The following is a 57,671-nucleotide window of genomic DNA, read 5'->3' as shown; positions in this document are numbered from 1 at the left end:
CCCAACCAGGAACCTGGGAAACCACCATCCTGCCCACCGGCCCCCACACCGGCCGCGTCGCCTGGCGACCAGCAGGCCACAACACCCCCTGGACCACCAACCCCATGTTCCACCCCGAAAAGCTCGCCCACCCCACACCACCCGGACTCCCCCACCGACTCGCCACCCCACCACCACACACCCCCAACACCACCGGACCACCCGAAGCCGCCTAACCCCACCACCAACCCCACCAACCCCGCCAACCCGGCCCACCACCAACCGGCCGGGCCACCGGCATGCCCGAAGACTGAAAGACGCCGGGGAGCGCAGGATGCGCAGGCCGCTGCGATGGCCAACGGGGCCGCTCGAAGCAGCGCCCGCCGCAAGAACGGACTGCACCCACGTCACGAAATATCCGGCCGCCCGCATCGCGGAACCGGGTTCGTCGAGGAGCCCCCACCATCACGCAAGAAGCGGCAGACGCTCGCGCAGGCCGCGAAGGGCCTCAGCCCCGGTGCAGGATGAGGATGGGAAGGAGGGAAACGGTCTCAGTCTCGCTGCAGCAGGAAGAAGTACGGGCGGGCCGAGCCGCGTTGATCCATCGCACCGAGCAGAGTGTCCGCGTCGACCATCCGGAAGTGATCAATGATCGGCAGATCGTCGTAGACCATCGCCGCACTGACCGCACCGCGGTAGGACACCTCGCGCAGCCGCGCACGATGCCGTCGTGTCCGGGCCAGCCGGAAGGCCGCACGACCCCCGGGCGGCAGCCAGCGCGGAAAGCGGTCACCGAGGCGGTTGAGTGTGCCCAACGGCATCAGCTTCGGGTTCACCGCATACAGCCGTCCGGGCGCACCGAACAGCAGCGGGTGCACGTGGTCGGCGTCGGCGAATTCCTTCCCGTACCAACCCGAGACGTCCAGCAGCCCATCCATCGGATGGGCCGTGGGGACCTCGCTGCCGTGCCATCGGCCCAGGATCTGCTCGGTAGTCACCGGCGGCAGCGAGTCGAAGATCTCGGCCGCGCGGTCGGAGTCGAGCCCGGCCTGTAGGCCCGCGATATCGGTCATCCTGCGACGACTTCGGTGGCCTGCTGCACAGCCTCGTGCGGCACCGGACAGCCGCCGGGGAACGTACCGAGCTGCGCGGTCACCACCTCGCCCTTGCGGTAGGTCTTCTGCCGGTGGGTGTCCTCGAAGCGCTTGGCGCGCAGCCGCGGCGGCAGCATGCGGACCAGTACGCCTCGCGCTCGCAACGCCGCACGGGATGCCGTCTGCACCAGCGCAGGCGGGGCGTCGTACCTGAACGCCCGCAGCAGCGGCTCATCCATCAGCGCCCGGGAGAACACCCGAACCGCCGGGCGGGCCGGGCGCGGGTAGAAGGTGGCGAACAGTTCCATGGTCATGTCCGCCACCCGGCGGCCGCCCTCGTCGTAGGCGAAGTGCTGCTGCTCGTACGAGTCCATCAGGTCGGCGAACTCGTCGTAGGTCTCCGGAATGTCCTTGATGTTCATGTGCCGGCCGAGTTTGCGGTAGTAGTTCACCACCGCGACCACCTCGTCGTAGGTCAGCGAGCGCCAGCCGTAGTCGTCGATCCAGCGCTTGGGGACCACGACGAACGTCGACAGCACGTACAGCATGTCGTCGTTGGTGATGTCGTACTCGCGATGCATCTGGTTGATCCGGCGCAGCGCCGTCTTGCCCTCGACAGCGGAGAAACCACACACCAGCGGCCGCTCCAGCAGCAGCGCGGTGTCGTCGTACCGCTTCTGCGTGTCTACGAAGCCGCCGCTGCGATCGAGCAGACCGCCGACGCTCGGGACCGCGTAGGTGCGGAACAGCGCGAAGCTGAGCGCCTGGTTGATATCCCAGGGGAAGTCGTACAGCGCCAGATTGCGGTACATCTGCTCGAAGTCGGTCTTGGGGTCCAGCCCCCGGTTTCGGTTCCAGCGGAACATCAGATGGCCTTCCTCGTCAGCGGGCACGCAGCGTTGGTTCGCCTGAGCATAAGTCAACTTATGGACCGCGGCAAGGGCTTTGCCGACATGGCAGAATCGGCACCATGAGCTCGGCCGACCACGAAAGCGCTGCTACCCAGACTTCTCCGCTGCGGGAACGCTTTCTGCAGGCCGGGATGCGAGTGCTCGCCCGCGACGGCTACCCGGGGTTCAAACAGGCTGCGGTCTGCGCTGAGACCGGCCTGACCACCGGCGCCTTCTATCACTCCTTCCGCAACTGGAAGCAGTTCGAGACCGCGCTGATCAGCCACTGGCGCACCGAGTCGACCGATCAGCTGGTGGCCTGGCTCGACATCCAGCCCGCGTCGGCCGAGCGGGTTGATGCGCTGATCCGGGTCGCCCTGGACCTGCCCCACCGTTCCGAGGCCGCCATCCGGGTCTGGGCGGCCGGCGATGCGCAGGTGCGCAGCGCGCTGGAACAGGTCGACGCGGTGCGCCGGGAAGCGGTGGCGCGCTACTCCTGCGAACTCGGAGTCGCCCCCGAACACGCCGCACGGCTGGCATCGACGGCCATGCTGCTGCTGATCGGTCATGAGATGGGCGACGGCCCCCTCGCCGACCTGGAGTGGAGCATGCGGCATCTGATGGACACCGACCCGCACGTGCAGGCGGCGCTGGCGAACCATCCGGTCGCCTGAGACCTACCCTCCGGCTCTGACTCAGTCCGGCTCTGGCTCAGTCCGGCAGCGAGGAGTAGTCGGCCACCTGCCCGCGCGCCGGCGCCTGCTTCATCGCCCACAGCATGCGCGGCAGGGTGCGCAGCGGCAGCCGGGCCGGCCAGGCGTCCGGACGCATGAGCGCCTCGGTGCCGCCGTCGACGGTGACCACCGCGCCGACCATGAAGTCCGCGGCCGGCGAGAGCATGGTCATCGCCCAGTCGGCGATCTGCTCGGGTGTGCCGTACTCGCGCGCCGGCACCGGGAAGCTGCGCACCTGTTTGCCGGTGGGACTGTCCAGCTGCGATCGCAGCAGCGGAGTCATCACCGGGCCGGGAGCCAGCAGGTTGAGCCGGATCCCCGAGCCCGCCCAGTCGGCGGTCACCGCATGTTCGCGGCACCAGTGGCTCACCGCGAGCTTCGAGGCGGCATAGGCGATCGCCGGCGCCAGCTGCCGTCGTCGCACGATGATGCGGGTCGCCGCCTCGGTGTCACCGCGTTTGAGCTGCGAGATCGCCCGGGCCGGAACCAGCGGTGTGGATGTGGTCGAGTTGGATCCGACGACGACGACTTTGGCCTTGTCGCCCGCGGCCAGCGCGGGGCGCAGGCCGTCGAGCAGTTCGGTCACACCCAGCACGTTCACCTCGACGATGGTGCGTTCGGCCCCGCGTCTGGGTCCGAGCCCGGCCGCCAGCACCGCACCGTCGAGCCGCCCATCACACTGCGCCAGCACCTCGTCGATCGCCAGCTGCCGGCCGGCCGGTGTCGACAGATCCGCCACCACCTCGGCCTCTGCCCGATCGACGCCGATCACCCGATGATCGGCGTCGCGCAGCCGCGTCGCGATCGCCGCGCCCATACCGGACGCCGATCCGGTCACCACATAAGTCCCCATGAGATCCCCTCTGTCCGGGGCCTCGAATCGGGCACCGCCTACTCCAGCGTAGACAGGTCCGGTGAGGCCCCGCTGGTGTCCGGAAAGCCTGCTGCCACGTGCGCTCGAGCACCCGGCCTGGGGCACCCGGCGGGGCTACGTCTCTGCGCTACCGGCGTCCGGGGTCGCCGCATCGTCGACCCGGTACACCCGGCGGGCGTTCTCGTAGAACAGATGCGCCAGCAGATACTCGCCGCGGTCGCCGAGGACATCGAGCAGCGCCCCGACGGTGACCCCGATCGACGCGTTGTGCCCGTCCAGTGGGGCGTTGGAACCAAAGATCACCCGGCGCGGGCCGAAGCGGTCGACCACATGCAGCACCAGCGGCCCGATCATGTCGGCCAGGATGTGCTGGCCGCCGATGTTGCCCGACTTCTCGTTCCCGTACCCCAGGATGGGCGAGGCGATCGCACTGATCTTGACCAGCACGTTCGGTCGCGCGGCGAGCATGGCCATCCGCTCGCGCCACAGGTTCAGGATGTCGGCGCGGGCGGCGGCGGTGGCGCCGGTGGAGTTGCCGACCGGACCGAAGACACCGGCGGGCAATCCGAGATGTTCGACGACGAAGGTCGCCTCCGGGTAGCGGTCGGCCACCTCGACCAGCTCGCCGAGCTGATGCGAATAGCAGAGCGTCTCGATCACCAGACCGCGCCGGATCAGGTCGGGCAGCACCCGCTCGACGTGCGCGGTGGCGAACGCGTCGGGCGTGGACGTCCAATCATGCACCAGCGGATCGGGATGCCGGGCCCAACGCAACCGCACCCCGCGGATCAGGTCGTCGTCGTCCTCATCGAGCAGTCGTCGTACACCCAGCCCCACGGCGCGCTCGTCCAGCGGCACGATCACCCCGCCCAGCCGCGGCATACCGTCGACCCCGTAGGGCTGCGCGAGCAGATGGTCCAGATCGCGCTGGAAGGCCTCGGGGCTGTCTTCGGCGGATTGCCGCCGGCGCCACTGCGAATCCACGGGGATCACCGCCGACACCGGGACCCCGGCCACCGACTGCAGACCCGCCAGGTCTTTGGTGTAGTCGGCCAGCTGGTAGCGGCGGGCCAGCAGCCCCGGACCGGCGATGCCGCTGAGACTGTGTTCCTGGGTGAACTGCGAGGCGATCCACAGCAGCGGGCGGGGCAGGGCGCGTAGGACCGGGACCGACGCCCGGCCGATCCGCTGCAGACTCCACGGCGGAGTCCGCGGATCAAAGAAGTGGACTCGCGCATCGATGATGCTCGGGACCGTCCCCACCAACGTCGCCACGACGATAAGCGTCCCACATCACCGGGCCGAGTGCGCGTCTGGAAAACGAATGCGTCGGTGCACAGGACTATTCTGTGAAGGGGCCGTAGGCCGATCAACGACGTCGAGGCGAGGGAAGAGGTTCTGTCATGAGCGAGACCGCTCGACCGGTACTGCATGATCTGCGTGATCGCCTCGCCGCCGACCCGGACACCTTCGCCCGCAATGTCTTCGCCCGGCTGTTCGGTTCGGCACCGACGCTGCGCGACATGTTCCCGGCCCACTTGAGCCATCTGCGCGAGGCCTTCACCGATGTGATCGAACACGTCCTGGACGTGCTCCCCGGCGACGACGGCCACGACGAGCTGATCGAGCTGCTGGCCCAACTCGGGCGGGACCACCGCAAGTACGGGGTCACCGAGGAGCACTACAACGTGATGGCGCAGGCGCTGGTCGACGAGGCCGCCGCGGCCCTGGGACCGCGGTGGGACCGCGCGACCGCCGAGACCGTCGCGCAGGCGATCATGCTGACAACCGGGGTGATGCGCGGTGCGGCGCAGAGCGTTCCCGGTCCGGCGACCTGGCGGGCGCAGGTGGTGCAGAAGTTCGACATCAACCGTGAGCGCGTCGTCGTCCGGTTGATCGCGCTCGACCCGATGCCGCAGTTCCGCGCCGGCCAGTACCTGGAGACGCGGATCCCGCAGTGGCCGCACGCCTGGCGCAACCTGTCACCGTCGATCCCCCCGAACGACGCCGGGGAGCTTGAGTTCCACGTGCGCTCGGTACCCGGCGGGCACGTGAGCACCTCGATCGTGAAAGAGACTGCGCCCGGCGACATCTGGACCTTCGCTCAGGCGCACGGCACTTTGCAGGTGGAGGCCGGCCGGTCCGTTCTGATGGTCGCCGGCGGAACCGGGCTCGCACCGCTGCGGGCGATCCTGCTGTCGATGGCGCTGCACGCCGATTCGGCGCCGACGCATCTGTTCTACGGCGCCCGGTTCCCCGGGGAACTCTACGAGCTGGGCATGCTGCGCGAACTCGCCGCGGTCAACCCGTGGCTCAAGGTCACCGCCGTGGTCGACGACAGCACCGATCCGTGGTGGGTCGAGGGCGCCCCCGATCCGCACCAGTGGGGCTTCGAAGTCCTGCGCGGAAGAGTCGGCGACATCGTCGCCCAGTACGGCGACTGGACCGACCGGCAGGTGCTGATCGCCGGTCCCGCCGACATGATCACCTCCACCAAGCTGAAGCTGCGCATGGCCGGAGTGCCCACCGATCAGATGCAGCACGACCCCGTGCTCGACTGAGTCTGCACCGACCCATCTGCTCGCTGCCGCGACCCCCGGCGCTCTCCGGGCCCCCGGCGGGCGTGTCGCTCTCCGGGCCCCGGCGGGCGTGTCGCGACTCATTTCGCCATGTCGCGCCGTCAGGCGGGCAGCGACCTGCCAGAATGAGTCGCGACACGCCGCCGACAGGGCCCGAGCCGCTAGAGGATCTCGACGACTTCGTCGAAGTCCAGGCGCGGCAGCCGGTCGAACCAGCCGTTGTCGGCGGGCTTGCCCATGTTGACCGCGACCATCACCCGGTGCCGGCCGTCGGGGAAGAACTCCTTCGACACGCCTTCGGCATCGAAGCCGGTCATCGGGCCGGCCGCCAGGCCGAGGGCGCGGACACCGACGATGAAGTAGCCGACCTGCAGGCCGGTGTTCAATTCGGCGGTAGCAGCGCGTGCCTGCTCATCTCCGGCGAACACGTCGCGGGCACCCGGAAAGTGAGGGAAGGTCTTGCCGAACTCGTCGTGGAAGTCGACGTCGGCGGCCAGGAGGGCTACCGCCGGCGCGGTCCCGGTCTTGGCGCGGTTGCCCTCTGCCATGTGCGGCAGCAGCCGGGCCTTAGCCTCATCGGACCGCACGACGACCACGCGCAGCGGCTGGGAGTTCATCGCCGTCGGCGCCCACTTGACCAGGTCGTAGATCGCCTCGATCTGTTCGTCGGTCACCGGCTCGTCGGTGAAGGCGTTGGCGGTGCGTGCCTGCCGGAACAGCACGTCCTGCGCAGCATCGTCGATCAGGGGCTCGACACGGGTCGAAACAGGGGTGCTCATGTGTCCGTTCAACGGCTCCTCCTCGTCAAACCATCCCGGCCAGACCAGTGATCTGCCCCACCGCACCTACGACGACCCCACGAAGTGAGGGCCCCACCCCGTCACCGGGGTGAGGCCCTCTCCTCGTGTTCCTCGTCGTGGTTCAGGCGCGTCGGCGTCGCTGACGCGGCTCCCACACGACCACCGAATTAGATCGCTGCACGTGCACCACCTCGCCGCCGTTCCCGGTCGTCCGCCGGTTCAGCTCGGCGACCTTGCGGTGCAGCTGCTCGAGTTCATCGCTCAGCGCGATGATCCTCTTGATCCCGGCCAGGTTGACGCCCTCGTCCTGCGACAGGCGTTGGATCTCCCGGAGCCGGGCAACGTCGCGCGGTGAGTACCGGCGGCCACCGCCGCTGGTGCGCTGCGGGGTCACCAGACCCAGCCGGTCGTAGGTCCGCAGGGTCTGCGCGTGCATGCCCGACAACTCTGCCGCCACCGAGATCAGGTAGGTGGCTGTGTCATCTCGCTCTTTCTCGCGCATGATGCGTCACCGTCCCCAGCCCGCCCGCGGGTCGAAGCCGTCGGCCTTCTCGGCCTCCGCGTATGCCTTCATGGCATCGAGCGCGGCCTCGTCCAACTTGGGCGGCACCGCCACCTTGACGGTCACCAGCAGGTCGCCGGCACCGCCGGCACGCTTGGGCACCCCGCGGCCCTTGAGCCGCAGGACCCGGCCGTCGGCGGTGTGCGGCGGAATCTTGACGCCCACCTTGCCGTCGAGGGTCGGGACCGAGACCGTGGCTCCGAGCACCAGCTCGGAGAAGCTCACCGGCAGGGTCAGTTTGAGATCGTTCCCCGACCGGGTGAACAGCGGATCGGGGGTCACATGGACCGTCACGTACAGGTCACCCGAGGGGGTGCCCCGCTGACCGGCTTCGCCCTGCCCGGTCAGCCGGATACGCTGCCCGTCCTCGACGCCCACCGGAATCTTGACGTTGATGGTCCGCTTGCGCACCTGCACGCCGCTGCCGGAGCAGTCCGGGCACGGCTCGTCGATCCGGGTGCCGGTGCCCTGGCATTCGGGGTCGGGTTCGGCGAAGCCGAAGTGCCCCTGATCCCGCTGAATGAAGCCGCTGCCGTTGCATGCGGTACAGGTCCGCGGACTGGTGCCGGCCTTGGCGCCGCTGCCGTGGCACGACGTGCACGGCGACGGGCTGGTCACCTCCAGCCGGATGGTGTTGCCCTTGACCGCGTCGCGGAAGGCCAGCGTAGTCTCGGCCTGCAGATCGTTGCCGCGGCGCGGTCGCTGGGGTTGCTGGGCGGCCCGACCGCGGCTGCGGCCCATGCCACCGAACAGGTCGCCGATGTCGAAGCCGGCACCGCCGCCCCCGCCGCCGGCGCCGAACAGGTCGCCCAGGTCGCCGATATCGAAGCCACCGGTGGTGGTGTAGCCGCCTCCGCCGGGCCGCGCGGTGAAACCGCCGGCGCCGCCGAACGGGTCGCCGCCGCCACCGCGGTAGCGGCCACTGGCCATCAGCGCACGAGCCTCGTCGTACTCTTTGCGCTTCGTTGCATCGGACAGCACGCTGTTGGCCTCGGAGACCTTCTTGAAGCGCTCCTCTGCGGCGGTGTCGCCGGGGTTGCGGTCCGGGTGCAGCTGGGCTGCGAGTTTCCGGTAGGCCTTCTTGATGTCGGCCGCCGATGCATCCGAAGCGACGCCTAGATCGGCGTAGAAGTCTCGGTCGAGCCATTCGCGTTGTACCGCCATTCCGGCGTCACCTCCTTGTTGTTCGTGTCGAAGTTGTTCGTGTCAGTTTTCAGTCTTGTCAGTCCAGTCTTGCCGGTATTCAGTTCTGCTCGCCCGGTGCGGGCGTAAAAGTCTCTCGTGCGCGGAGACCGGGTGCGGATCGGCGCCTTCGCGCCCACAGATCCGCACCCGGTGCCATCACGCGTCTTCGGTGTTCGCGGCGCCGGGCGCCGCCGGATCGCGATCGGTGACGATGACCATCGCCGACCGGATCACCTTGTCGCCGACCTGATAGCCGGGACGGAACACCGTCCCGATCACCGGATCGACGCCACTTCCCTCATTCTGGATCGCTTCGTGACGCTCGGGGTTGAATTCCTCCCCCGGAGCCCCGAATCGGACCAGTTGCTCGCCGGCCAGGATGTCGCCGAGCTTGTCGGCGAAGGCCTTGAGCGGCCCCTCCTGCAGATCGCCGTGCTCGCGGGCACGGTCGAAATCGTCCAGCAGTGGCAGCAGCTTCTCCAGCAGCCGGGCCTTACCTCCGGCTGCGGCCTGCGAGAACTCCTCGGCACTGCGCCGTTTGAAGTTCTGGAATTGAGCTCGTTCCCGCTGCAGCGCCTCGGTGAGTTCGACCACCTGTGCCTGCTCCGGCGAGCCGCCGCCCGCGGCGGGGGACTGATCCCCCGCCGCAGCGGCGTCCTCGACGAATTCGGCTTCGACGGTCACGTCCTCTTCGGGCGCACCGGGTTCACCGGCATACGGCTGGGTCACTTGTCGTCCGCCGGATCGTCGACGACCTCGGCGTCCACCACCTCGGCGTCCACCACATCGTCGTCACCGGAACCACCGGCGGCGTCGGCGGGCGCCTCGTTCTGGGCGTTGGCGTAGATCGCCTCACCCATCTTCTGCGAACGCTCCGAGAGCTTCTCGATCGCGCTGCGGATGGCGGCCGTATCGGTGCCCTTGAGCGCCTCGTTGGCCTCCTCGACCGCACCCTTGACGTCGCTGATGACGTCGGCGGGCAGCTTGTCCTCGTTGTCCTTCAGCACCTTCTCGGTCTGGTGGACCAGGGACTCGGCCTGGTTGCGGGTCTCGGCCTCTTCGCGACGCTTGCGGTCCTCCTCGGCATGCAGTTCGGCATCCTTGACCATGCGGTCGATCTCGTCCTTGGACAGGCCCGAGCCGTCCTGGATCCGGATGCTGTTCTCCTTGCCGGTGCCCTTGTCCTTCGCGGTGACGTGCACGATGCCGTTGGCGTCGATGTCGAAGGTCACCTCGATCTGCGGGACACCCTGCGGAGCCGGCGCGATGCCGCCCAGTTCGAAGCTGCCGAGCAGCTTGTTGTGCGTCGCGATGTCGCGCTCGCCCTGGTACACCTGGATCTGCACCGACGGCTGGTTGTCCTCAGCGGTGGTGTAGGTCTCCGACCGCTTGGTCGGAATGGTGGTGTTCCGCTCGATCAGCTTGTGCATGACGCCGCCCTTGGTCTCGATACCGAGGCTCAGCGGGGTCACGTCCAGCAGCAGCACGTCCTTGACGTCGCCCTTGAGGACACCGGCCTGCAGTGCGGCGCCGACGGCGACCACCTCGTCCGGGTTCACGCCCTTGTTGGGCTCGCGGCCGTTGGTCAGATCCTTGACCAGGTCGCTGACCGCGGGCATACGGGTCGAGCCGCCGACCAGCACCACCTGGTCGATGTCGTCGACCTTGATGCCGGCGTCCTTGATGACGGCCTCGAACGGCGTGCGGCAGCGGTCCAGCAGGTCCTGGGTGATCTTCTGGAACTCGGCGCGAGTCAGGGTCTCGTCCAGGAACAGCGGGTTCTTGTCCGCGTCCACGGTGATGTACGGCAGGTTGATCGTGGTGCTCTGGCTGGCAGACAGCTCGATCTTGGCCTTCTCGGCAGCCTCACGCAGACGCTGCATGGCCATCTTGTCCTTGGTCAGGTCGATGCCCGAGGTGGCCTTGAACTTGTCGACGAGCCAGGTGACCAGGCGCTCGTCCCAGTCGTCGCCGCCGAGCTTGTTGTCGCCGGAGGTGGCACGGACCTCGACCACACCGTCGCCGATCTCCAGCAGGGAGACGTCGAAGGTGCCGCCGCCGAGGTCGAAGACCAGGATGGTCTGTTCCTTACCGCCCTTGTCCAGGCCGTAGGCCAGGGCCGCGGCGGTGGGCTCGTTGACGATACGCAGGACTTCCAGGCCGGCGATCTGGCCGGCTTCCTTGGTGGCCTGACGCTGAGCGTCGTTGAAGTAGGCCGGCACGGTGATGACCGCTTCGGTGACGTCCTCACCCAGGTAGGCTTCGGCGTCGCGCTTGAGCTTCATCAGCGTGCGGGCGCTGATCTCCTGCGGCGTGTACTTCTTGTCGTCGATCTCGGTGCTCCAGTCTTCGCCCATGTGGCGCTTGACCGAACGCACGGTGCGATCGACGTTGGTGACGGCCTGGTTCTTGGCGGGCTGACCCACCAGGACCTCGCCGTTGCGAGCGAAGGCGACGACGGACGGAGTGGTCCGGGAGCCTTCGGCGTTGGTGACGACGACCGGCTCGCCACCCTCGAGCACCGACAGTGCCGAGTTGGTGGTGCCCAGGTCGATTCCGACAGCACGTGACATATGTGTGTTCCTCCCAGTTGACGGCCCCGATGGGGCCGGTTGTCTTCCAGCGGGCCGAGGGCCCTGACTTCTGTATGGTCTCCAGAAACTTCAGTGCCGCACACTCAAGATGTAGAACGCCGGCGCGCTGCCGTCAAGCCATCTTGAGTCGCTCACACTCAAGCTTCTCGATCAGTACAACCGCACTCCCCCCGGAAAGCTTCCCAAAGTTGACAGCAATACGCTGAACTTTAGCGTGATCCTCGTCACGTGGGGATGGTTCGTGCCGCCGGCACCCGAGCACAGCCGTCACGCACAACCGTCACCAGCGCACCCGACCGTCACAGAACCGGACGATCGGTGACACCTGTGCACATCCGGGGCGGTCGTGCGTGACGGTTGTGCTCGGCCAAGAACCCTCCCGGCTCACCCCGGACCCACCGGACCGGCCGCAGTGCGATGATGGAGCCATGTATCTGGCGACGATCCGTACCGGGAACACCACGCACGCCGTCAAACGCGTCGAATCTGATTCCACCACCGACCTGCTCGATCTGGGCTACCCCGACCTCGGCGCACTGCTGGCCGACCCGCAGGGTCTTGCCAAAGCCGCCGCGGCCACCGACGGCACCCGGTACGCCCTCGACACCGCCGACTTCGCCCCGCCGGTGCTCGATCCGGCCAAGGTGATCTGCGTGGCGCACAACTACGGCGAGCACCACCGGGTCCTCGGGGTGAGCGTGCCCGAGGCACCGCGACTGTCGACCAAGTTCTCCTCCGCGCTGATCGGCGCGAACGATCCGCTGATCCTGCCCCGCGACGCCCACAAGATGCAGGCCAATGTGGAACTGGGCATCATCATCGGTTCGGCCGTCGGCCGCGGAAGCGACGACGCCGCCCAGGCGATCGCCGGCTTCACGGTGATCAACGACGTCGCCGACCGTGATCTGGGCTTCGAGTTCGACGCCTGGGGCACCGCCCAGATCTGGGACCGCAGCACCCCCACCGGCCCGTGGCTGGTGACCCCCGACGAGCTGACCGGCGGCACCGCCCCGCAGCTGACGCTCACCGCGACCGTCGACGGCACGCAGGTGCAGTCCGGGCAGACCGCCGATCTGCACTTCGATCCGGTGCACGTAGTCCGCCACGTCGCCCGGTTCGCCGATCTGCAGCCCGGTGATGTGATCGCCACCGGCACCCCGCCGCACACCGGCGATCCGGTGTACCTGGCCGCCGGCCAGACTGTCGTCACCGAGATCACCGGCCTGGGGGTCTGCCGCAGCACGGTGCGGGTCTGATCCGATGACCCCGGCAGAGACCACCGACCAGGTCACCTACGAGGTCCGCGACGACGTCGCGCACGTGCGACTGAACCGGCCGGCCAAACACAATGCGCTGACCCTGGACATGATCGACCAGCTCGCCCGGCTGGCCGATCGCGCCGCCAAAGACCGCTCCCTGCGCGCGGTGGTGATCGCCGGCGAGGGCGACTCCTTCTGCTCCGGACTGGACTTCGCCTCCACCGCCGATCAGCGCGGACGCATCATGCGCGCCCTGGTGCCCAAGCGGCGCACGGCGGCCAACAACTTCCAGGCCGCCGGCTGGGCCTGGCGCAACGTCCCGGTCCCGGTGATCGCGGTGATCTCCGGGCACTGCTACGGCGGCGGCCTGCAGATCGCCCTGGGCGCAGACTTCCGGTTCGCCACCCCCGACGCCGACCTGTCGATCATGGAGGCCCGCTGGGGGCTGATCCCGGACATGTCGCTGTCGGCGAGTATCGCCCAGCTGACCACGATCGACGTCGCCAAGCGGCTGACCATGACCGGTGAGACCTTCGACGCCTCCACCGCGCTGGAGTACGGCCTGATCAGCGGCGTGCACGACGACCCGTTCGCCGCCGCCGAGGAGCTCATCGCCGCGGTCCGCGAACGCTCCCCCGATGCGGTGGCCGCCGCCAAGTCGCTGTTCGAGCAGACCTGGTACAACGGCTCGCGGCTCTCGTTCCCCGTGGAGCAGGCCCTGCAGGTGCGGTTGCTGACCGGCCGCAACCACACCATCGCCCGCAAGGCGGGGCTGGCCAAGAAGCCGCCGTCGTTCACCGACCGCCAGTTCTAGCCGGCGCTGAACGGAAAAGACGGAGCCCCCGCCGTGGCCACCACCGGACGCATCGCCGTGACCGCGGGGGCGGATCGGCTGTTCCCCGAGTCGTGGCGGCGCCGCGACGACGTGGATCCGGTCGGCCCGCTGTGGCGCGGGGCGCAGATCTTCCGGCTGGTGTCCTTTCTCTATGCGCTCGGTTTCCAGATCGCGGTCAACCCCGATCTGATGCGCCCGGCGCTGGCATGGATGCTGTTCGCGGTCCTGACCGTAGTCAACGCGGTCCTGGCGACCGGCTATCTACTCGGTTTCGGGCGGCGCTGGTGGTGGGTCGTCGTGGAGCTGACGGTGTTCGTCGCGGCGATGCTGTCCACCTCGGCGGTGGCCTCGGAGTCGTGGATCGAGTCGAATCAGACCTGGCCCACCACGCTGTGGTGCGCCAATGCCGTCCTGTCGGCGGCCCTGCTGGCCGGTGCCTGGACCGGTGCGGGCGCCGGCGCGGTGATCGGGCTGACGAACTTCTTCGTCAAGGGCCAGATCTTCATCAACGTCGGCCGCAATGCGACCTTCCTGCTGCTGATGCTGGCCGGGCTGGCTGTGGGGCTGTCGGCCACCCGCACCCGGCTGACCCACCGGAAGCTGAGCGCCGCCGTCGCGGCCGCCGCACAGGCCCGCGAACGCGAGCGGCTGGCCCGCCAGGTGCACGACGGCGTCTTGCAGACACTGGCCCTGATCGCCCGGCGCGGCCGCGAGATCGGCGGGCCCACCGGCGAACTCGCCGAGCTGGCCGCCACCGGTGAACAGCGGTTGCGCCGGCTGATCGCCGAGAACGACGTCCCCGCCGCCCAGCCAGGTACGCGCGGCGAACGGGTCGATGTGGCCGCGGCCCTGCGCGCGCTGACCGCGGCGGATGTCTCGGTCAGCACCCCGGCGACCCCGGTGCCCCTGGAGCCGGCGAGGGCGCAGGAGATCCTGGCGGCCGTCGCCAACATTCTGGACAACACCCGGCGCCATGCCGGCCCCGGCGCCGTCAGCTTTCTGCTGCTGGAAGACCTCGACGGGCAGCTGGTCCTGAGCGTGCGCGACGACGGCGCCGGCATCGCGCCCGGCCGGCTCGCCCAGGCCGCCGCCGAGGGGCGGCTGGGGATCAGCGGTTCGATCATCGGCCGGATCGAGGCGCTCGGCGGCACGGTGGCACTGGAGTCCGCCCCCGGTGCGGGCACAGAATGGGAGTTGACCGTCCCGACCGAAGGAGCGCCCCGATGACCGGCACCCCCGCGATCCGCGTGATGGTGGTCGACGACCACCCGATGTGGCGCGACGGTGTGGCGCGCGATCTCACCGAGGAGGGGTTCGACGTCGTCGCCACCGCCGACGGGGTGGCGCGGGCCGCCCAGATCGCCAAGGCGGTGCAACCGCAGGTGGTGCTGATGGACATGCAACTGCCCGACGGCACCGGCGCACAGGCCACCGCCGGAGTGCTCGCGGTGTCTCCGGAGTCCCGGATCCTGGTGCTCTCGGCGTCGGAGGAACGCGAGGACGTCCTGGAGGCGGTCAAGGCCGGGGCGACCGGCTACCTGGTCAAGAGTGCTCGGCGCGCCGAACTGGTCGACGCGGTGACCGCGACTGCGGCCGGCAAAGCGGTCTTCACCCCGGGACTGGCCGGTCTGGTCCTGGGCGAGTATCGCCGGATCGCGCGGGAACCCGACGACGAGACCCCGGTGCTGACCGACCGGGAGACCGAGGTGCTGCGGTATGTGGCCAAGGGGCTGAGCTCCAAACAGATCGCCGCCCGCCTGCAGCTAAGTCCCCGCACCGTGGAGAACCACGTCGGCGCGACGCTGCGCAAACTGCACCTGCGCAACCGCGTCGAGCTGGCCCGCTACGCGATCGACCGCGGGCTCTCCTGATCCGCGCACCCGGTGGGGCCGGGTCATTCTGCGTATCTAGGTAGTTCTGCGCATCCGCCACGCCGCGCCGCCGCCGAAGCTGGAAGACATGAACACCACACCCGATCCGGTCATCGCCGTCGCGCGGATCAGCGACCGACTGGAAGAGCTCACCGCGCACCTGCACGAAGTTTCCGACGACGTCGCCGACCTGGCCGGCATGCTCGCAACCCCGACCACCGCGACCACCGTGACCCCGTCCACCGCGACCCCGGACCTCGCCGGATCGCAGCCGACGACTCCGCCGCTGGCTCCCCCGACGGTCACCCCGCCCCCGTCCCCCTGGCAGCACATGCCACCCCAGCCGTTCCCCCAGAACCGACCGTTCCCCCAGACCCCGCCGTTCGCCTCGCCCCCGCAGTTCACACAGACCCCGCAGCCCGGTCAAGCCCCACAGTTCGTTCAAGCCCCGCCGTCGAGCCAACCGCTGTTGCATTACGCGACTACACCGCGCCCGCCGAGGTCACCGCGTCCGCGGCGCCCACTCACCGGTGAGGGCGGTGCCCTGGGCAAGATCCTGGCGTTCGCCGGTGTCGCGATCACCCTGATCGGCGTCGTTCTGCTGCTGATTCTGGCCGCCCAGGCCGGTCTCCTGCGCCCGGAGATCCGGGTGGGCGGCGGTGTCGCTCTGGCCGCGGCGCTGGCGGCGGCCGGTCTGCGGGCCGGACGTGATCGGCAACGACGCACCGTCGCAGCCGCGGTCTTCGCCACCGGCGTGGTGACGGCACTGTTCTGCGTGCTGGCCGCGGCCAACATCTACCACTGGCTCCCGGTGATCGCCGCCCTGATACTCACCGGAATCCTCGCCGCAGGCGGTTTCGCCGTCGCGGGCCGTTGGGACAATCAGGCCCTCGGGGTGACCGTCGGTCTGGGTCTGATCGCACTGTCACCGGTGCTGACCGGTGGGATCACGCTGACCCTGATCGTGTTCATGCTCGTCTACGCCGCGGCGACCCTGGCGGTGCAGCTCGGCCGGGACTGGCCGGTCCTGTTCCTGGTCAACACCGTGGCCACCGTTCTGCCGCTGGCCGCGCTGGCCGCCACCCGGCTGCCCGACGGCCAGGTCGCAGCGTATGCGACCGCGCTGTCCGCGGCCTTCGTGCTGGCCGCCGGCTCGTCGCTGGCGCTGCTGCGCACCAGTTCGCAGCCGGTCCAGCTCGCGCTGACCGGGCTGATCCCGCTACTGGCCCTCTTCGCCGCCGCCGCCGTGCTGAGCGCGACCGTGAGCACGGCGCTGCTGAGCGGAGCCGCCGTGGTCCTGCTGGCGCTCACCGTCGCCGGACCGGTCCTCGCCGGTGCCGGCAGCGACGTCCGCACCATCTGGCTCACCGGTGCGATCATCGCCGGGCTGGCCGCCGTCGCGGCCACCGGCGACGGTCAGTTGCTCACCATCAGCGTCTTGGGCACCGCCCTGGCGCTGGGGGTGGGCGCCCACTACGTCACCTCGATGGCGACGGCGCTGCGTATCCTCGGCCTGATCGCCCTGGCCACCGGACTGCTGGCGCTGGTGGAGCCGGCCTCGATCCAGCTGCTGGCCGCCGACGGTCTGGACGGTTCGTCCCGGATCCGCCTGATGGTCGCCGCCCTGATCGCACTGGCCGCCGTGGCAGTGCTGACCGCGGTGTGGTTCCCCCACACCGACACCGACTCCACCCGGCTCGTCGTCATCGCCGGAGTGGCCGGACTGGTTCTGGTCAACGTCTTCTGCGTCAGCGCCGCCACGGCCGTGACCGGCGGCAGCCTCGACGGATTCCGCGCCGGGCACCTGTGCGCGACCCTGATCTTCGTCGCCGCCGGCGCCGCCGCACTGTTGTGGGCCCGCACTCTGGCCGGCGCGGCCCGCACCGCGGTGCTCTCGGCTGGGCTGCTGGTGATCGGGGCGGCCGTGGCGAAGCTGTTCCTGTTCGACCTGGCCGCCCTGGCCGGACTGTTCCGGGTGATCGCCTTCATCGTGGTCGGACTGGTGCTGCTGGGTCTGGGCGTGGCATACGCACACCGCCTGGACACCCGCGACGAGGCGCCGGGCATGGATCCGAGTGCCGCGGACCCGAGTGGCGCGGACCCCGCATGCAAGACGCAGCCGCAGGGCTGACGACCCGGCCGGATCCGCTTCCGGCGCCTTCCAGCGCGGCCCTCCCGAGAGTGATCTCGGGAGGGCCGCAGTGCTGTGACGGGAGGGCGAGCATTGCAGCCGGTCCCTCTTGCCAAGCCTCTTCGAGCCATCTAAATTAGCTATCGTTAACTTAATATTATGACAGCGCTCCAGACTCCGACGAATTCGCCGAAGCCCCGAGCGCGCCGCTCGACCGGCGCCACCGACCCCACCAACCAGAAGGGCGACCCCATGACCGACTCCGCCTCCACCGACCTCCCGCTCATCGAATCCGACGACGATCGGCAGATCCGCGAGGCCGTCCGCCGGATCTGCGCCTCCTTCGGCGACGACTACGCCCGGCGCTGCCACGACGAAGACCGGCCGCCGACGGAGCTGTGGCAGGCCCTCGGCGACGCCGGATTCATCGGCCTCAACCTCGCCGAAGAATGGGGCGGCGGCGGAATGGGCATGCGCGGCCTGACGCTCGTGGCCGAAGAAACCGCGGCGGCCGGAACCGCCTTGGTGATGCTCGTCGTCTCCTCCGCCATCACCGGATCGGTCATCAGCGCGCACGGCACCCCCGAGCAGAAGCAGCGCTGGCTGCCCGGGATCGCCGACGGCAGCTCGACCATCGCCTTCGCCATCACCGAATCCGATGCCGGCAGCAACTCCCACAATCTGCGCACCAGCTTGCAGCGGGACGGCGACGGCTACCGCCTCTCCGGCCAGAAGGTCTTCATCTCCGGTGTGGAGTCCGCCGAGTCGGTGCTGGTCGTCGCGCGCTTCCGCGAGGAGGACGGCGAACTCGGCGTTCCGTGCCTGTGCATCGTCGACGTCGACGCACCGGGATTCACCCGCACGCCGATCCCCATGCCGTTCATCGGCGCCGACAAGCAATGGCAACTGTTCTTCGACAACGTCGAGATCTCCGCCGACCGGCTGATCGGCGGCGAACGCGGCGGTCTGCGGGCGGTGTTCGACGGCCTCAACCCCGAGCGGATCATCATCGCCGGGATCGAGAACGGCATCGCCCGGCGCGCCCTGGACAAAGCCGCCGCCTACGCGCGCGAACGCACCGTGTGGAAGACCCCGATCGGCGCCCACCAGGCGGTCGCCCACCGCCTGGCCAAGGCCCGCATCGAACTCGAGCTGTCCCGGCTGATGACGAGCAAGGCGGCCGTCCTGTGCGATGCCGGCGCGCCCGGTGTCGGCGAAGCCTCCAACATCGCCAAGTACTCGTCGGCCGAAGCCGCGATTCACAGCGTCGACGCCTCGATCCAGACGCACGGCGGCAACGGCTTCGCCCTCGAATACGGAATCTCGGACATGTGGTGGATGGCCCGGCTCATGCGCACCGCACCCGTCAGCGCCGATATGGTCCTGAACTTCGTTTCCGAGCACATGCTCGGACTGCCGAAGTCGTACTGACCGCCGATCGACTGAAAGCACCCGATCACTCATGCCTGAACTCCTCGACCTCCTCTCCTCGTCTCTGCACCGGGGCAGCACCGTCTTCGTGACCGGCGGTGGCAGCGGAATCAATCTCGGTATCGCCGAGACCTTCGCCCGGACCGGCGCCAAGGTCGCGATCTGCGGACGCACCGAAGACAAACTCGTCGCCGCCACCGCCCGGCTGCGCGACCTCGGTGCGGACGCGCTGTACGCGGTCGCCGACGTCCGCGATCACGACGCCCTGACCGCCGCGCTGGCCCTCACCGAATCGAGATTCGGGCCCGTCTCGGCGGTCATCGCCGGGGCAGCCGGCAACTTCAACGCCCCCGCCGAGAAGATCAGCGCCAACGGTTTCAAGACGGTGATCGACATCGATCTGCTCGGCAGCTTCAACACCGCGCACGCCGCCTTCGCGCAACTCGCCGAGACCTCCGGCTCGATCCTGTTCGTGTCGGCCGGTCAGGCGTACTGCCCGACGCCGAACCAGGCTCATGCCGGTGCGGCGAAAGCGGGCATCGAGAATCTCATGAAGAACCTGGCCCTGGAGTGGGGGCAGTACGGAATCCGCGTGAACACGGTGGTTCCCGGACCCATCGCCGGAACCGAGGGCGTCGAGCGTCTCTCCGCGGAAGTGGGGGCCGAGCAATGGCGCCAAGCGGTGCCCCTGGGCCGCTTCGGCACCACCGCCGACATCGGTGTGATGGCCGCGATCCTGGCGTCCCCGCTGGGCGGCTACGTCACCGGCAGTCAGATCGTGGTCGACGGCGGCTTCGGTCTGGCCGGCTTCGGCATGCTGCGCCGCGACTGGATGAGTCTCGAATCCGAAGGAGCACGTTCATGACCCTCCCCCGCCCCCGATCCACCCGTCCACTGTCTGCTTCCCCCGAGGTCATCCGCATCGGAAACTTCTCCGGGTTCTACGGAGAGCGGCACAGCGCACTGCAAGAAATGCTCGACGGCGGCGATGTCGACGTCCTGACCGGTGATTACCTCGCCGAGCTGACCATGCTGATCCTGGCCCGCGACCGCGCCAAGGACCCCGCTCTCGGTTACGCCAAGACCTTCCTCGCCCAGATGCGCCAGTCCCTGGCCGCCGCGTATGCGAAGAACGTGCAGATCGTGGTGAACGCGGGCGGCATGAACCCCGCGGGTCTGGCCGCCCGACTCCGCGACCTGGCAGCCGAACTCGACGTACCCGCCCGGATCGCTCATATCGAAGGTGACGATCTCACCGACCGCGCCGCCGAACTCGGGCTCGGCCAGCCGCTGGCGGCCAACGCCTACCTGGGCGCCTGGGGCATCGCCGAGTGCCTGCGCGCCGGCGCCGACGTCGTCGTGACGGGCCGGATCACCGATGCGTCCCTGGTCGTCGGCCCGGCAGCCGCTCACTTCGGGTGGGGCCGCGAGGATTTCGACGCGCTCGCCGGGGCGATGGTCGCCGGTCATGTCATCGAATGCAGCACGCAGGCCACGGGCGGGAACTTCTCCGCGTTCACCGAGATCGCGGATCTGTCCAGGCCCGGCTTCCCCATCGCCGAGGTGTCCGCCGACGGATCCTGCGTGATCACCAAACACGCGGGCACCGGCGGTGCGGTGACCGTCGACACCGTGACCGCCCAGCTCCTCTACGAGATCCAGACCGCCCGGTACGCCGGACCCGATGCGACCGCCCGCTTCGACACCATCGCGGTGACCGACGACGGCCCCGATCGGGTCCGGCTGTCCGGGATCGGCGGTGAGGCGCCGCCGCCGCAGCTGAAGGTCTCGCTCACCCGCCTCGGCGGTTTCCGCAACGAGATGGCGTTCATGCTCGTCGGCCGGCACATCGAGGAGAAGGCGGCGTTGACCCGGCGGCAGCTGGAGCAGTGGTTGCCCGTCCGGCCCGCGCAACTCGAATGGGACCTCGCGCGCACCGACACCCCCGACGCCGACACCGAGGAGCGGGCGGCGGCGACCCTGCGGTGCGTCGTCCGCGATACCGATCCGAAGAAGGTGGGCCGCCTGTTCTCGGGCACCGCGGTGGAGCTGGCGCTGGCCGGCTACCCCGGGTTCTTCCTGTCGAGTCCGCCCAGGGAGGCGTCGCCGTACGGGGTGTTCACCGCCGGTTATGTCGATGCGGCCCTGCCTGAGCACACCGCGGTCCTGCACGACGGCACCCGGGTGGCCGTCCCGCCGACCCCGACCACCCGGGCTCTCGCCGACGTCACCGCACCCCCGATTCCCGCCGCCACCGCGCCGGGGCCGTCCCGGCACATCGAGCTGGGTGAGATCGCGCTGGCCCGGTCCGGCGATAAGGGGCCGCACGCGAATATCGGCGTGTGGGTTCGCACCGACGACCAGTGGACCTGGCTGGTCAACGCGATGACGGTCGAGCGGATCCGCGAACTTCTGCCCGAGACGGCCGATCTGCCGATCCAGCGCGCGGTGCTGCCGAACCTGCGCGCCCTCAATTTCGTGATCGAGGGCCTGCTCGGTGAGGGGGTCGCCTACAACGCGCGCTTCGACCCGCAGGCCAAGGGGCTGGCCGAGTGGCTGCTCGCCCGCCGGGTCGACGTCCCGGCGGCGCTGCTCAGCGACTGACCAGCAGCCGCCGGGTGGCTTCGACCAGACGCTCGTAATCCTCGGCGCGATTCATACTCATCGAGGAGACCATCAACCCGCTCATGACGGCGACGAGGGAACGCGACAGATCGCGGCGGCCCTCGTCTCCGTTGAGTCGTTCCGCCGGTGCCAGGGCCGCCAACCGGTCGGCGAACTGGCGCAGCTCCCGCAGCATCGGTCGGAGCCGGGGGCCCAGTTCTTCGTTGCGTTCGGCTTCGACCAGGACGGTGACCACCATCGCCGCCAGCGACGGGTCCATCGCATAGAGACCCGCGAATTCGCGCAGCGCGGCACTGACCGCCTCGTCGAAGTCGGTGATTCCGTCGATCGCCTCGTTCAGGCGCGTGATGCCCAGCCCGTACACGTCTTCGGCCACGGCGACGAACAGCCCTGCCTTGTTGCCGAAGCGCTGGTACAGCACGGGGACGCTCACACCTGCGCGCGGGCCGATCTCCGACACCGAGGTGCCGGCATATCCCTGGGCGGCGAACAGCTCCCGCGACACCTTGATCAGATCCGCCCGGGTGTCCAGACCCTCGGACGCTTTGGGGCGCCCGGGCGCCCGCCCGGGCTTGGCCGTGTTCCCCGACGGTCGACTCACGGTGTTCTCCACTCTCTGCCTTGAGGATCTGCGGTGCCGGCTGCCTCAGGGACCGAGTGCGGCATGGCACCACAGATCAGCGTGCCTCAGCCTATTGCATCCGCGTCGGCGGCCGAGTGTGCGTCAGCCCGCCGAACCGGTGAACTCCGGTGGGCGCCGGCTGAACTGCGCGTCGATGCCTTCTCGAGCATCGGCGCTGCGACACAACCGGGACAGGGTTGCGGCCTCGTCGTCGAGCCGCTCGGGGAGGGAGGCGCCGCTGTCGCGGAGCATCCGTTTGGATTCGGCGAGCGCCTGCGCCGGACCGCGGGCAAGACCACTCGCCAGCGTCTGCGCGGTCTCGGCGAGGTCGCCGTCGGCCACCACCCGGGAGACCAGTCCGACTCGCTGTGCCTCGGCGGCGTCGATGACGCGGTTCGTCAGCACCATGTCGCGCGCCAGACCGCGCCCGACGATCGGCGCCAGCGTCGCCGAGACCCCGCAGTCCGGTGCCAGTCCGATCCGGGTGAAGCCGGAGATGAAGCGGGCGGATGCCCCGGCCACCACGACATCGGCGGCACAGACCAGTCCCAGGCCGCCGCCGACGGCGAAGCCCTGCACGGCCGCGACCACGGGGACCGGCAGTTCGACGAGCATCTGCACCGCCGCATTCAGCCGGGTGACCAGGCGGTCGGCCAGGGCCGCCGCCGCAGCCGGTTCGACCAGCAGGTCTGCGACCTGGCCGCCGGCGCAGAAGTGTGGTCCGTCCCCGCGCAGCAGCACCGCCCGCACACCCGAGTCCGGATCGGCGCAGGCAGAGACCGCCTCGAGCAGTGCCGCGGCCAGCGCCTCGTCGATGGCATTGGATTTGTCGCCGCGCGCCAGCGTGATCACGCCCAGACCGTCGGAGATCGTCAGCTGCACCGGCGGCCCCTGCGCCGCGGCACTCATCCGGCCCGCCACATCGGCGCCGTGCCCTCGATGAACGCCCGCAGTCCGGACCTGGCCTCCTCGCCCCGCATCGCTTCGGCGAACAGTCCGGCGGCGTGATCGCGGACCGCTTCTTCGGGGATGTCCGGAAGTTCGGCCAGGAACCTCTTCACCGCGGCATTCGCCTGCGGCGCACACGCCAGCACCTGCCCGACCTGGGACTGCACCGCCTCGCCGAGCGCACCGTCGTCGACGATCTGATCGACCAGGCCGATCCGGAACGCCTCGTCGGCACCGATGCGGGCCGCGGTCACCGACAGGCGCCGGGTGTGATGGGTACCCACCCGGGCGGCCACGATCGGCGTGATCTGCGCCGGGAGCAGTCCAAGGCGGGTCTCCGACATCGAGAAACGTGCGCTGCGGGTGGCCACGGTGATGTCGGCCGCGGCCGCCAGCCCGAAACCACCGCCGACGGCCGCACCGTCGACCGCGGCGATGACCACACACGGCAACGCGGCGAGCCCGGCGAACAGCTCACCCCCGGCCCGGTTGATCTGTGCGGCCTCGGCCAGCCGCTCCGGCTGCGAACCGGATGCCCGGTCGTCCTGGAACATGGCTTTGAACTCCTTGAGATCGCCGCCGGCACAGAAGGTGCCGCCGGCGCCGCGGAGCACGAACACCCGGATCCGGCCGGCCGCTCGGCGCGCCGTCTCGATTGCCTCGGCGATCCCGCCGACCACCTCCTGCGAGAGGGCATTGCGCTGGTCGGGACGGTTGATGGTCACCGTCAGCACACCGCCGGCCTCCTCGACCAGGACGGCGCTCATGCCGCCTCACCGAGCGGTTCGTACACATCCGCGCCGGGCTGTGCGGCATAGAGATCGTCGATGTCGGCGGCGTATTCGGCGTGCACGACATTGCGCTTGAGCTTTCCGGTCGGGGTCACCAGCGGTGTGCCGGGCTCCCAGACGGCGGGCATGATCTTGAACCGCTTGATCTGCTCGACGCGGGACAGCCGGGCGTTGCCGTCGGCCACGGCGCGGCGCACCAGGTCGACGACGACCGGATCGGTGTTGAGCTCATCGACCGCGGTGGTGATGCCGAGCTCCTCTGCCACCGAGGGTTCCACGGTGATCAGGGCGACGTTGTACGGGCGGTTATCGCCGTAGGCGATCATCGGGCCGATCAGCCGGGACGCATCGCGCACGGCGCCCTCGATGTTGGCCGGCGACATGTTCTTGCCGCCGGAGTTGATGATGAGCTCCTTCTTCTTGTCGATGATCGTGTAGTAGCCCTCGTCGTCGACGGTGAAGATGTCACCGGTGCGCAGCCAGCCCTCGGCGTCGAAGGCCTCGGCCGTCTTCTCCGGCGCATTGCGGTAGCCGACCATCAAAAAGTCCGAGCGCACGAGCAGCTCGCCGTCGTCGGCCAGCTTCATCTCGTACCCGCGCATCGCGGTGCCGACGGTGCCCGGCTTGGCCTCGCCGATCGGCGCGGCCGTGGCGATACCGATCTCCGACATGCCCCACAGATCGGTGGTCGGTACGCCGATCTTGTTGAAGAAACCGAGGATCTCGCGGTTCAGCGTCGCCGACCCCGACAGCGCCCACCGCAGCTGGTCGAAGCCCAGCTTGGCCCGGACCGCCGCCAGCACAGTCTCGTCTCCGGAGTCGAAGGCGGCCGCCATCGCCGGATCGGCGCGCAACGCCGCCTCCACCGCCAGCTTCAGTTTCTCCCACACCCGGGGAACGGCGGCGAAGGTGGTCGGGTGCACCTCGGCCAGCGCCGCGCCGAGCTGCGCGACATCGGGACACATGGTGATCTCGGCACCGTAGAGCGAATGCGTGTAGTAGAGAACTCCGCGGTCGGCCAGGTGCGCGGTCGGCAGGTACGAGATGGCGCGGTCGTCGGTGCCGACCGGGAACCGGGCGGTGATCGACTTGGCCATCTCCACGAAGTTGCGATGGGTGTGTTCGACGCCCTTGGGCTGACCGGTGGTACCGGAGGTGTAGATCAGGCAGAGCAGGTCCTCGGGCTGTACCGCACGCCAGGTCGACGCGAAGTCGAAGTCCGGCTCGGGGGCCAACCGGTCGACGTCGCCGTCCTCGAGCACCAGAATCGTCAGGTCGACCCCGGCTGCCCGCACGTTGTCGGCGAACTGCTCCTCCACGACCACCACTTTGGCCCCGGAGTCCGAGAGCATGAAGGCGATCTGTTCCGGCGAGCTCGTGTTGTAGATCGAGAAGGTCGTCACGCCCAGGTGGTTGGCGCCCATCTCGACCAGGGCGTGCTCGGATCGGTTGGCGAGCATCGTCGCGAGCGTGTCTCCGCGGCGCAGGCCCAGCGCCGCCAGACCGCCGCAGATCCGTGCGACCTGCTCACCGTATTCGCGCCAGGTCAGGCCCTCGGCGCCGACATCGCGCAGGGCGGAGTCGTCGGGGCGTTCGGCGACGTGTTGCTGGAAGCCTTCGGGGATCGTGGTTGCTGCGGTCATGGCGCATCGCCTTCCGGTGAATCGTCGATCACGACGAGGATGTGGTCGGTCTCGATCTGCTGTCCTGCCGCAACGTTGACGGCCGAGACCACACCGTCCTGCGGAGCAGCAACGGTGTGCTGCATCTTCATCGCCTCGAGCACCACGACGGGGTCGCCGGCGGTGACCGTGTCGCCCTGCGTGACGAGCACCGCGGTGACCATCGCCGGCATCGGGGCGATCAGCGAACCCGCCGCGCGTTCCAGCTGCGGGTCGCGAAAGCGTGGTACCGAGCCGAGCACCACGCTGCCGAACGGCGAGTCGACGTCGACGCGGTCGCCGGTGAAGGCCACCTGGAACCGGTAGCGCGCTCCGTCGATCACCAGGTCCACCGCATCGACGGCGACGGCGGCCACCTCGGGGCTCGCCGGGCCGTCCGCACCGGCCAGACCGGCGACGAAGCCCTCTCCGGTGTGCTGGTATTCGACGCCCACCACCTCGCCGGCGGAGGTGGTGAACTCGGTTCGCTGCGGCATGGCCGGCACGTTCCGCCAGGCCGGGGGCATCATCGCCGCGACGGTCGCGTGGGCGCGGTATTCCATCCCCCGGGCCAGCGCCGCCGCGATGGCCGAGTAGCCGACCGCTGCGGGGCCGGCCAGCGGCTCGAAGACTCCGGCGGCCGAGTCGCGGTCGAAGAACCCGGTGTCGATGTCCCCGGACAGGAACTCGGGGTGGCGCAGCACCTGCACCAGCAGGTCCCGGTTGGTCACCGGCCCGTGCAGCCGGCTTGCGGCCAGCGCCCCGGCCAGCAACCGGGCGGCCTCGGCGCGGGTGGGCGCCCAGGCGATCACCTTGGCGAGCATGGCGTCGTAGTGCACGCTCACCGCGTCCCCGGCACCGAACCCGCCGTCGACCCGCAGCCCCGGCGAGTCCGGGATCGCGAACTCGGTGTCGCCGCGGCCCACCTCGAACCGGTGGATGGGCCCGTTGGTGGGCAGCCAATCGCTTGACGGATCCTCGGCCACCAGCCGGGCCTCGATCGCGTGGCCGTGGAAGACGGGGATCTCGGTCGTGGGCAGTTCGGCTCCTTCGGCGATGCGCAGCTGCCAGGCGACCAGGTCCACTCCGGTGACGCATTCGGTGACCGGGTGCTCCACCTGCAGTCGCGTGTTCATCTCCAGGAAGAAGAAGTCGCCGCGGTCATCGGCGAGGAACTCGACGGTGCCGGCGCCGACGTAGTCGACGGCGTGGGCCGCCAGCACCGCCGCCTCGCACAGGCGCTGGCGCATCGGGGTGTCGACCATCGGCGACGGCGCCTCTTCGAGCACCTTCTGGTGGCGGCGCTGGATGGAGCACTCCCGCTCCCCCAGCGGCCAGACGTTTCCGTGCCGATCGGCGAGGATCTGCACCTCGATGTGGCGGCCGGTGGCGATGTACTGCTCGCAGAACACGGCGGGATCACCGAACGCCGAGGCCGCCTCCGCGCTGGCGGCGGCGACCGCCTCGGGGAGTTCGGCGAGTGTGTGGACGATCCGCATACCTCGTCCGCCGCCGCCGGCCGAGGCCTTCACCAGCACCGGCAGCTGCTCCTCGGTGATCGTTTCGGGGTCGAGTTCGCCGAGGACGGGCACCCCGGCCTGGTCCATCAGCCGCTTGGACTCCACTTTCGACCCCATCAGCTCGATGGCCTCGGGCGGCGGTCCGATCCAGGTCAGCCCCGCGTCGAGCACCTGCCGGGCGAAGGCGGCGTTCTCCGACAGGAAGCCGTAGCCGGGGTGGACCGCGTCGGCGCCCACCCGCCCGGCGGCCTCGATGATCAGGTCCCCGCGCAGATAGGTCTCGGCCGGCGCCGCTCCGGGAAGTTCGACGACGACATCGGCTTCGCGGGCATGCGGGGCGCAGCGGTCGGCGGTCGACGCCACGGCCACGGTGCCGATCCCGCTGCGGCGGCATGTGTGGAACACGCGGCGAGCGATCTCTCCGCGGTTGGCCACGAGAACACGGTTGATCATGCGGTCACATCCTGAAGACGCCGAAGGCGTTCTTGACGCCCTCGATCGATTGATTGCTGACGATGGACAGGCAGTAGCCGAGGATCGTGCGCGTATCGCGGGGGTCGATGATGCCGTCGTCGTAGACCTTCCCCGACATGAACGGCGCGATCGATTCGGTGTCGATCTGGGTTTCGATCTTCTCGCGCAGCGCCGTATCGGCGGCCTCGTCGAACTCGACGCCGCGCGCAGCAGCAGCCTGCCTGGCCACGATCGACATCACCCCGGCCAGCTGCTGCCCGCCCATGACGGCCGTTTTGGAGTTCGGCCAGGAGAACAGGAAGCGCGGACCGTACGCCCGCCCGCACATGCCGTAGTTGCCGGCCCCGTACGAGGCACCCATGTTGATGGTCAGGTGCGGCACTCGCGAGTTGGAGACGGCGTTGATCATCATCGCCCCGTGTTTGATGATGCCGTTCTGCTCGTACTCCTTGCCGACCATGAAGCCGGTGACGTTCTGCAGGAATACCAGCGGGACATCGATCTGGTTGGCCAGCTGGATGAACTGGGCCGCCTTCTGCGACTCTTCGCTGAAGAGGATCCCCCGCGCATTGGCCAGGATGCCGACCGGATAACCCTGGATCGACGCCCATCCGGTGACCAGACTGGTGCCGTAGAGCGGCTTGAACTCGTCGAACCGCGAGCCGTCGACCAGGCGGCCGATCACCTCGAGCGGATCGAAGGGCTGTTTGATGTCCACCGGCACGATGCCGGGCAGATCCTGGATCGGGTGCACCGGCGGATCGGCCGGCAACGACGGCTCCGGGCCGGCCTTGCGCCAGTTGAGCCGGGAGACGATCTGCCGGCCGATCCGGATCGCGTCCATCTCGTCGACCGCGAGATAGTCCGCCAGCCCCGAGGTGCGCGCGTGCATCTCTGCCCCGCCGAGGGACTCGTCGTCGGAGACCTCACCGGTGGCCATCTTGACCAGCGGCGGTCCGGCGAGGAAGACCTTCGCCCCTTCCTTGACCATCACGGTGTAGTCGGACATGCCCGGCACATAGGCGCCGCCGGCCGTGGAGTTTCCGAAGACCAGCGAGATCACCGGTCGCCCCGACGCCGAGGCCTCGGTCAGGTCCCGGAACTGGCGGCCGCCCGGCACAAAGATCTCGCTCTGGGTCGGCAGATCGGCGCCGCCGGACTCGACCAGGCAGATCAGCGGCAGATTGTTCTCTTTGGCGATGTCGAACAGGCGCAGGAACTTGCGGACCGAATACGGGTTGCCGGTACCGCCCTTCACCGTCGGCTCGTGGGCCAGGATCGCGCACTCGACCCCCTCGACCACCCCGATGCCGGTGACCAGGCTGCCGCCCACGTGGAAGTCGGTGCCCCAGGCCGCCAGCGGCGACAGTTCCATGAAGGGGGCCGCCGGATCGAGGAGCATCTCGATGCGTTCCCGGGCGAGCAGTTTGCCGCGCTCGCGATGGCGCTGCACATAGCGGGGACCGCCGGCCGCCACCGCCTTGGCGTGTTCGGCATCGATCTCCGAGATCCGCTCGAGGTACTCGGCCCGACGAGCGGTGAACTCCTCGGAAGCGGGATCGATCGCGGTTTGCAGGACTGGCACTGTGCCTCCCGTGGGTCGTCCAACCAGATACTTACTTAGTTCTCGTTAATTTAACTCACGGGGCGACGCGGCACAAGGAGTTGCGGGGCATCGGCAGCAGCCGGGCCCCGCACACAGTGCGGCCCTCCCGGGAGTGATCCCGGGAGGGCCGCGGTGCTGGGTGAGCCGAGAGGCCGGCGGTCTACCAGTCGGCCTCGTCGTACACGATCATGCCGCGGATGTTCTCCCCGGAGAGCATGTCGTCGTAGGCCCTGTTGATGTCCTCGAGCCGGTATTCCTGGGTCACCAGGTCGCTCAGGTTCAGCTGGCCGGCGCGGTATTCGTTGAGCAGCTTGGGCACCTGGGTGCGCGGGCCGGCGCCGCCGAAGATGGCGCCCTGCACGCGCTTTTGCAGCAGCGTCATCTCGAACAGGTTCAGCGACACGTCCATGGCCTGGAAGTCGCCCATCCCGACCACCACCACCTGACCGCCCTTGCCGGTCATCGCCATCGCCGGGGCGATGTACTCGCCCTTCATCTCGCCGACGGTCAGGATCACCGAGTTGGCCATGGTGCCCCAGGTCATCTCGCCGACCGCAGGGATCGCCTCCTCCATCGATTCGAAGACGTGGGTGGCGCCGAGCTTCTCGGCCATGTCCCGCTTGAACTTCACCGGGTCCACGGCCACCACGTACCGCGCGCCGGCCGCCTTGGCGCCCTGGATCGAGTTGATCCCGACCCCGCCGATACCGACCACCACCACGGTGTCGCCGACCTTGGTGCCGCCGATCTCGGTGGCACTGCCCCAGCCGGTGGCGACACCGCAGCCCAGCAGTGCGGCCTCCTTGAGCGGGATATCGTCTTCGATCTTGACCAGCGAGGCCTGGTTGACGGTGATGTAGGGCGAGAAGGTGCCCAGCAGACACATCTGGGTGAACTCTTCGCCGGCGTCGTTGGTGACCCGGTGGGTCTTGTCGGAGATCGCCAGGCCGGTCAGCAGTCCGGCGCCCTCGTCGCAGATGTTCTGCTGACCGCGCGAACACGGACCGCAGACACCGCACGCCGGGATGAAGGCGGTGACCACGTGGTCGCCTTCGGCGAACCGCGTCACCCCGGGGCCGACCTTGGTGACGATGCCGGCACCCTCGTGCCCGCCGACGACGGGCATCGGGGCCGGACTCTGTCCGGTGCGCAAATGGTGATCGGAGTGGCACAGCCCGGAGGAGACCAGCTTGACCTGAACCTCACCGGCGACCGGATCGCCGAGCTCCACCTCCTCGATCTTCCATTCCTCGTTCACTCCGCGCAGGACAGCAGCCTTGGTCTTCACTGAGATTCCCTCGTTCGAAAAGTGGTGTACGTCTCGCTGACGCACCTTCGATACTGGCCCCGGCACCCAAGCGGTGCAGAAGAATTGTCGAATTGGCCGGGTTCGCGGCGGCGATCAGCGCGTCGTCGATGAGCGTTCTGGTCCCTCGTTGACTACATTGGTCAGTCGTGGCAGCAGAAAAGCACGGCACGGAGGTCCGGGAGTACCCGACCCCGAATGAGGACGCGGCCACCGGATACAACTCCGGCTATCGCCTCGACCTGGACGGATTGCGCGGTATCGCGATCTTCCTGGTCGCCGTCTTCCACGTGTGGTTCGGCCGGGTCTCCGGCGGCGTCGACGTCTTCCTGACCCTGTCGGGATACTTCTTCGTCGCCTCGCTGCTCAAGCACGTCACCAACAGCATTCCGCAGCAGGTGTCGATGCGGCGGGCGGTCGACCCGTGGCCGCGGTTCAAGCGCCTGCTGATGCGCCTGATCCCGGGCATGTTCCTGCTGCTGTCGTTCGTGGTGCTGATGGTCTGGTGGGTGATGCCCACCACGCGCTGGGGCACGCTGGGCAAAGAGACCATCGCCTCGGCCTTCTATTACCAGAACTATCACCTGGCCTTCGCCTCGCAGGACTACGGCGCCGCCGACTCGGCGGTCAGTCCGCTGCAGCATCTGTGGTCGATGTCCATGCAGGGCCAGTTCTTCGTCCTGACGCTGCTGGTCGCACTGGCGCTGGGCGGGCTGCTCAAGCTCGCGGCGCTGCGCTGGCCGGTGATCGGGCAGGCCACCACCATCCGGTGGATCGTCGGCCTGTCGCTGCTGGCGGTGGCCCTGGTCTCGTTCGCCTGGGCCAACTACCGGCACGGCATCAACCAGCCGTTCAACTACTACGACACCGTGGCCCGCCTGTGGGAGCCGCTTGTCGGCGGCCTGCTGGCCATCTGGATGCCGCGCCTGGCGATGCCCAACTGGCTGCGCACCGCGCTGACCGCGGTCGGTGTGCTGCTGATCGCGACCTCGGGTATCTGGATCGCCGGCGTCAAGGAGTACCCCGGCATCATGGCGATGGTGCCGGTGGGCGCCACCCTGCTGATCATCTGGGTCGGTTCCTCGCAGACCGCGCCCAGTCCCGTGGCCGGTGCCGATCTGTCGGTGGGCGGCAAGATCCTGGCGCACCCGTGGATCGTCTGGCTCGGCTCGATCGCCTACGCGCTGTACCTGTGGCACTGGCCGCTGCTGATCTTCTACCTGAGCTGGCGGTTCAAGGATCACGTCACCTTCTTCGAGGGCGCCGGGATCCTGATCGTCTCGGTGATCATCGCGTGGCTGTGCACCAAGTGGGTGGAGAAGCCGCTGCGCGTGGGCCGCGGCGGCGACTTCAGCCGCAAGTACCGCCGGATCCTGGCCGCCGTCCTGGTGTTCCTGTCCGTGTTCGCCGGCAGCAGCGCCGTCTACTGGCAGGTGCGCGCGGCGAACATGCACGTGGACACCACCAACCTGGACCCGCGGATGTACCCGGGCGCCCGCGCCTTCCTGGACGGCGCCTCCGTGCCCGCCATCCCGCCGGTGCCCTCCCCCGAGGCCGCCGCCGAGGACTGGCCGCTGAACCACATCGGCTACTTCTCCAACTTCGGTGACATGGAGATCCGGGTGGGCGAGTTCGGCGACACCTCTGCCGAGCGCACCATCGCAGTGGTCGGCGGCTCGCACTCCGAGCACTGGATGACCGCCCTGGACGCCCTGGGCAAGAAGCACGGCTTCAAGGTGACCACCTACATGAAGGCCGGCTGCGCCCTGAGCACCGAGGCCGTCGTCGAATACAACGGCGAGCTGCTCACCGAATGCCACGACTGGGTCAAGACGGTGATGGACCGGCTCGAGGTGGACAAGCCCGACGTCGTCTTCACCACCAGCACCCGGCCGATCCCCGGCCGCCCCGGCGACTACGTCCCCGAGGGCTACCTGGACATCTTCAAGGAGTTCCGCGACCGCGATCAGAAGGTGATCGCCATCCGCGACACCCCGTGGGGTCTGGACCCGCCGATGAGCCCGCCGGACTGCATCGCCGCCGGCCGCAAGCCGGAGGTGTGCGGTGTGACCCGCCAGCGGATGCTCTCCCCGGTCAGCCCCACCGACGCGATCGACGAGGAGTTCCCGAACGTCACGTTCATCGACTACTCGAATGCGGTGTGCACCGACACCTACTGCCCGGCGGTGGTCGGCAACATCCTGGTGTGGCACGACCGTCACCACCTGACGACGGCCTTCGTGCGCAGTCTGATCCCCTACCTGGAGAAGGACATCCAGCGCGCTACCGGCTGGTGGTAAGCACCGTCAGGACCGCGCGCGGGCGGGCCAGTAGCGGCTCGCGCACATAGTTGCGAGCCAACGACAGCGCCGTGCACCCCTGACACGGGGCGATGACGCCGACCACGTCGATTCCTTCGGCGCGGCACAGTCCGACCGCCCGGCCGACGTGAAATCCCTGGGTGACGATCAGCGCGCGGTGCACCCCGAACTCGGTCGCGGCACGACGACAGGTCGCCGCGGTGTTCAGGCCGGCCGGATCGTCGACGATGCGCTGCGCGGGTATCCCGTGGGCCTGCAGGTAGGTCCGCATCACCTGGACCTCGTTGCCTGCATCGTCGGAGTCGTTGCCGGAGTCGATGATCCGGTCCACCTGGCCGCTGCGGTACAGGTCGACGGCTACATCGAGCCGGTTGCGCAGGTACGTGCCCGGCTCGCCGTCGGCGGACTTAGCGCCCAGCACGATCGCGGTGGTCGGGGCGCCGGCCGGGAGCTGGTCGGCCTGCACCACCCGTCCCGCCCCGGCACCGAGCGTCCACGCCGAACTGACGATCACCGCCAACTCCAGCGCCACCACCGCCCACAGCGCGAGGAGTCCGAGGCGTCGTCTGGTCACGCGCCCACGGTAGTCCGGAGCGTTCGGTCGACTGCGCGGTGTCGTGTTGAGGTCCGACGATGCCCGGGCGCCCCAGATGCATTCGGTCCGCTTCCCGTCGTGGGAAGCGGACCGAATACGGTCGCGGGGTGACTACTTAGCCGACACTGGCGAGCTCAGGCTCAGAGGCCGTCGCCGAACCACTGTCACTGCCGGTGTTCACGGACTCGGACGACGGGTTCGAAGTATCGCTGCCCTGGTCGCTGGGCGACGGCGCGGTCGGCGTTTCCGTGACCACAGGCGCCGGGTCCGGCGTCGACGGAGTCTCGGTCGGGCTGACGTTCAGCTCCGGCTGGGTCGTATCGGGCGTCGCCGTCTTGGTCGTCTGCTGCTGGTCGGTGCCGGTGTCACCACTGAGCGTGGACAGCTCGACCGTGCTGGTGCCCTGTGTTTCGGACTTCAGTTCCGCAGGAGTCGAGGTGCTGATCGTCTTCGACATCGCCGGAGCAGTGATCGGATCAGCGCCAACATCTGCGAGCGTGATCGGCATGTTCACCGAGCGCGCGGCCGGGTTGGCAGAGAAGGATGTCTGGTTGAACAGGCCACTGAATCCGTTGAACAGGTTGCCGAGGCCGCCAGTCAGGCCGCCGATGCCGTCCTCGCTAAAGATCCGGCTGAAGAAGTCGCCGAGACCCGAGCCCAACTTCGGCCCGTCCGGTGTCATGACGATGCGAACGATGTCGCTCTTGAACTCCGGCACGAACTTCCCGGCCACCAGTTCCATGACCGGCCCCGGAACCGAGGGAAGTCCCATATCTGAGCCGACCTCGTCGATGATCTTCTGCAGCTCAACGATGAAGTTCGCGATGTTGTCACCGTACGGCGACACCATATTCATATCGAACGGGTTCTTGATCGCGTAGACGACGTTCCCGCCGTACTCGTCGACGTTCTGCTGCTTCTGGAAGATGAAAAGAACGCTCGTGCAGGAGTTCTGGCGTTGAGTCCCCTTCACTTCACCGTCTTGACCAACTTTGTCCGCGTGCACCCGGGCTTCGGCATAGACAGCCGTACACACTGCCCCCTGGCTTCCGTCTACCGCATGGAAGGCAGCAGCGACGCCTCCGAGCGCCACAGCAGACGTCCGGTACCTGTCGACGTAGTACTTGCTGCCCTCCTTGTAGAGAGGGTCGATCATCTCATCGAGGGTCAGCATCGAGTTCGCGATGGCGAAGCCCATCGGGAGGCTCTTGGCCTTTGCTGAATTCTCGATGCGCGGTGCGCCGATGTCTCCGAAGAGGAGCGAATGGTAGAGCAATGCGGGGCGACCCACTGCAGTCGCGACACTCACGCCAAAGAGCGCGTCAGCGTTGGCGATGCCACCTGTCGCCGCTAGTGCGATCGCGCCGGCCATGATGTAGTCGGCCTTCGCCTTAGACTCACCACCCAACAGGGTGATGGCGGTCGAGTATCCGCTGCCGGCAATCGTCGCAGTGCCCGGGATGAAGATGTTCGTCTTGTTGCCGGGATCCCAGAACCGCGGGTCTCCCTCGACTTCCAGTCCGCGGGTGGCCAGCGCACCGTTCATGCCACCCAAGGTGATGACATTGGCAAGGTCGGGCAGAACCAATCCCAGCAGGCCGTCGCCGATCTGTGCGAGGAGCCACGGGCTCGCCTGGGTACAGTCTGCCGTTCGAGTACCGGTGCCGTTCCCCGCGGTCGCGACCGTCGAGTCTCCCGCGTCACAAGCTTGTGAAATGCCGGGGATCCCGAAGTCGCCGATCGACAGCGGCGCCGCCTGCGCGGGCGCGGCGGGTGCCAGCACTCCGCCCATGAGTGCCGCCGACGCACCGACGGCGACGAGGGCTCCCGCTTTACGGCGTCGGCGGTTTCTGCGGTTAATAGAGGTGGCCATGTGTTGTTGTTCCTTTTTATTCGGTTCTGGCGTCCCCCGACGGCGTTGAGATTAGCCCGAGAGTGGGCCGTGTCACAGTAAATCAGAAAAGGTTGCGTGTCGGACAATCGTCCCCCGATTGACTGCCACCCGATTGAGCCCCTCCCTCGCATCGATGCAGCGCACGGCAGTGACGACGCCCCGAACTGCGGTCCGCTTGTGGTCCATGCCACAATGGCGGCAGCGATCGCGTCGTCTCGGTATCGAGCACGACCGTCCCGGGGAGGAGCGGCCCAGTGGTGCAGTACATGCCGGTGACCCAGTCCATGTTCCTGATCGCCGAAACCCGCGATCAGCCCATGCACGTGGGCGGTCTGCAACTGTTCATTCCGCGGCAGGGCCAGACCGCCGAAGAACTGGCCGAAGAGATCTACGAACGCTTCCGGGCGGCCACCGACATCCAGGACCTGTTCCTCAAACGTCCCGCCTCCCCGGCCAGCATCGCCGGCTACACCGCCTGGCAGCACGCGCACGACATCGACTTCGACTACCACGTCCGGCGCATCGTCCTGCCCCGCCCGGGCAGCATCAAGAACCTGCTGCGCTATGTCTCCCTCAGCCACGGCGCGCTGCTCGACCGCTCGCGCCCGATGTGGGAGGTCCACATCATCGAGGGCCTCACCGACGGCCGCGTCGCCCTGTACACCAAGATCCACCACTCCCTGGCCGACGGCGTCACCGCGCTGCGCATTCTGCAGCGCACCCTGAGCCCCGACCCCGACGACCGCACCGGCACCGCGTTCTGGGACAAAGAGATCACCCGGCGACGACGCCGCCGGCGCACACCCGCACCGGCCAAGACCCTGGCCCAGCGCCTCACCGGTGCACTCGGCTCGGCGCTGAGCACCGCCGACGACCTGATCGGCCTGGCCCCGGCCGCGGCCAAGGTCGCGATGGTCGGCGTGCTCGACAGAGACTTCGTCGCACCCCTGCAGCAGGCGCCGTCGACCGTGCTGAACGTGCCCATCGGCTCGGCGCGTCGCTTCGCCGCCCAGGACTGGCCGATCGAGCGGCTGCGCGCCGTGGCCCGTCGTCACCGCGTCACCTTCAACGACGTCCTGATCGCCATGTGCTCGGGCGCACTGCGCCGCTACCTGGCCGACCAGGCGCCGCTGCCGGAAGAGTCGCTCAACGCGATGGTGCCGGTCTCCCTGCACGACCAGCCCGGCGACGACGGCAACGCGGTCACCGCGATCATCGTGCGCATGGCCACCGACGTCGCCGATCCCGCGCAGCGGCTGCAGGAGATCGTACGCTCGACCACCAGCGCCAAACTCGTGGTCCGCAAACTCAAGCCGCTGCAGTCCCTGGCCCTGGGCGCGGCGAACGTCTGGCCGCTGGCGTTCGCGCCGGTGCCCGGCTTCGTCAACTACACCCCGCGCGGGTTCAACCTGATCATCTCCAGTGTGCCCGGCCCGGAGGAACCGCAGTACTGGAACGGCGCCCGCCTGGACGGCACGTATCCGGTGTCCATCGCGATGGAGGGCCTGGCGATGAACATCACCGTCACCACCGTCGGCGGCAAGGTGAACCTCGGGGTCATCGGCGCCCGCGCCCAGCTGCCCCGGCTGCAGCGCATCCTCGACCACTTCGAGGCCGCCCTGGTCGAGCTGGAGCAGATCCCGTCGATCGCCCCGGCGTCCCCGGATAACCCCGAACCCTCCCGGCGGCGCTAGAATTCACCGCTCGGCCACACCCCTGAACAGCGAGAACTCCCACCAGCGAAAGAGGTCGCACACCCGATGAAACTCATTCCGCCGACCGAGTCGATGTTCCTGATCGCCGAGACCCGCGACCAGCCGATGCACGTCGGGGGACTGCAGCTGTTTGTCCCGCGCGAGGGCCAGACCGCCGCCGAACTGGCCGACGAACTCCACGAGGCGCTGGTCTCGGCCACCGACATCGACGAGACCTTCCTCAAGCGGCCCGCCGCCCCGGCGCGCGTGGCCGGCTACCTCGCCTGGCAGCAGGCCGACGACCTCGACCTGGACTACCACGTCCGGCGCATCGCCCTGCCCCGTCCCGGCGCGATCCTGGACCTGCTGCGGTATGTATCCCTCAACCACGGCACGCTGCTCGACCGGTCCAAGCCGATGTGGGAGGTACACATCATCGAGGGCCTGGCCGACGGCCGGCTGGGCGTGTTCTCCAAGATCCACCACTCGGTGGTCGACGGCGTCACCGCCCTGCGCGTCCTGCAGCGGTTCCTCACCACCGACCCCGACGACCGCTCCGGCACCGCCTTCTGGGACAAGAAGCTGCGCAGAAAGCGCAAACCCCGTCCGCCCGCACCGCAGAAGAGCCTGCTGGGCCGGGTCACCGACACCGCCGGGACTGTCGTGCGTACCGCCGACGACGTGATCGGCATGGCCCCGGCCGCGGCCAAGGTCGCCCTGTCCGGCGTCCGCGACGACAACTACGCCCCGCCAATGGTGCCCGCACCCAAGACCATGCTCAACGTCCCAATCGGCTCGGCCCGCCGCTTCGCCGCCCAGGACTGGCCGACCGAGCGGATCCGGGCCGCCGCCGCCCGCCACGGCATCACCGTCAACGACGTCATCCTGACCATGTGCTCGGGTGCGCTGCGGTCCTACCTCGACGAGCACGACAGCCTGCCCGACGATTCGCTGGTCGCCATGGTCCCGGTGTCCCTGCACGATGAACACAGCCACGGCAACTCGGTCACCGCGATCCTGGCGAAGCTGGCCACCGACGTGCCCGACCCGGCCGAACGCGTCCGGGAGATCCACGCCTCCACCAACAGCGCCAAGGATGTTGTGCGCAGCCTGCCGCCGCTGCAGCAGCTGGCCCTGGGGGCAGCCAACATCTGGCCGCTGGCCCTGTCGCTGGTGCCCGGCACCGCCGGCTACACCCCGCAGGGGTTCAACCTGGTGATCTCCACCGTGCCCGCCCAGGACGAGCCCCTGTACTGGAACGGCGCCCGCCTCGACGGCTGCTATCCGGCCTCCATCCCCGTCGAGGGTCAAGCCCTCAACATCACCATCACCAGCATCGGCGGCAAGACCTGCTTCGGTCTGGCCGGGGCCCGCGCTCAGGTACCCAGCCTGCAGCGCATGCTCGATCACCTGGAGACCGCGCTGATCGAGCTGGAAGAGATGGAGCCGCTCACCGGCGCCTGACGGCCGGCCGATGACCTGCGCCACACCGGACCCGGATCACTGGATCCCCATGGTTACTCGTCGGTAACATCTGGCGTCAAGCCGTTCTCACCTGCCGAGTTAGGCATACCTTGGCAGCGGAGAACACTGCTGAACCTCTACGGTAAGCCGTAACAGACGACTGGGCTTGTGCCGATGCCTCCGGTGGGCACGGCGTCGAGCTGTGGTAGTGACCTGAAAGAAAGGCCGGGACTTTCCATGACGACCACCACGGTTGTGATCGGAACGATCGCAGCGATCATCAGTCTCTTCTGCTGGGCGATCTTCTTGCGGGGCGTCGGCCAGATGGTCCGCGCGATCGCCCAGGGCGAGAAGGTCGAGAAGAACCGCTTCGCGCACCCGGTCTCACGCCTGTGGACCATGCTCAAGGAGTTCGTCGGCCACACCCGGATGGTGAAGTTCCGGACGGTCGGCTGGGCGCACTGGCTGGTCATGTTCGGCTTCCTGCTCGGTGCCATCTTCTGGTTCGAGGCCTACGGCCAGATCTTCGACCCGAGCTTCCACTGGCCCATCATCGGCTCCTGGAACATCTACATCTTCGCCGACGAGATCCTCGGCCTGGGCACCGTCATCGGTATCACCACCCTGATCATCATCCGCCAGCTCAACAGCCCGCGGATGCCCAAGCGCCTGTCCCGGTTCACCGGTTCGGACTTCCGCGCCGCCTACTTCGTCGAGCTCGTGGTCCTGATCGAGGGCCTGGGCATGATCTTCGTGAAGACCTTCAAGATCGCCTCCGGCCTGGAGAATCCGCCGATCTGGACGTCGTTCTTCACCCACTACTTCGCCGAGCTGTTCGCTGGCTGCTCCACCTACTGGGTCACCGGCGCCGCCGTCATCAAGCTGATGAGCGGCATGATCTGGCTGGCCGTGGTCGGTTACAACATCGACTGGGGCGTCGCCTGGCACCGCTTCTCGGCCTTCCCGAACATCTTCTTCAAGCGTGAGTCCGACGGCCGTCCGGCCCTGGGCGCCCTGAAGCCGATGACCAGCAACGGCAAGGTGCTGGAGATGGAGAACGCCGATCCCGACGCCGACTCGTTCGGCGCCGGCAAGATCGACGACTTCAGCTGGAAGGGCCTGCTGGATTTCACCACCTGTACCGAGTGCGGCCGCTGCCAGAGCCAGTGCCCGGCCTGGAACACCGGCAAGCCGCTCTCGCCCAAGCTGATGATGATGTCGCTGCGAGACCAGGCGCTGGGCGCTGCGCCCTATCTGATCGCCGGCGGCAAGAAGGACATGGAGGGCAACGAGGTCGGCCTGGTCGACGCCGACGGAAACCCGGACGAGGCCGCCCTGGCCAAGATCCCCGCCGAGGCCCGCGCGATGGCCGACCGCAAGCTGGTCGGCGACTCCGAGGGCACCACCGGCGCCGTCATCGACGCCGAAGCCCTGTGGAGCTGTACCACCTGTGGTGCCTGCGTCGAGCAGTGCCCGGTCGACATCGAGCACATCGACCACTTCATCGATATGCGCCGCTACCAGGTTCTGATCGAATCGGACTTCCCGACCGAGCTGGCCGGCCTGTTCAAGAACCTGGAGAACAAGGGCAACCCGTGGGGCCAGAACCAGTCCCAGCGCACCGCCTGGATCGATGAGCTGGACTTCCACGTTCCGGTCTACGGCCAGGACGTCGAATCCTTCGAGGGCTACGAGTACCTCTTCTGGGTCGGCTGCGCCGGCGCCTACGAGGACCGCGCCAAGAAGACCACCAAGGCTGTGGCCGAACTGCTGAACATCGCCGCCGTGGACTTCATGGTCCTGGGCCAGGGCGAGACCTGCACCGGCGACTCGGCCCGCCGCGCCGGTAACGAGTTCCTGTTCCAGATGCTGGCGCAGCAGAACATCGAGACCTTCAACGAACTGTTCGGCACCGCCCCGCAGCAGCGCCGCAAGATCGTCGTGACCTGTGCGCACTGCTTCAACGCGATCTACAACGAGTACCCGCAGGTCGCCGAACTCGGCGGCGGTGAGGTCGCCGCCGGCAAGTACGAGGTGGTCCACCACACCCAGCTGCTCAACCGGCTGGTGCGCGAGAAGCGCCTGGTGACCGTCGCCCCGATCGGCGGCCGTGAGGTCACCTACCACGACCCCTGCTACCTGGGTCGGCACAACGACATCTACGACGCCCCACGTGAACTGATGGAGGCCTCCGGCTCCACTCTCACCGAGATGCCGCGTCACGGCTCGCGCTCGATGTGCTGTGGCGCCGGTGGTGCCCGCATGTGGATGGAGGAGCAGGTCGGCAAGCGCATCAACGTCGACCGCGTCGACGAGGCGCTCGACACGCTCTCGACCACCAAATCGTCGGAGAACGGCGACACCAAGCTGATCGCGACCGGCTGCCCCTTCTGCCGCGTGATGCTGACCGACGGTGTCGACGCCCAGACGGCCGGCACCGAGACGGAAGACAAGGTCGAGGTCGTCGATGTGGCCCAGATGATCCTGGAAGGCGTCAAGCGCGCCCAGGCCATCGAGACCACGCGCGGCACCAACTTCCACGGCCCGATCCCCAAGGCCAAGCCCGAGCCGGAACCCGAACCCGAACCGGTCAAGGCTGCCGCACCGGCGGCCGCGGCCGCACCGGCCGCTGCACCCAAGCCTGCCGCCGCAGGTGGTCTGGCTCCCAAGGGTGGCCTGCAGAAGCCCGGCGGCCTGAAGAAGCCCGGCGGCCTGAAGAAGCCGGGCGGGGCCGCTCCGGCCGCGGCTGCCGAGACCGCGACTCCGGCCACGCCGGCAGCCGGTGGTCTGGGTGCCCCGAAGGGTGGACTCAAGAAGCCCGGCGGTCTGAAGAAGCCGGGTGGTCTGAAGAAGCCGGGTGCCGCTGCTGCACCGCAGGCCAGTGCTCCGGCGACCGAGGCACCGGCGCAGCCGGTCGAAACCTCTGCCGAAGCCGAGGGCGGTGTCACCACGACCGCGCCGACCGAGGGCAAGGCCAAGGGCTTCGGTATGGCCGGTGGCCTGAAGAAGCCGGGCGTCAAGAAGCCCGGTGGCGCCAAACCCGCCGCGGCGCCGGCTGAACCGGCACCGGTGGACGAGGCGGTCGCCGAAGAGATCGAGGCCGTCGATCCCGGTGCGGCCGCGATGGCCGAGGCCGCGCAGGAGCAGCAGACCTCGGAGGCGGCCGAGACCGCAGCCACCGAAGGCAAGGCGAAGGGCTTCGGTATGGCCGGCGGCCTGAAGAAGCCCGGCGGCGGACTCAAGAAGCCCGGTGCCGCCAAGCCGGCTGCCGCACCGGCCGAGGAGGCTGCCGCGGTTCCCGAGGCCGAGCCGATCGAGGACACCACCCTCGCTGACGCACCCGCCACCGAGGACACCGCCGCAGGCGAGGCCGCCGAGTCGGTCGCCGAGGTCGCCGACGAGGCGATCGCCGCCGAGACCGCGGCCGCCGAGACTGCAGCCACCGAAGGCAAGGCCAAGGGCTTCGGTATGCCGGGAGGCAAGAAGCGGCCCGGCAAGTAATCCGGCCGGCCAGATTCGACAGAGTCCCGGACTCCCCATACGGAGTCCGGGCCTCTTCGTATCCGCCGATCCCCATGACCGGCTGCGGAACCATAACCGACCGCCGAACCACGACCGACTGCCGGACCACGACCGAATTCGGAGCCGATCCGGGCTGTACCGGTTCATCCCCGTCCCCTACCGGTGAGTCGTCTTCCGTTTCCGACCCCAGCGGTCGGGAACGGAGTGTGGATTCGGCGAGGGAACCGCGGCCGGGGCGGCATGCGTCTAATTCACATGGGAACCGGTATCGATCTGGACTCGCTCAACGACACCCTCGCCCAGAACCAGGGCGTCATCACCCTCGCGCAGGCCCGCTCCTGCGGTCTCACCGACCGGCAGATCTACCGCCGCGTGAAGTCGGGGCACTGGGAGGCCTTCGCGCGCGGGGTCTTCCTGTCGCGCCAGCATCTGCACACCGACGACTCCCGGGTCCGGGCCGCGGTCTGGGCACACCGGCGCAGTGTCGCCGATCGGTCCACCGCCGCCTGGTGGCACGGCATGCTGCCGACGCTCCCCCAGCCGCTGACCATCTGCGTGCCCCGCACCACGCACCGCTCGCCGGATCTGCCGGACAAGGCCAGCCTCCTGCACCGATCGATTCCGGCCGAAGACCTTCTTGAACTGCGCGGATTGGCGGTGACCGGCGCCGAACTCACCGTCCTCGGGGCGCTGGACGTCGTCGCCGATCCGCCCGGTTTCCTCGATCGGGTACTGCAGCAGGAGACGGTGACACTCGAAGGACTCGCGCAATGCCTGGACCGCAACCGCGGCATGCACGGTAACGGCAAGGGCCGGACGCTGCTGGGAACGCTGGTGGCCGGGGCCGAATCCGAAGCCGAACGGGTCCTGGTCGAACTGCTGCGCCTGCACCAGATCACCGGGTGGACCCTGCAGTATCCGCTGGGCGGGCGCCGGATCGATGTCGCCTGGCCGGCAGAGAGGATCGCCGTGGAGGTCAACGGCTGGGCCTACCACCGGGACCGCGACCGGTTCGAGGCAGACAACGCCAAGACCGCGATGCTGGCCGCACGCGGCTGGCTCACCCTGTCGTTCACCTGGCGTCAGCTGACCGAGGAGCCGGAAGACTGCATCGCCCAGATCGCGGCCGCCCTGGCGCTGCGCCGCTGACTTCGTAACGCCGCCGATCAGCCCGGGTCGGCGTAGCGCACCACCAGCGGCGCGTGGTCGGACAGCCGCTGCTGCGGTGCGGGTTCCTTGTCCACGGTCACCGACAGCGCCCGGCGGGCCAGCCCCGGTGTGGCCAGCTGATGATCGATCCGCCAGCCGACGTCCTTGGTGAAGCTCTCGCCCGCCCAGCTCCACCAGGTCAGCGGGCCGGGCCGGTCCCCGTGCAGCGCGCGCACCACGTCCACCAGCCGGCGCGGCCCGGTGATCGAGCCGAACCACGCGCGTTCCTCGGGCAGAAAACCTTCCATCTTGCGGGCCGGCCGCCAATTGGTGACATCGTGCTCGAGGTGCGCCACATTCAGGTCCCCGACCAGCAGGAACTCCCGCCCGGCGCGCAGCGCGGCACGCCGGTTGCGCTCCAGTTCGCGCCCGAAGGCCGCCAGAAACCCCATTTTGCGGTCGAACTTGGCGCCGCCGTCGGGTTTCTCCCGCAGGGACCCGGGTCGTTGCAGGTGCGCCGGCAGCCCGCCCTTGGGCAGGTACAGCGAGGCCACCGTCAGCGGCCGGTCGGCCAGATCCACCTCCAGGTACCGGCCCTCGTGCGCGAAGGCCGCCAGACCGCGGGCACGCGGCGGGACCAGCGCCCAGCTGCGCACCGCCGCCGGGGCCTGCCGGGTCAGGATCGCCACCCCGTTGCGGCCGGGGATCGAGCCGGTGTCGACCGCCGCGTGATAGCCGGGGAACTCCCCGACATCGCTTGGCCCGCACCGCAACTCCTGGATCGCCAGCACCTCCGGGGCACGCTCGGCCAGCCACCGGTCGAAACCGCGCCGCCGTGCGGCGCGGATCCCGTTGACGTTGAAGGCGGCCACCTCGAACCATCCCGTACCCGTGACCTGTGTCATGCCCACCACCCTGCCGTATCCGGTGATGCGTAATCCATTTGCCCGGACTGACAGAATGGACCCTGTGAGCCGCCCTCGTATTTCGCACCCGAACCTGAACCTGCGCACCCTTGAGCAGTCCGACAAGCTCAAGAACGTCTGCTACGAGATCCGTGGCCCCGTGCACGAGCACGCCGCGCGCATGGAGGCCGAGGGTCACCGGATCCTCAAGCTGAACATCGGCAACCCCGCACTGTTCGGTTTCGAGGCTCCGGACGTGATCATGCGCGACATGATCCACGCCCTCCCGTTCTCCCAGGGCTATTCCGATTCCATGGGCGTCCTGCCGGCCCGCCGCGCGATCGTCACCCGGTACGAGACCATCGAGGACTTCCCCTACTTCGACGTCGACGACGTCCTGCTGGGCAACGGTGTCTCCGAGCTCATCACCATGACCATGCAGGCGCTGCTCAACGACGGCGACGAGGTCCTCATCCCGTCGCCGGACTACCCGCTGTGGACGGCGATGACCGCCCTGTCCGGCGGCACCCCGGTGCACTACCGGTGCGATGAGGACAACGACTGGAATCCCAGCCTCGAGGACATCCGCGAGAAGATCACCAGCCGCACCAAGGCGATCGTGGTGATCAACCCGAACAACCCGACCGGTGCGGTCTACTCCCCCGAGGTCCTCAAGGGCATCGTCGACATCGCACGCGAGTACTCGCTGCTGATCCTGGCCGACGAGATCTACGACAAGATCCTCTACGACGACGCCGTGCACACCTCTATCGCCTCGCTGGCCCCGGACATGCTGGTGCTGACCTTCAACGGTCTGTCCAAGGCCTACCGCGTCTGCGGTTACCGCGCCGGCTGGGTGGTGATCACCGGACCCAAGGGGCATGCAACGGGGTTCATCGAGGGCCTGCGCACCCTGGCCTCGACCCGGTTGTGCAGCAATGTGCCCGGCCAGCACGCCATCCAGGTGGCCCTGGGCGGCTACCAGTCGATCGATGCCCTCTGCGCCCCGGGCGGCCGGCTGCACGAGCAGCGCACCGTCACCGTCGACAAGCTCAACGAGATCCCGGGGGTGAGCTGTGTGACGCCGATGGGCGCGCTCTACGCCTTCCCCCGCCTGGATCCGAATGTGCACGAGATCCACGACGACGAGAAGTTCGTCCAGGACCTGCTGCTGCAGGAGAAGATCCTGGTGGTGCAGGGCAGCGGGTTCAATCTTCCCGACACCGCGCATTTCCGGATCGTCACGCTGCCGTGGGCGCAGGATCTGGCCGAGGCCATCGACCGCATCGGCAACTTCCTGTCCTCGTATCGCCAGTAATCGTGACCTGGGACGATGACGCAGATCACATCTGCACCCCGGCAGTGATATGCCGGATGCGCATAAGAAAGCGCTAACTATTGCTAACACTTTCCTGTGACCGGTGGTAACGTCCAAACCATCGAGCAACCCACAGGAGGGTCTGAGCATGGTCACCTGGAATCGTTCCACGGTCCGAAACGACGACGTGGAACTCGCCGTCTTCCACCTGGACGCCCCCGATGCCGCCGACGAGCGGCCGACGGTGGTGCTGGTGCACGGCTGGCCGGACTCCCACCATCTGTGGGACCACGTCGCCCCCGCACTGGGCGAGCACTTCCGCGTGATCTCCTATGACACCCGCGGCTACGGCGAATCCACCCGGCCCGACGAGGTGTCGGCCTACCGTCTCGAGCACCTGGCCTCGGATCTGTTCGATGTGATCGACGAGGTCAGCCCCGGTGAGCCGGTGCACGTGATCGGCCACGACTGGGGCAGCGTGCAGCTCTGGGAAGCGGTCACCACCCCCGGCGCCCAGGACAAGATCAAGAGCTTCACCTCGGTCTCCGGCCCGAACCTGGACTACCTGGGCGAGTGGGCTCAGGGGAACCTGACCAATCCCACCCCCGGCAATCTGGGCCGGGCCCTCTCGCAGCTGGCCTCCTCGGCCTACACCGCCTTCTTCCAGGTGCCGGTGCTGCCGCAGGCCTTCTTCAACGCCTTCGGTTCGGAGAAGATCTGGACCGAGTTCCTGCACGCGGTCGAGGGCACCCCGCGCGAGAACGTCTCGTTCGCGCCGACCCTCAAAGAAGACATGATCTCCGGGCTGCGCTTCTACAGCGCCAACATCCGGGAGAAGCTGGCCAAGCCCGATCCCCGGCCGACCACCATCCCGGTGCTGGAGCTGGTCAACGAGCGCGATATCGCCCTGCGTCCGGCCATCTACTCGCGCAGCCACGAGCACGCGAACAAGCTGTGGCGCAAGAACTCCGACACCGGCCACTGGCTGCCGTACACCAACCCGGACTACCTGTCCGAGTCGGCGCGCGAGTTCATCCAGATGATCGAGGACGGCACGTCCTCGTCCCCCAACACCATCGACCGGGCGCGCCGCCTGGGCCCGGCGCAGAAGCTGGGCGGCAAGCTGGCCGTCATCACCGGCGCCGGCAGCGGCATCGGCCGGGAGACCGCCTACGCGCTGGCCGAACTGGGCTGCGAGGTGGTGCTGGCCGACATCAACGCCGCCTCCGCCGAGGAGACCGCCATCGAGTGCAAGGCCAAGGGCGTGCTGGCCACCGTCTACGAGCTGGACGTCTCCAGCACCGAGGCGGTCAACGAGTTCGCCGAGCGCGTCCGCCGCACCCACGGTGTCGCCGACATCGTGGTCAACAACGCCGGCATCGCCCTGGCCGGTTCGGCCCTGGCCGCCTCCGAGGAGCAGGTCGACCGCATCCTGGCGATCAATCTGCGCGGCGTGATCGCCGGCAGCCGGGCCTTCGGCCGCCAGATGGTCGAGCGCGGCACCGGCGGCCACATCGTCAACCTGTCCTCGGCCTCGGCGTTCACCCCGCAGCGCGATATGGCCCTGTACTCGGCCACCAAGGCCGGTGTGCTGATGTTCTGCGAGTCCCTGCGCGCCGAACTGGCCGATTACAAGATCGGCGTCACCGCCATCTGCCCGGGCATCGTGCACACCAACATCACCTCGACCACCGAGATCGTCGGGCTCGAGGACGCCGACGGCAACCGCAAGCGGATCGACGATTTCTACGCCCGCCGCGGTTTCACCCCCGACAAGGTCGCCAAGGACATCGTCAAGGCGATCCTGGCGAACAAGGCCGTGGTCCCGGTGACCCCGGAAGCCAAGTTCGGGTACCTCTCGTACCGACTGTTCCCCTGGGGCTCGCGCCTGGCCGCGCGAGTCAAGCTTGCGAAGTAGGAGACCGATATGACCACGCAGCCGACCCATTCCACCCCCGGCACCGATCCGGGCAAGGTGGAACTGCACGCCCGCAATGTGCGCTTCGACCTGTCGGAGTCGCCGCTGCACTGGATCCCCGGCCATCCGGTCGCGTCCAACTTCATCACCGCGCTGAACCTGCTCCTGCCCGAGGGCGAGCGCTGGTTCGTCGAGACCTTCAACGAGGCTCTGCCGATGATCCAGGACGAGGCCCTGGCCGCGGACATGCGCGGCTTCATCGGCCAGGAGGCCATGCACGCCGAGGCGCACGACCGCGCCGTCGAGGAGTGGCTGGACCGCCACGGCATCGACACCACCGCCTACCAGCAGCAGATGCAGTGGATCTTCCGCCGCGTGCTGGGGCCCCGCGACGGCGGCACCCCCGAGCAGCAGCAGAAGCACCTGATCGAGCGGCTGTGGCTGATCGCGGCGATCGAGCACTACACCGCGATCCTGGGCGATTTCGCCCTGAACTGCCGGTGGACGCAGGTCGGTGCCGACCCGAACATGACCGACCTGTTCACCTGGCACGGCGCCGAGGAGGTCGAGCACCGGGCGGTCGCGCACGACGCCGCCGCCTACTTCAACGACAGCATGCTGCACCGCGGCCGGGCCATGTCGCTGGCCCTGCCGTTCCTGGCGCTGCTGATGGTCCGCGGTTTCCGATTCATCATGAACGCCGACGAGTCCGTCGACATCGGCCCGGTCGGCAAGTTCACCGGCTACTGGCGCGGCGGCCGCGCCGGGGTGCTGCCGAAGATCCGCCACCTGCTGGGCGCCACCTTCACCTACTTCAAGCCGGGCTTCGTCCCGCACGACATCGGTGACACCGCCCAGGCCGTGGCCTACCTCGCCTCCTCCCCCGGAGCACGCCAGGCGGCTTGAGATGAACCACATCTTCCACGAGCACACCACCGATATGACCACCGAGCCGCCGCATCTGTACGGCCGGTGGCGCCGAGACCCGCTGATGCGGGTCACCACCGGCCTGCGCAAGACGTGGTTCCCCTTCTGGGGTGCGCTGGAGCGGCTGCGCCCGCTGGCCAGCAACGACGATGCCCTGCAGCTGGAGCTGATCGACCGCGAAGTGGTCGCCCAGGACGAGAACGTCATCGCCCTGACCTTCGCCGCCCCCGACCGGCAGGTGCTGCCGCAGTGGCGTCCGGGCGCCCACCTGGATCTGCACCTGGCCTCGGGCCGGATGCGCTCGTACTCGCTGTGCGGTGATCCGGGGGACCGTCGTACCTACCGGATCGCGGTGCGCCGCATCCCCGACGGCGGCGGCGGTTCGATCGAGGTGCACGACACCCTCGCGGTCGGCGATACGGTCACCATCCGCGGACCGCGCAACGCTTTCCCGCTGGTGCTGCCCGGCTACGGCTCCTCGGCCCGCCGGCTGCGGTTCGTCGCCGCGGGGATCGGGATCACCCCGATCCTGCCGATGCTCGCGCTGGCCGACCGGTTCGGTATCGAGTGGTCGATGATCTATTCCGGCCGCTCCCCCGAGTCGATCCCGTTCATCGACGAGCTCGCCCGCTACGGCGACCGGGTCACCGTCCGCACCGACGACGTCGACGGCCTGCCCACCATGGAAGAGCTGGTCGGGCCGATCGACGACGACGATGCCGGTCTGGCGATCTACTGCTGCGGCCCGGTGCCGATGCTCGAGAACCTGCGCACCCACCTGGTCGGGCGCGGCGATGTGGAACTGCACTTCGAGCGGTTCTCCCCGCCGCCGATCCTCGACGGCACCGATTTCGAGGTGGTCCTCAACTCCACCGGTGAGACCCTCACCGTGGCCGCCGACGAGTCGGTGCTCACGGCGATCCGCACCGTCCGGCCCGATGTGCCCTACTCGTGCCAGCAGGGCTTCTGCGGCACCTGCAAGATGCACACCACCTCCGGCGAGGTGGACCACCGCGACGGTCTGCTCACCGAACCCGAGCGCGCGGCCGGCTACTTCTTGCCGTGCGTCTCCCGCTGCAACGGTCCGGTGCTGGCCGTCGATGCCTGACACCGGAGCTGTCTGACACCGGAGGCGCCGGACACCGGCGCACCTGATACCGGAGCACCTGATACCGGAGCACCTGATGCCGGGGCGCCTGATGCCGGGGCGCCTGATGCCGGGGCGCCTGCATCCGTGCCCGGGGCGCCGGGCCGTTCTGCGACAATGGTCGGTATGACCGAATACCGGATCGACGACCTGGCGCGGGCCGCTGACACCACGGTCCGCAATGTTCGCGGCTATCAGGATCGCGGGCTCATCCCGCGCCCGATCCGGCGCGGCCGCATCGCGATCTACACCGACACCCATCTCAAGCGACTCAAGGTGATCAACGACCTGCTCAAGCGCGGGTTCACGATGACCCACATCGGCGAGTTCCTGTCCGGGCTGCAGCGCGGCGACGATCTGGTGGAGGTCCTGGGCCTCAAGAGCCTGATCACCGAACCGATCGCCCGCACCCCCACCGAGCGTGTCACCACCGGCAAGCTGCTGGAATTTCTCGGCGATCCGGAACCGGAGATCCTGCAGCAGCTGCGGGAGCGCGGGCTGATCGAGCCGATCGTCGACGAGCACGCCGGGAACGGGACCGGCCCGGGCGCGCCCACGCACTATCTGATCAACGACACCGAGACCCTCGGTGCCTACCGCGACCTGCTGGCGATCGGCATCCCGTTGGCCTACATCCTGGGTCTGCAGCGCCGCCTGGATGCCGACCTGGAGGTGGCGGCACGCACGCTGGTCACCGCCGGCCGTGCGGCGATCACCGAGGGCCGTTTCGACGGCTGGATCCCCGAGAGCGACGAGGAGTCGGACTGGGCCGCCTCGTTCATCCAGCAGTTGCGCCGCACCGGCCGGGTCACCGCCCACAACTCGCTCAACCGGGCCCTGGACCGCGAACTGACCCGCCAGCTCGACGACTACCTCACCATCGCCCGCACCCGCCGCGATACCGAGCAGCCCGCCGACCAGTAACCGCCGCCCAGTAAACCGCCTCCCAGTACACCGCCGCCCAGTAGCCCGTCTCCCAGCTGCTCGCTGCCCGGCGGCCGATCGACCGGTGGCCCGTTCCCCGAGATACCCCGTCTGACGTGCACGGCTGCCGATGTGTACAAATGTACATGTACATTTGTACACATTGTCGCACCCGTCAGGAGCCTCGATGTCCCGTCCCGCCGCCGACCGCCCCGGCGATAGCCGCAGCGGGGGCAACCGTCGCGATCAGCTGATCACGGCCGCCGCCGACCTGCTGCGCACCGGCGACGGCAAGATCACCCACCGGATGGTCGCCGAGCGCGCCGGGGTTCCGTTGGGATCGACCACCTACTACTTCGCCACCCTCGACGATCTGATGACCGCCGGCCTGGAGCACCTGGCCGACGAGGTGGACCGGGACCTGGAGTACACCGAGCAGCTGCTGGCGGCCAGTGACCGGCGCCCCGAGACCGTGGCCCGGCTGCTGCACCAGTACCTGTCCGACGGCGATCGGGTCCGCACCGAGATCGCCCTCTACGTCGCCGCCGTGCAACGCCCCGAACTCGTCGGCCTGACCCGGCGCTGGTTCGACGGCCTGGTGCAGATCCTGAGCACCCTGACCGATCCGGCCGCCGCCCGGATGATGGCCGTCTTCGTCGACGGCGCCAGCCTGCACGCCGCACTGCACGAGCAGGCCCTGGATTCGGCCGTGATCGAAAACCTCGCCCGCACCCTGATGAATCGCCCGGCCGACCCGGCCCGATCGGAGCACCCGTGATCGGCTTCTACGCCCCCGCCACCTCCCCCGACGGCACCCTGCGCGAACCCATGCCCGCCTGGCGGCGCTGGGCCTCGCTGATGGTCCTGTCGGTCGCGCTGCTGACCGTCGTGATGGATCTGACCGTCCTGAACGTCGCCCTGCCGTCGATCAGCGCCGACCTGAAACCCTCGGCCACCCAGCAGCTGTGGATGGTCGACGCCTACTCACTGATCCTGGCGGGCCTGCTCATCCCGATGAGCGCCCTGGCCGACCGCTGGGGCCGGCGGCTGCTGCTGATCCTGGGCTTCACCCTGTTCGGCCTCGCCTCCCTGCTGGTCCTGTGGGCCGGCTCCTCGGCCGCGGTGATCGGGCTGCGCGCCCTGCTGGGTCTGGGCGGCGCGATGATCATGCCGACCACCCTGTCGATGCTGCGGGTGGTGTTCACCGATCCGCGCGAGCGCACCCTGGCGCTGAGCGTATGGGCCGCGGTCTCGGCCGCCGGGGCGGCCGTCGGGCCGATAGTGGCAGGGCTGCTGCTCGAGCACTTCTCCTGGCATGCGGCGTTCCTGGTGAACGTGCCGCCGATGGTCATCGCGGTCGTCGCCGCCCTGTATCTGCTCCCCGAATCGCGCGTGGCCGCCTCCGGCTCCTGGGACCTGCCCGGCACGCTGCTGGCGGTCGGCGGCGTGGCGACTCTGGTGTGGTCGATCAAGGAGTTCGGCAAACACTATGTCGCCGACGGTCTGGGCAACGCCCCGGCCTGGATCGGCCTGACCGTCGCGGCCATCGCGTTGACACTGTTCGTCCTGCGGTGTCTGCGCCGGCCCGACCCGCTGCTGGACGTACGCCTGTTCCGGCGCCCGCAGCTGACCGCCGGGGTGCTGGCGGCACTGTTCTCCATGCTGGCGATGGGCGGCGGACTGCTGCTGCTGGCCCAGTGGCTGCAGCTGGTCGAAGGCTTCTCCCCGTCGCAGGCCGGCTACCGGCTGCTGCCGTTCGCCGCAGGGGCGATCCTCACCGCCATCCCGGCCCGCAGCCTGGTCGACCTGATGGGCGCCCGCACCGTGATGGGACTGGCACTGCTGTTGCCGGCGGCCGGTTTCGCGCTGTTCTACTTCGCCCCGGAGCCGCTGAGCTATGCGTGGGTCGCCGCGGCGATGCTGCTGCAGGGGGCCGGCGCCGGCGCCCTGGCCATCGGCTCGGCGATGATCATGTCCGGCAGTCCCCAGGAGAAGGCCGGGAACGCCGCGGCGATCGAGGAGACCGCCTACGACCTGGGCAACGTCTTCGGTGTGGCCCTGCTGGGCACCATCGCCGCCGTCGTCTTCACCAGCCGGATCGGCACGCAGTTCCCCGGCGCCGACGCTTCGCTGGCCGAGGCGATGGAGGTGGCCCAGCAGACCGGCTCACCGGAACTGGCCGCAGCAGCCGCAGCCGGATTCACCGAGGCGATCGCCCAGGTGGGTCTGGTCGGCATGATCCTGCTGGCGCTGGCCGCAGCGGCGGTCTACCTGCTGACCCCGCGCGGGCTGGACATCGACATGCAGCACTGACCGCTCCCGGCAGCCGGCTACTGCGGAAGTGGGACCGGCTCTTCGGCCGCCCGGTCGACCCGGCCGCGGCTGACCGCCCAGCCGAAGGCGGGCGCGATCAGATACATCAGGATCGAGTAGACGGCGGCCGGGATCGCCACCATCACGTTGTCGAGCACACTCAACGCGATGGTCAGCGCGATCGTGGTGTTGTGGATGCCCACCTCCATCGAGGTGGCGATCGCCTGCCCCTGGGACAGCCGCAGCAGGCGCGACAGCCCGTAGCCGGCAGCCAGGCTGATCAGGCAGAACAGCCCGGTCACCAGTCCGACCTGGCGGGCGTAGTCGACGATGTTCTCGCGTTCGCCGACGATCGCGCCGACGGTGACGATCACCAGCACCACGATGGAGAAGACCCGGACCGGCCGGTCGGCGCGGGTGGCGAAGTCGGCCCAGCGCGCCCGCACGATCATGCCGACAATCACCGGAACCAGCACGATCGCCACCACCTGCACCACCTTGCCGAACTGCAGTCCCAGGGTGCCGTCGGCATCGAAGTAGCCGATCGCCAGGTTGGTGATCAACGGGATGGTGAACGCCGCCAGCACCGAGTTGATCGCGGTCAGCGTGATGTTCAGGGCCACGTCGCCCCGGAACAGGTGGCTGAACAGATTGGCGGTGGTGCCGCCGGGCGAGGCGGCCAGCAACATCACGCCCACGGCCAGCAGCGGCGGCAGCCCGAAACCGAGCACCAGCGCGAAGGCGATCACCGGCAGGATCAGCACCTGCAGGACCAGTGCCCCGATCACCGCCCGCGGCGACCGCGCGACGCGGGCGAAGTCGGCCACCCGCAGCGACAAGCCCAGCCCGAACATGATGATCGCCAGGGCGATCGGCAAACCGGTCGTGATCAGCGCCGAATCCTGCACCGAGGACCTCCTCTTCTTCTCGTCCTGGCCCACCCTCACACGTCCGGGAGGTGCGGTTGCACGATTTGCCAGATTGGCGCGATTTCCGCGCCGATCCCGGCGGCCGGGACCGGCAGATCGGCTCCGCCGCGTTTGTCCGCCCATCGAGCCCGGGGGCCGCCGACATCGATAAAATCGGCCCATGCGACGCACGCCCCTCCGCACCGTCCTCGGCCTGGCCGCCACCGTCGCCACGCTGGCGGCCGTCGCCGCACCCGTCCACGCCGATCCCACCCCGCCGAATCTGGCGCCCCTGCCCGGCGAGGTGATCGACGGCGTCGACCGGCTGGTTCCGCCGGCGGCCTATCCGCGGCCCACGACCATCCCCCAGCGCGCCCAGGCCCCCGGTTACCCGCGCTCGACCCTGCAGCTGCGCGAGGCGGTCCTGCCCGATCCGGTCGGCGATCCGATGTTCGACCGCTGGCCGGCCCGGCTGGCTACCCGCGCCAACGGCGATGTGCTCGCGGTCCGCGACATCACCTCCACCGCCGGATTCCTGGTCACCGTGCCGATCGCCGGGGCGCATCTGGTGAAGTTCCGGTCCACCGACGTCCAGGGACAGCCGATCTTCGCCACCGCCACGATCATCGAGCCGCAGGCGCCGTGGCACGGCCGTGGCCCCCGGCCGATCCTGGTGAACAATGTGCCGATCAACGGTCTGGGAACCGAGTGCACCGCCGGCTACACCCTGGCCCACGGCTTCTCCGATAAGACGAACCAGACCGACCTGTTCCCGCCGACCACGCAGCTGGCGCTCTCGCGCGGCTACACCGTGATCGTCCCCGACCACGAGGGGCCGCGGCAGGCCTACGCCGAACCGACCCTGGCCGGGCACGTGGTGCTCGACTCGATCCGGGCGGCGGCCAAGTACGCCCCGGCCAAGTACGCCCAGAGCCGGGTCGCGGTGACCGGCTACTCCGGCGGCGCGATCGCCACCAACGGCACCGCGAAGGTCCTCGGCCAGTACGCGCCGGACCTGACAGACCGGGTCGTGGGCGCGGCCCTGGGCGGTGTGCCCGCCGACTTCCGGATGCTGGCCGGGGCGATGAACGCCAACCTCGCCACCGGGGTGATGCTGGCCGCCACCCTGGGGGTGGCCCGCGAACGGCCGGAGCTGCTGGAGACGATGAACAACCTGGGCGCCCAGCTGGCGACGTCGGACTTCCGCAACGCCTGCGGCTCCTCCTACGGTCTGGCCGGGCCCTTCCAGCTGCCCGCGCAGCTGCTGTCCAAGGACAAGGATCCGTTCAACTCGGCCCTGGCCGAGAAGATCTACACCGCCACCGAACTGGCCGATCATCGCTCGGCCACCCCGCTGTACATCTACCACGGCACCCACGAGATCTGGATCCCCGCCCAAGGCGCCCGCAACCTGTACGCCCAGCAGTGCCGGCTCGGCGCCAACGCCACCTACCGGGAGGTCCCCGGCGAACACCTGTCGGCGGCGGTTATCGCCTACCCGGAGGCGACGCAGTGGCTGGCCGACCGTCTCGAGGGCAGACCGGCCCGCAGCGGGTGCCCGCGCAGCTGAGCCCGGCGGCGGATTTGCTAGGGTATGTCTCGCGAGGCCGACGGCCTGGCAGGCCGGCGTAGTTTAGTGGTAGAACATCAGCTTCCCAAGCTGAGAGTGCGGGTTCGATTCCCGTCGCCGGCTCCACCCCCACCCTTCTCCGCACACCCCGCGGGTTCCGCTCTGACCAGCACCGAAGGGGCATCGGCGGCGCAGATCGGATAATCTCGACGACGTGCTTCTCTCTGACCGCGACATCCGTGCGGAAATCCAGGCGGGGCGGCTGGGGATCGATCCCTACGACACCGGGCTGGTGCAGCCGTCCAGCGTCGACGTCCGGCTGGACTCGCTGTTCCGCGTATTCGACAACACCCGGTACACCCACATCGACCCGGCCCAGCGCCAGGACGAGCTGACCACGCTGGTCGAGCCCGCCGACGGTGAGCCGTTCGTGCTGCATCCGGGCGAGTTCGTGCTCGGGTCGACCCTGGAGATCTGCTCTCTGCCCGACGATCTGGCCGGGCGGCTCGAAGGCAAGTCGTCGCTGGGCCGGCTGGGGCTGCTCACCCATTCCACCGCCGGGTTCATCGACCCCGGGTTCTCCGGGCACATCACCCTCGAGCTGTCGAATGTGGCGAACCTTCCGATCACCCTGTGGCCGGGGATGAAGATCGGTCAGCTGTGCCTGTTCCGCCTCTCCTCGCCGTCGGAGAACCCGTACGGCTCGGCGCAGGCCGGATCCAAGTACCAGGGCCAGCGGGGTCCGACGCCGTCCCGGGCGTATCTGAACTTCCAGTAGCGACGACGACCAGCAGCGAGAACAACGATGACCGTGCCCACGCCCTCCTGGCTCACCGACTTCGCCATCCCCGGCGAGGCGGCCGGCGTCGTGCTGGCACTGGACTTCGGCGACACCGGCCTGTGGGCCGCCCGGCTGAATCCGGATCTGACCGTGGCAGCCACCGCCACCGAACCGCGCATCACCCCGGCCGTGCTCGATCTGCGCATCGCCTCCTATCTGCGCCAGAGCGAGGCGGTGCCCGACGCCGAGGATCCGGCGGTGTTCGCCGAGCTGCTGGACGTGTGCCGGCGCGCCCGCGAACGGCTGATCGACCGCGACAGCGCCATGCTGATGGGCACCCGCAAGCTGCGGCTGGTGACGATCTCCCTGGACACGGTGATGGCCGCGACGGTGCCCGAGGTGAACCGCACCCACGGGCTGCTCGTCGAACTGGCCGGCCGCGAACCGGTCGCCGCGATCTTCCTGGGTCCGGGCACCGACGAGTGGCCGGGCCTGTGGGAGGCGCTGACCGACCGCGGTTTCGCCCTGCTGCTGCCCGACGACGAGTTCCCGGCGACCTACGCCGGCGACGAGGCCAGCACCGGCCTACTCGATGCGGTGCCTGCCGGTCCGCCGTCGCTGGCCTGGGCCGCAGCCGAGGACGACGGGAACGCGCAGACCGGCCTGATCGGTGCCGACGGCGGCACGTCCCTGGATGCGGCGGATCTCGATCCGTCGATCTCGCGGCGGGGACGCCTGGTGATCGCGGCTGCGGCAGCCGTGCTGGCCGCCGCAGCCGGAGTCGGAGTGGCGATGGCGACCCTCGGCGGCAGCAGCAGCAAGAAGGAGCCGCCCGTAGCCGCCTCGACGGCCGGCCCCAGCGCGCCCGGCGACGACGTCGTCGAGCAGAACGCCGAGACCACGGTGGTCACCGCTGCCGAGCCGGCCGACGTCCGCGCGGCTCGGTCCTCGATGAAGCGGTACAGCCCGCCCACCTCCTCGGCGACCTCCAGCCCGGCGCCGTCGACCTCGCGGACCTCCGAGGCCCCGCCGGGACCCGAACCCAAACCCAAACCGCGACCGCCGCGCCGCACGATCCCCAACCCCATCCCCGGGCTGCCGCCGATCGTCATCGGCTAAGACCTCCCCGCGTACCGGCACCCCCTCAGAGACGACGATGGCGGGAGACCCCGCGGGGTCTCCCGCCGTCGCGGGGGTCTGCGCTGCTACTTGATCAGCGAGATGTTGAAGGCGAACGGCGGCTCCTCGCCGCGCTCGTACGCCCCGGGTGCCTTGGCCGCCGCCACGATGTGCAGGACGAACAGCACGATCGCGGCGATACCGCCGACGATCCAGCCGAGGAACGGGATCAGCATGAAGATGGCCACGAACACGCGCAGCAGCGCGAAGTTCATATTCGCCTTCTGGTAGGCGGTCAGCTGCGCGTCGCCCTTGTCCTTGTCGATCAGGTAGTAGATCAGCGCCGGGATCCAGGTGAAGAACACCGACAGCCAGTAGTTCAGCTGCACATTGCCGCGCGCTTCGGGCACGGCCACCGGATAACCGGCCTGCGGGAGGTAGCCGCCCGGGGCGCCGTAGCCCGGCTGCGGGGCATAGCCCGGCTGGGGCGGGTACCCGGGCTGGGGCGGGTAGCCCGGCTGGGGAGCGTAGCCGGGCTGAGTCGGGTAGGCCTGCGGCGTGCTGCCGTACTCCGGCGCCGGCGGCTGCGGGGTGTAGCCCGGCGGCGGGGCGTGGTCCGGCTGTGGCGGCACATGCCCCGAGCCGTGGAACTGCTGCTCACCTCCGGTGTCACCGGACGGCGTATCGGGCGAGGGCGTGGTCATGAGCTGCTCCTTTACTGCGGCCTCTGCTGAACTTCTGCCACTACTGCGCGGGTGCGGCCGGCGCGTCCGGCAGCCCTCACGATTCCGGTCAGCTTACCCGGGCCCCGGCGACGGCCCGGCCGGCGGC

Annotated in this window: 47 protein-coding genes and 1 tRNA gene (1 of these 48 running past the window's edge); 27 read left to right on the top strand and 21 right to left on the bottom strand. The window is 68.9% G+C overall.

The window, feature by feature from the left end; all coding sequences use genetic code 11:
• The coding region annotated (locus GOHSU_RS17345; protein WP_005942181.1) for an HNH endonuclease signature motif containing protein crosses the window boundary (this coding region is incomplete at its 5' end): on the top strand, positions 1-215 show 215 of its 1,166 nt. 951 nt of the annotated region lie to the left of the window's left edge.
• Positions 216-530: 315 nt separating this feature from the next.
• On the opposite strand, the gene GOHSU_RS12405 is transcribed toward GOHSU_RS17345, so the two are convergent.
• Both GOHSU_RS12405 and GOHSU_RS12400 read right to left on the bottom strand, forming a co-directional pair.
• On the bottom strand, positions 531-1,052 hold the full coding sequence (locus GOHSU_RS12405) for a DUF4334 domain-containing protein (RefSeq protein WP_005942180.1): 522 nt from the start codon (positions 1,050-1,052) through the stop codon (positions 531-533).
• Positions 1,049-1,939 carry an oxygenase MpaB family protein gene (locus tag GOHSU_RS12400; protein ID WP_005942179.1) on the bottom strand — a complete coding sequence of 297 codons (891 nt, stop codon included), beginning with the start codon at positions 1,937-1,939 and terminating at the stop codon, positions 1,049-1,051. The genes GOHSU_RS12405 and GOHSU_RS12400 overlap by 4 nt, the downstream gene beginning before the upstream one ends.
• Positions 1,940-2,043: 104 nt before the next feature.
• Between GOHSU_RS12400 and GOHSU_RS12395 the strand changes: the two genes are divergently transcribed.
• Positions 2,044-2,637: a TetR/AcrR family transcriptional regulator gene (locus GOHSU_RS12395; protein WP_005942178.1), complete on the top strand. Its 594-nt coding sequence runs from the start codon at positions 2,044-2,046 to the stop codon at positions 2,635-2,637.
• 37 nt (positions 2,638-2,674) lie between these two features.
• Here the strand turns inward: GOHSU_RS12395 and GOHSU_RS12390 are convergent, their stop codons facing one another.
• The gene (locus tag GOHSU_RS12390) at positions 2,675-3,550 is read right to left on the bottom strand and encodes an SDR family oxidoreductase (RefSeq protein ID WP_005942177.1); all 876 of its coding nucleotides are present in this window, start codon (positions 3,548-3,550) and stop codon (positions 2,675-2,677) included.
• A 135-nt stretch (positions 3,551-3,685) separates the two neighbouring features.
• The gene (locus GOHSU_RS12385; RefSeq protein WP_005942176.1) at positions 3,686-4,846 is read right to left on the bottom strand and encodes an amidohydrolase family protein; all 1,161 of its coding nucleotides are present in this window, start codon (positions 4,844-4,846) and stop codon (positions 3,686-3,688) included.
• Between the two features lie 128 nt (positions 4,847-4,974).
• On the opposite strand from GOHSU_RS12385, the gene GOHSU_RS12380 reads away from it, so the two are divergent.
• A complete protein-coding gene (locus tag GOHSU_RS12380) occupies positions 4,975-6,132 on the top strand; it encodes an FAD-binding oxidoreductase (RefSeq protein WP_005942175.1) in 1,158 nt (385 codons plus the stop codon).
• Between the two features lie 179 nt (positions 6,133-6,311).
• Here the strand turns inward: GOHSU_RS12380 and GOHSU_RS12375 are convergent, their stop codons facing one another.
• The 5 genes from GOHSU_RS12375 to dnaK all read right to left on the bottom strand — a co-directional run bounded on the left by GOHSU_RS12375 (position 6,312) and on the right by dnaK (position 11,270).
• Positions 6,312-6,929: a malonic semialdehyde reductase gene (locus tag GOHSU_RS12375; RefSeq protein ID WP_005942174.1), complete on the bottom strand. Its 618-nt coding sequence runs from the start codon at positions 6,927-6,929 to the stop codon at positions 6,312-6,314.
• A 142-nt stretch (positions 6,930-7,071) separates the two neighbouring features.
• Positions 7,072-7,452 carry a heat shock protein transcriptional repressor HspR gene (locus tag GOHSU_RS12370; RefSeq protein ID WP_005942173.1) on the bottom strand — a complete coding sequence of 127 codons (381 nt, stop codon included), beginning with the start codon at positions 7,450-7,452 and terminating at the stop codon, positions 7,072-7,074.
• Between the two features lie 6 nt (positions 7,453-7,458).
• Positions 7,459-8,676, bottom strand: coding sequence for a molecular chaperone DnaJ (dnaJ, locus tag GOHSU_RS12365; protein WP_005942172.1), 1,218 nt, complete (start codon positions 8,674-8,676; stop codon positions 7,459-7,461).
• Positions 8,677-8,853: 177 nt separating this feature from the next.
• Positions 8,854-9,426, bottom strand: coding sequence for a nucleotide exchange factor GrpE (gene grpE / locus GOHSU_RS12360; protein WP_005942170.1), 573 nt, complete (start codon positions 9,424-9,426; stop codon positions 8,854-8,856).
• Entirely contained in the window at positions 9,423-11,270 is a 1,848-nt protein-coding gene (dnaK, locus tag GOHSU_RS12355; RefSeq protein ID WP_005942167.1) for a molecular chaperone DnaK, read from the bottom strand. Before dnaK ends, grpE begins: the two co-directional genes overlap by 4 nt.
• A 449-nt stretch (positions 11,271-11,719) precedes the next feature.
• On the opposite strand from dnaK, the gene GOHSU_RS12350 reads away from it, so the two are divergent.
• From GOHSU_RS12350 to GOHSU_RS12315, 8 genes are all read left to right on the top strand, one after another.
• Positions 11,720-12,547, top strand: a complete 828-nt coding sequence (locus GOHSU_RS12350) for a fumarylacetoacetate hydrolase family protein (protein ID WP_005942165.1) — start codon at positions 11,720-11,722, stop codon at positions 12,545-12,547.
• 4 nt (positions 12,548-12,551) lie between these two features.
• Positions 12,552-13,364 (top strand): crotonase/enoyl-CoA hydratase family protein, encoded by an 813-nt coding sequence (locus GOHSU_RS12345; RefSeq protein ID WP_005942163.1) that lies wholly within the window; start codon positions 12,552-12,554, stop codon positions 13,362-13,364.
• 33 nt (positions 13,365-13,397) lie between these two features.
• Positions 13,398-14,612, top strand: a complete 1,215-nt coding sequence (macS, locus tag GOHSU_RS12340; RefSeq protein WP_005942162.1) for a MacS family sensor histidine kinase — start codon at positions 13,398-13,400, stop codon at positions 14,610-14,612.
• Positions 14,609-15,256 carry a response regulator gene (locus tag GOHSU_RS12335; RefSeq protein WP_005942161.1) on the top strand — a complete coding sequence of 216 codons (648 nt, stop codon included), beginning with the start codon at positions 14,609-14,611 and terminating at the stop codon, positions 15,254-15,256. Before macS ends, GOHSU_RS12335 begins: the two co-directional genes overlap by 4 nt.
• Before the next feature lie 88 nt (positions 15,257-15,344).
• Positions 15,345-17,387: a DUF2339 domain-containing protein gene (locus GOHSU_RS12330; protein WP_005942160.1), complete on the top strand. Its 2,043-nt coding sequence runs from the start codon at positions 15,345-15,347 to the stop codon at positions 17,385-17,387.
• 252 nt (positions 17,388-17,639) lie between these two features.
• Complete coding sequence (locus GOHSU_RS12325) at positions 17,640-18,818, top strand: acyl-CoA dehydrogenase family protein (protein ID WP_005942159.1); 1,179 nt, start codon at positions 17,640-17,642, stop codon at positions 18,816-18,818.
• Positions 18,819-18,849: 31 nt separating this feature from the next.
• A complete protein-coding gene (locus tag GOHSU_RS12320; RefSeq protein WP_005942158.1) occupies positions 18,850-19,683 on the top strand; it encodes an SDR family oxidoreductase in 834 nt (277 codons plus the stop codon).
• Positions 19,680-21,422 carry an acyclic terpene utilization AtuA family protein gene (locus GOHSU_RS12315; protein ID WP_005942157.1) on the top strand — a complete coding sequence of 581 codons (1,743 nt, stop codon included), beginning with the start codon at positions 19,680-19,682 and terminating at the stop codon, positions 21,420-21,422. Before GOHSU_RS12320 ends, GOHSU_RS12315 begins: the two co-directional genes overlap by 4 nt.
• Here the strand turns inward: GOHSU_RS12315 and GOHSU_RS12310 are convergent.
• From GOHSU_RS12310 to GOHSU_RS12280, 7 genes are all read right to left on the bottom strand, one after another.
• Complete coding sequence (locus GOHSU_RS12310; RefSeq protein ID WP_162138715.1) at positions 21,412-22,044, bottom strand: TetR/AcrR family transcriptional regulator; 633 nt, start codon at positions 22,042-22,044, stop codon at positions 21,412-21,414. The genes GOHSU_RS12315 and GOHSU_RS12310 overlap by 11 nt on opposite strands.
• A 123-nt stretch (positions 22,045-22,167) precedes the next feature.
• The gene (locus GOHSU_RS12305; RefSeq protein WP_005942155.1) at positions 22,168-22,974 is read right to left on the bottom strand and encodes an enoyl-CoA hydratase/isomerase family protein; all 807 of its coding nucleotides are present in this window, start codon (positions 22,972-22,974) and stop codon (positions 22,168-22,170) included.
• Positions 22,971-23,780 carry an enoyl-CoA hydratase/isomerase family protein gene (locus GOHSU_RS12300; protein WP_005942154.1) on the bottom strand — a complete coding sequence of 270 codons (810 nt, stop codon included), beginning with the start codon at positions 23,778-23,780 and terminating at the stop codon, positions 22,971-22,973. Before GOHSU_RS12300 ends, GOHSU_RS12305 begins: the two co-directional genes overlap by 4 nt.
• Entirely contained in the window at positions 23,777-25,447 is a 1,671-nt protein-coding gene (locus GOHSU_RS12295) for an AMP-binding protein (RefSeq protein WP_005942148.1), read from the bottom strand. Before GOHSU_RS12295 ends, GOHSU_RS12300 begins: the two co-directional genes overlap by 4 nt.
• Complete coding sequence (locus tag GOHSU_RS12290) at positions 25,444-27,438, bottom strand: acetyl/propionyl/methylcrotonyl-CoA carboxylase subunit alpha (RefSeq protein WP_005942146.1); 1,995 nt, start codon at positions 27,436-27,438, stop codon at positions 25,444-25,446. Before GOHSU_RS12290 ends, GOHSU_RS12295 begins: the two co-directional genes overlap by 4 nt.
• A 4-nt stretch (positions 27,439-27,442) precedes the next feature.
• Positions 27,443-29,044 (bottom strand): acyl-CoA carboxylase subunit beta, encoded by a 1,602-nt coding sequence (locus GOHSU_RS12285; RefSeq protein WP_005942143.1) that lies wholly within the window; start codon positions 29,042-29,044, stop codon positions 27,443-27,445.
• A gap of 181 nt (positions 29,045-29,225) precedes the next feature.
• On the bottom strand, positions 29,226-30,353 hold the full coding sequence (locus GOHSU_RS12280; RefSeq protein WP_005942141.1) for an NDMA-dependent alcohol dehydrogenase: 1,128 nt from the start codon (positions 30,351-30,353) through the stop codon (positions 29,226-29,228).
• Positions 30,354-30,520: 167 nt separating this feature from the next.
• Between GOHSU_RS12280 and GOHSU_RS12275 the strand changes: the two genes are divergently transcribed.
• On the top strand, positions 30,521-32,671 hold the full coding sequence (locus GOHSU_RS12275; RefSeq protein ID WP_005942140.1) for an acyltransferase family protein: 2,151 nt from the start codon (positions 30,521-30,523) through the stop codon (positions 32,669-32,671).
• On the opposite strand, the gene GOHSU_RS12270 is transcribed toward GOHSU_RS12275, so the two are convergent.
• On the bottom strand, positions 32,655-33,266 hold the full coding sequence (locus tag GOHSU_RS12270) for a SanA/YdcF family protein (RefSeq protein WP_005942139.1): 612 nt from the start codon (positions 33,264-33,266) through the stop codon (positions 32,655-32,657). The genes GOHSU_RS12275 and GOHSU_RS12270 overlap by 17 nt on opposite strands.
• A gap of 136 nt (positions 33,267-33,402) precedes the next feature.
• Positions 33,403-35,160 carry a hypothetical protein gene (locus GOHSU_RS12265; RefSeq protein WP_005942138.1) on the bottom strand — a complete coding sequence of 586 codons (1,758 nt, stop codon included), beginning with the start codon at positions 35,158-35,160 and terminating at the stop codon, positions 33,403-33,405.
• A 278-nt stretch (positions 35,161-35,438) separates the two neighbouring features.
• Between GOHSU_RS12265 and GOHSU_RS12260 the strand changes: the two genes are divergently transcribed.
• The 4 genes from GOHSU_RS12260 to GOHSU_RS12245 all read left to right on the top strand — a co-directional run bounded on the left by GOHSU_RS12260 (position 35,439) and on the right by GOHSU_RS12245 (position 43,010).
• Entirely contained in the window at positions 35,439-36,875 is a 1,437-nt protein-coding gene (locus GOHSU_RS12260) for a WS/DGAT/MGAT family O-acyltransferase (protein ID WP_024332951.1), read from the top strand.
• Positions 36,876-36,941: 66 nt separating this feature from the next.
• The gene (locus tag GOHSU_RS12255; protein ID WP_005942136.1) at positions 36,942-38,339 is read left to right on the top strand and encodes a WS/DGAT/MGAT family O-acyltransferase; all 1,398 of its coding nucleotides are present in this window, start codon (positions 36,942-36,944) and stop codon (positions 38,337-38,339) included.
• 237 nt (positions 38,340-38,576) lie between these two features.
• A complete protein-coding gene (locus tag GOHSU_RS12250) occupies positions 38,577-41,840 on the top strand; it encodes a (Fe-S)-binding protein (RefSeq protein WP_005942134.1) in 3,264 nt (1,087 codons plus the stop codon).
• Between the two features lie 276 nt (positions 41,841-42,116).
• Positions 42,117-43,010, top strand: a complete 894-nt coding sequence (locus GOHSU_RS12245) for a type IV toxin-antitoxin system AbiEi family antitoxin domain-containing protein (protein ID WP_005942132.1) — start codon at positions 42,117-42,119, stop codon at positions 43,008-43,010.
• Positions 43,011-43,027: 17 nt separating this feature from the next.
• Here the strand turns inward: GOHSU_RS12245 and GOHSU_RS12240 are convergent, their stop codons facing one another.
• A complete protein-coding gene (locus GOHSU_RS12240) occupies positions 43,028-43,915 on the bottom strand; it encodes an exodeoxyribonuclease III (protein ID WP_029760106.1) in 888 nt (295 codons plus the stop codon).
• A gap of 64 nt (positions 43,916-43,979) precedes the next feature.
• Between GOHSU_RS12240 and GOHSU_RS12235 the strand changes: the two genes are divergently transcribed.
• From GOHSU_RS12235 to GOHSU_RS12205, 7 genes are all read left to right on the top strand, one after another.
• Positions 43,980-45,233 carry a pyridoxal phosphate-dependent aminotransferase gene (locus GOHSU_RS12235; RefSeq protein ID WP_005942128.1) on the top strand — a complete coding sequence of 418 codons (1,254 nt, stop codon included), beginning with the start codon at positions 43,980-43,982 and terminating at the stop codon, positions 45,231-45,233.
• A 148-nt stretch (positions 45,234-45,381) separates the two neighbouring features.
• Positions 45,382-47,151, top strand: a complete 1,770-nt coding sequence (locus GOHSU_RS12230; protein ID WP_005942126.1) for an SDR family oxidoreductase — start codon at positions 45,382-45,384, stop codon at positions 47,149-47,151.
• 9 nt (positions 47,152-47,160) lie between these two features.
• Positions 47,161-48,057: a metal-dependent hydrolase gene (locus GOHSU_RS12225; protein ID WP_005942123.1), complete on the top strand. Its 897-nt coding sequence runs from the start codon at positions 47,161-47,163 to the stop codon at positions 48,055-48,057.
• A 1-nt stretch (position 48,058) separates the two neighbouring features.
• Positions 48,059-49,186 (top strand): PDR/VanB family oxidoreductase, encoded by a 1,128-nt coding sequence (locus GOHSU_RS12220; RefSeq protein WP_005942121.1) that lies wholly within the window; start codon positions 48,059-48,061, stop codon positions 49,184-49,186.
• Between the two features lie 165 nt (positions 49,187-49,351).
• Positions 49,352-50,149: a MerR family transcriptional regulator gene (locus GOHSU_RS12215; protein ID WP_005942119.1), complete on the top strand. Its 798-nt coding sequence runs from the start codon at positions 49,352-49,354 to the stop codon at positions 50,147-50,149.
• 187 nt (positions 50,150-50,336) lie between these two features.
• Complete coding sequence (locus GOHSU_RS12210) at positions 50,337-50,927, top strand: TetR/AcrR family transcriptional regulator (protein ID WP_005942117.1); 591 nt, start codon at positions 50,337-50,339, stop codon at positions 50,925-50,927.
• Positions 50,924-52,462, top strand: coding sequence for an MFS transporter (locus GOHSU_RS12205; RefSeq protein ID WP_005942116.1), 1,539 nt, complete (start codon positions 50,924-50,926; stop codon positions 52,460-52,462). Before GOHSU_RS12210 ends, GOHSU_RS12205 begins: the two co-directional genes overlap by 4 nt.
• A 17-nt stretch (positions 52,463-52,479) precedes the next feature.
• Here the strand turns inward: GOHSU_RS12205 and GOHSU_RS12200 are convergent, their stop codons facing one another.
• Positions 52,480-53,370, bottom strand: a complete 891-nt coding sequence (locus GOHSU_RS12200) for a bile acid:sodium symporter family protein (protein ID WP_005942115.1) — start codon at positions 53,368-53,370, stop codon at positions 52,480-52,482.
• A 181-nt stretch (positions 53,371-53,551) separates the two neighbouring features.
• Between GOHSU_RS12200 and GOHSU_RS12195 the strand changes: the two genes are divergently transcribed.
• From GOHSU_RS12195 to GOHSU_RS12180, 4 genes are all read left to right on the top strand, one after another.
• Positions 53,552-54,940 carry a lipase family protein gene (locus GOHSU_RS12195; RefSeq protein ID WP_005942114.1) on the top strand — a complete coding sequence of 463 codons (1,389 nt, stop codon included), beginning with the start codon at positions 53,552-53,554 and terminating at the stop codon, positions 54,938-54,940.
• Between the two features lie 52 nt (positions 54,941-54,992).
• Positions 54,993-55,066: transfer RNA gene (locus GOHSU_RS12190), tRNA-Gly, on the top strand.
• Positions 55,067-55,154: 88 nt separating this feature from the next.
• Positions 55,155-55,718 carry a dCTP deaminase gene (gene dcd, locus GOHSU_RS12185; RefSeq protein ID WP_005942112.1) on the top strand — a complete coding sequence of 188 codons (564 nt, stop codon included), beginning with the start codon at positions 55,155-55,157 and terminating at the stop codon, positions 55,716-55,718.
• 27 nt (positions 55,719-55,745) lie between these two features.
• Complete coding sequence (locus tag GOHSU_RS12180; RefSeq protein ID WP_005942110.1) at positions 55,746-56,840, top strand: hypothetical protein; 1,095 nt, start codon at positions 55,746-55,748, stop codon at positions 56,838-56,840.
• An 86-nt stretch (positions 56,841-56,926) separates the two neighbouring features.
• Here the strand turns inward: GOHSU_RS12180 and GOHSU_RS16350 are convergent, their stop codons facing one another.
• Positions 56,927-57,544, bottom strand: a complete 618-nt coding sequence (locus GOHSU_RS16350) for a DUF4870 domain-containing protein (RefSeq protein WP_005942108.1) — start codon at positions 57,542-57,544, stop codon at positions 56,927-56,929.
• Between the last annotated feature and the right edge of the window lie 127 nt (positions 57,545-57,671).

It is taken from the genome of Gordonia hirsuta DSM 44140 = NBRC 16056, assembly GCF_000333015.1.
In the GTDB taxonomy this organism is placed as follows: domain Bacteria; phylum Actinomycetota; class Actinomycetes; order Mycobacteriales; family Mycobacteriaceae; genus Gordonia; species Gordonia hirsuta.
This window is presented reverse-complemented; position numbering and strand designations above follow the sequence as displayed.

What these genes read in the sequence shown, in the direction of transcription:
- GOHSU_RS12405 (WP_005942180.1), bottom strand. Translation starts at nt 1,052, where the DNA reads ATGACCGATATCGCGGGCCTACAGGCCGGGCTCGACTCCGACCGCGCG.
- GOHSU_RS12400 (WP_005942179.1), bottom strand. Translation starts at nt 1,939, where the DNA reads ATGTTCCGCTGGAACCGAAACCGGGGGCTGGACCCCAAGACCGACTTC.
- GOHSU_RS12395 (WP_005942178.1), top strand. Translation starts at nt 2,044, where the DNA reads ATGAGCTCGGCCGACCACGAAAGCGCTGCTACCCAGACTTCTCCGCTG.
- GOHSU_RS12390 (WP_005942177.1), bottom strand. Translation starts at nt 3,550, where the DNA reads ATGGGGACTTATGTGGTGACCGGATCGGCGTCCGGTATGGGCGCGGCG.
- GOHSU_RS12380 (WP_005942175.1), top strand. Translation starts at nt 4,975, where the DNA reads ATGAGCGAGACCGCTCGACCGGTACTGCATGATCTGCGTGATCGCCTC.
- GOHSU_RS12375 (WP_005942174.1), bottom strand. Translation starts at nt 6,929, where the DNA reads ATGAGCACCCCTGTTTCGACCCGTGTCGAGCCCCTGATCGACGATGCT.
- GOHSU_RS12370 (WP_005942173.1), bottom strand. Translation starts at nt 7,452, where the DNA reads ATGCGCGAGAAAGAGCGAGATGACACAGCCACCTACCTGATCTCGGTG.
- dnaJ (WP_005942172.1), bottom strand. Translation starts at nt 8,676, where the DNA reads ATGGCGGTACAACGCGAATGGCTCGACCGAGACTTCTACGCCGATCTA.
- dnaK (WP_005942167.1), bottom strand. Translation starts at nt 11,270, where the DNA reads ATGTCACGTGCTGTCGGAATCGACCTGGGCACCACCAACTCGGCACTG.
- GOHSU_RS12350 (WP_005942165.1), top strand. Translation starts at nt 11,720, where the DNA reads ATGTATCTGGCGACGATCCGTACCGGGAACACCACGCACGCCGTCAAA.
- GOHSU_RS12345 (WP_005942163.1), top strand. Translation starts at nt 12,552, where the DNA reads ATGACCCCGGCAGAGACCACCGACCAGGTCACCTACGAGGTCCGCGAC.
- GOHSU_RS12335 (WP_005942161.1), top strand. Translation starts at nt 14,609, where the DNA reads ATGACCGGCACCCCCGCGATCCGCGTGATGGTGGTCGACGACCACCCG.
- GOHSU_RS12330 (WP_005942160.1), top strand. Translation starts at nt 15,345, where the DNA reads ATGAACACCACACCCGATCCGGTCATCGCCGTCGCGCGGATCAGCGAC.
- GOHSU_RS12325 (WP_005942159.1), top strand. Translation starts at nt 17,640, where the DNA reads ATGACCGACTCCGCCTCCACCGACCTCCCGCTCATCGAATCCGACGAC.
- GOHSU_RS12320 (WP_005942158.1), top strand. Translation starts at nt 18,850, where the DNA reads ATGCCTGAACTCCTCGACCTCCTCTCCTCGTCTCTGCACCGGGGCAGC.
- GOHSU_RS12315 (WP_005942157.1), top strand. Translation starts at nt 19,680, where the DNA reads ATGACCCTCCCCCGCCCCCGATCCACCCGTCCACTGTCTGCTTCCCCC.
- GOHSU_RS12305 (WP_005942155.1), bottom strand. Translation starts at nt 22,974, where the DNA reads ATGAGTGCCGCGGCGCAGGGGCCGCCGGTGCAGCTGACGATCTCCGAC.
- GOHSU_RS12300 (WP_005942154.1), bottom strand. Translation starts at nt 23,780, where the DNA reads ATGAGCGCCGTCCTGGTCGAGGAGGCCGGCGGTGTGCTGACGGTGACC.
- GOHSU_RS12295 (WP_005942148.1), bottom strand. Translation starts at nt 25,447, where the DNA reads ATGACCGCAGCAACCACGATCCCCGAAGGCTTCCAGCAACACGTCGCC.
- GOHSU_RS12290 (WP_005942146.1), bottom strand. Translation starts at nt 27,438, where the DNA reads ATGATCAACCGTGTTCTCGTGGCCAACCGCGGAGAGATCGCTCGCCGC.
- GOHSU_RS12265 (WP_005942138.1), bottom strand. Translation starts at nt 35,160, where the DNA reads ATGGCCACCTCTATTAACCGCAGAAACCGCCGACGCCGTAAAGCGGGA.
- GOHSU_RS12255 (WP_005942136.1), top strand. Translation starts at nt 36,942, where the DNA reads ATGAAACTCATTCCGCCGACCGAGTCGATGTTCCTGATCGCCGAGACC.
- GOHSU_RS12250 (WP_005942134.1), top strand. Translation starts at nt 38,577, where the DNA reads ATGACGACCACCACGGTTGTGATCGGAACGATCGCAGCGATCATCAGT.
- GOHSU_RS12245 (WP_005942132.1), top strand. Translation starts at nt 42,117, where the DNA reads ATGGGAACCGGTATCGATCTGGACTCGCTCAACGACACCCTCGCCCAG.
- GOHSU_RS12240 (WP_029760106.1), bottom strand. Translation starts at nt 43,915, where the DNA reads ATGACACAGGTCACGGGTACGGGATGGTTCGAGGTGGCCGCCTTCAAC.
- GOHSU_RS12230 (WP_005942126.1), top strand. Translation starts at nt 45,382, where the DNA reads ATGGTCACCTGGAATCGTTCCACGGTCCGAAACGACGACGTGGAACTC.
- GOHSU_RS12225 (WP_005942123.1), top strand. Translation starts at nt 47,161, where the DNA reads ATGACCACGCAGCCGACCCATTCCACCCCCGGCACCGATCCGGGCAAG.
- GOHSU_RS12220 (WP_005942121.1), top strand. Translation starts at nt 48,059, where the DNA reads ATGAACCACATCTTCCACGAGCACACCACCGATATGACCACCGAGCCG.
- GOHSU_RS12215 (WP_005942119.1), top strand. Translation starts at nt 49,352, where the DNA reads ATGACCGAATACCGGATCGACGACCTGGCGCGGGCCGCTGACACCACG.
- GOHSU_RS12210 (WP_005942117.1), top strand. Translation starts at nt 50,337, where the DNA reads ATGTCCCGTCCCGCCGCCGACCGCCCCGGCGATAGCCGCAGCGGGGGC.
- GOHSU_RS12195 (WP_005942114.1), top strand. Translation starts at nt 53,552, where the DNA reads ATGCGACGCACGCCCCTCCGCACCGTCCTCGGCCTGGCCGCCACCGTC.
- GOHSU_RS12180 (WP_005942110.1), top strand. Translation starts at nt 55,746, where the DNA reads ATGACCGTGCCCACGCCCTCCTGGCTCACCGACTTCGCCATCCCCGGC.
- GOHSU_RS16350 (WP_005942108.1), bottom strand. Translation starts at nt 57,544, where the DNA reads ATGACCACGCCCTCGCCCGATACGCCGTCCGGTGACACCGGAGGTGAG.